Here is a 57,671-nt window from a genome sequence, read left to right as displayed (position 1 = left end):
GAGACAGAGGTTGAAGCCTTGAATGTCCCCGCGCTCCTCGAGGTCCGGGTGACCGACGGGCGGCGCCGCGGCGAGGTAACGTCGACCATCGGTCCGCAGCAGCTCCAGGCGCCGAGCGATGGCCGGGTCCGAAGTGACGAGCGCGCCTCCCTCGCCGCAGGTCATCACCTTGCCCTGCTGCATGCTGAAGGCCGCGACGTCACCCAGGGTGCCCGCATGGCGCCCGTCCCAGATCGCGCCGTGAGCCTGCGCGCAGTCCTCAACGAGCGGGAGGTGGTGCCGGTCAGCGATGCTGCGGAGGCGCTCCATGTCAGCCATCGCCGAGTAGAGGTGAACGACGAGGATGGCCGCCGTGCTCGGCGTGATGGCCGCCTCGACGGCCGCCGGCGACATGCAGAGCGTATCCGCGGAGACGTCGACCAGGACGGGAACGGCATTCAGCCGCAGCGCCGCGCTCGCGCAGGCTACCCAGGTCAACCCAGGCACGATGACCTCCTGCCCGAAGCCCACGCCGACCGCCTGCAGCGCCGCAAATAGCGCGCTTGAGCCGTGGTCCACGGTGTATGCGTGCGACGCGCCGAGGTAGGCCGCGAATCGCTCCGAGAACTCCTGATCCATCGTTCGCTGGCCGTTCCATGCGCCGCTCACCGCCCAGCGACCTCCCTCGAGGACCGACTGGAGCCTCGCGAGGGCGCGCTCGCCATGTCGGGGCCAAACTGGCCAACGCTCCGTCCACACCGGCTTTCCCCCCAACAACGCCAGAGGTCGGTTCGTCGTCCCGGAGCGCGCCATATCGAGGAATCATATTCAGCGTCGGATGGGAGCGCAATTGAAATGATGGCTCTGTCTCGCTATGATCGGGCGTGATGCCGTTCGTAGCGCTCACGTCGGTCGCCGCCGTTTGGGTCGTCGAGGAGATGGCCAATATCGGCGGTTGTGAGTACCTGACCGTCAACTTTGCCTCGATGCTGAGGAGGGCGGGCGCTGACGTGCGTATTGTCGCGCCCTACAGCGCCAACCCGATCTGGACCACGCGCCTCGCGGCGGCGGGCGTCGAAGTGCTCCTTACCGCTCGGGACGAGCCATCATGTCAAGGGCTCTGCCGGGTCGCGCGAGCGACATGCCTGAGCAGGCCGCCGGACCTGATCCAGTTTCTACCAACCGGCGAGTCGCTGCGGCAGTGGTGCGCGGAGCCTGTTCCAGGCGTCCCGGTCGTCGGCTTGGAGGCCACCAGCTTGGGCGCGGGGAACTACTGGCTGTCGCAGGATCTTCCGCTGCTCCTGCGGCAGCTCGATGCGCTGATCGTCCTCACGGACGCGGCCGCGAGCGAGGCGCGCGACAGGCTGGGCTACAGCGGTCCTCTGTATGTCGTGCCCCACACCGTCCCGCCACCGACGGCGGCGATCGAGCCGTGGCGCAGCCGGCCCGCGGTGGTGAGCTGCATAGGCCGGCTCTCGCTGGAGAAAGGGGCCGAGATCGCCGTCCTGGCGCTCGCCCACCTGCGGGATCGCGTGCCGGACGTCGAGCTGCATGTATGGGGCGACGGCGAGGACAAGCAGCGGTTGCAGGATCTCGCTGCAATGATGGGCATCGCTGATCGAGTCCGTCTGCGCGGCCTATTCGCGCCGATGGTCGGTGTGGACGACGTGGCGCGCAGCTCGACGATGATGCTGCTCGCCTCCTACCTCGAGGGGATGCCAGGCGCGCTGATGGAGATGGCGGTGCGCGGTATTCCGATCGTCGCCACCCGGACCGCGGGAGCCGCCGCTGTGGTCGGCGAGGATTATCCGTGGCTGGCGCGCATCGGCGATCCCGCCGATCTGGCGCGCTGCATGGAGCACCTGCTCACGGACGACGCGGCCTACGAGCAGGCGCGCTCGCGCGTCGCAGCTCGCTTCTCCCAGCGCTACCACCCCGACATCGCGCTCCAGCGACTCCTCGATTGCTACCACGCGATCGTCGGGCGCGGCGCCCCGGCTCTGGGCCGAGGCCTGTGAGCGGCGCGGCGACCGCCCGCGATGTTCTGCTGATCTCGCCGCACTGCGACGACATCGCCTATTCCATGGCCGGGCGGCTGCTCGCCGGCCGTGAGGACCCGCGTCGCTGCCACATGGAGATCGTGTTCTCGGTGAGCGCCTTCGCGCCCTACGCCGAGCCGCCCCTCTCCAGCGTGGAGGCGATCACGGCTCGCCGCGCGTCGGAGGACGCCTCCTTCGCCCGCGCGCTCGGCCTCGAGCGGGGAGCGATGGGCCTGGAGGAAGCCCCGATCCGCGACGGCATCACCGACGTGGATGGCTTGTTCGTGACGGACGCTGTCGCGCAAAATCACCCCTTCGCCCGTACGCTGCGGGGCTACTTGCGGCCGCTGCTCCGCCGGAACTGGTCGAGGATCTACGCGCCGCTCGGCCTGGGGGGGCTGCTCGATCATCTGCTCGTCCGCGACGCCGTGTTGATCGAACGACCGCCCGGCGCGGCGCTTTTCCTATACGAGGATCAGCCCTACGCAGGGGAGCTGAGCGACGCGGAGTACCATCGGGAGGTGGCGCGGCTCGCGCGCGGCATGACGCCGGATCACGTCGCCGAAGACGGCTGGCTGATTCAAAAGACGCAACTCCTGCGGCTGTACCGCACGCAGGTCGCAGAGAAGGACGTGGCCGCCGTGATGCGCGCGACCCAGCGGATCGGCGGGGAGCGCGCCTTTCGCCGGGCGTAGCGATGAGCGCCTACGCGCCCTGCGCCGGCGCGGGTGGAGAGACCGCACCTCGAGGTTGGTAAGCGCAGAGACGCTTCATCATGGCCGCCCCGACCTCGCGACCATACAGGTCTCCCGGCGTCCTTGTGCTGACCGCGGCGTGTCGTGACCAGCCTATCGTGAGCCCGTCGGCGATAAACGCACCCGAGAACAAGGGCAGGAGGCGGTTGCCCCCGAGGCTCGGGCTGTCCGCGACGTCGAGGATGGTCTCAGGTCGATCGGTGCTGCGGCGCGCCGTGAAGCAGGGAGTGCCGAGCGCATGCGCCTCCTCCTGCAGCCCGCCGCTATCCGTCAAGATCATATGGCAGCGCGGCGACGCGAGGAACTGCACCACGGACGCATAGGAGGGCCATGGCGGCGTGACCAACACGCCACGGCGCTCGGCGTCGGCCAGGTGCTCCGCCAATCCGTGCTCATCGATCGCCCTGCTGAAGGCGTTGGTGCGAACCAGCACCACTGGCGCCCCTTGCGCCGCGAATCGCGCGATGCCGTCGAGGAGCGCACGGAGTTTGGGCGCGGTCATATTCTCGCGGCGGTGAACGTCGACGCGCAGCCACGGCCCGCCGGAGGCGAGGCGGGGGGCCTGGTTGAGCAAGGCATCGAGCGCGCCAGTACATTGACGCGCGAGGATGACCGCGTCGGAGCTCAGCGACCCGACGATCGCGATCTGCTCCGGCCGGTACGCTTCGGCCTGGAGGTGCCGACGGTTGCGCTCGACGGGAGCGAAGAGCACGTCGGACGCCACGCTGGCCAGCCTCGTGCATAGCCCTTCGGGGTACGGCTCGTCGGGGAAGCGCACCCAGCGCGCTGCGCGCTGGCCTGAGAGCGCCTCGCTCGCCGAGGCAGGCCATCGCCACGCGGGGCCTTCGGAGCGCAGCCCCGCTTCGACGTGGACGCTGCGGAGACCTGTGTGAAGATACCACAGCGACGGTATCGTGCCCGCGGTCGACGTATCTCCAGAGACAACGGGGACCGCGGGCTGCCGTAGCCGATGTCGCGAAAGGAGCGCCGCCAGCGCCTTGAGCTTGAAGGCGACGTCGCCGCTGCGCTCGATGAGGTCGCCTCGGACGTCAAGGTGAACCGCAATGCGATGTCCATACCCGAGCTCGTGCTGCGCGGCCGTCAAATGTTCTTCGAAATGCTGCCCTGAGTCGACCACGAGGTGCGGGGCGCCGACCGCATCCGCTGCGTGAATCAGGCTGGCCAGCTTGATGAAACAGGGGCGCGTGGCCAAGAAGATGAGCAGCAGGGGGCGACGCATATCCTCGGCGGCGCGCACGGCCCTTGCTATCGCGTCCTCGTCCGCCCGCAGCGCGGATATCGAGCTCTCCCCAGCCATCATCGCTCCCAGATCTCGCGGTGACGTACGGCAGGGAGCCGCTCGAGCGCCTCCATGACGTCGGACGCCTGGATGCGCCGGATACAATCGTAAGCGCCGCCGCAGGTCTCGTTCTTGTTGCACGGTCGACAGGTAGCGCGGCCCACGAGCGCAACGGCGCGCGCGTCGGGGAGGATGCGAAATCGCGGATCGACACCTCCGAAGATGGCCACGACCGGCACGCCGAGCATCATGGCGATCTGGACCACCGCGGAGTCCATACCGATCACCGCCGATGCGGCCGCGATTGACCCAAACAGCTCCTGCAGAGAGAGGCGCCCTCGGAGGTCCTCGTCGCACGGAATCATGGGCTCCTGAGATAGCCCCGTGAGCCAGAGCGGGCGACCTTGGAGGAGGGCTGCGACCTGACGGGCGTAGGCGATCGGCCATCGCCGCGACGGGTGCGCAGCCTCGGGCGCGAACACGACGGGCCCTCTCGATCTGTGAAACGGCTCTGCCCAGGCGGCGGGGACGCGGACTAGAATCGGCCAGTGTCGTCGAGGCACTCCGAGGAGATCGGCGAACTCATCGGTGCGGTGCTCTGACGGACGAACGCTCGAGGTGGCCTGATCGAGGTCCAGCGTCCCCTCCCGGCGCTCCGTATGGACATGAAGGCCCGTGGACAGCGCGCGCAGCGCCGGTGCCCACGCCGCATGGGTCACCAGCTCCACCCGGCGGCCGCTCTGCTGGAGCGCCCGGAGGACCGGCAACAGCATGAGCACATTGCCCAACCCGTGGAAGCGGGCGACGGAGAGCGTCGCGCCCTGCCCGTGCGTCCCGCCCACGGGAGTGACGCGCCCAGCGGAATCTCGAAGAGTCAACGCGCACCCTCCGGAGCATCCGTTCGGCGCTTGTTGGAGACCCCGCCGAGGCGGTAGCGCACGGTTGGCATCTCGCTGCAGGCAAAGCGCAGCCCCGCGCGACGGACGCGCCGAAGGAGCTTGTCGTCCTCGCCTACCTGGTTGGCCACCTCGAGGTCGGTAAATGCGGTCTCAAAGCCGATCGCCCGCAGCGCCTCCGTCTCGAACAGCCATTCATTCATATCCACGGTGGCGACGTTGCGTGGGTCGTCGCCTTCTCGAACGCCGTCCCGCACGACCGCCGATCCCGGGATCATGACACCGTTCTCGACGCACCAGGCGTGGAGGTCGCGGGCGACCGCTGGATCTGCGTGCCAGGGATAGAAAGAGCCGTCGAACGGCGTCCCGTCAGGGTGAGATAGCTCGCGCCAGGAGTGGGCCGCGCTCAGGTTCTGATTTTCGATCATCCTGACGAGGTTGGCGATGTGCTCGGGTGCCAGCGTGTTGTCGTCATCCAGGAACCCGACATAGGTCTCCTGAACGTACCCCAGCGCGAGCTGGCGCAGCGCCGCCATGCGCGGCGAGGAGTGCCCCTCGTAGGCCCTCGTTTCGAGGGGGACCCACTGGACGCGGTCCTTGAGGCCGTCGAGCGCAGCGTCGGCGCGCAGCTCGGCGGTGCGCTCGGAGAATACAATCTGTCGGATCGGCGGCGCGTCGCGCTGCGCGAGCACGCTGCGGATCGCCTCCGCGAGGAGCCGAGGGCGGTCGACCGAGAAGGTGAGGAGCGCGACGCACGCAGGAGCCATGGGACGCCCGGCATCTCTAGGCGGTCACGCGGTACTGAGCCCACGACGGATCGATCCAGTCTTCCAGATCCATGTACCGGCGATCATAGCACCAGTTGCAATCGCCGCACGACTGGATCGCCTCTCCGCTCAGGCGCCGTACGTGCTCGGAACGGAGCCTCCGCATCTGTTCTCCGTTCCAGAACTCAAGAAAGCTTTGCCGACCCCATTCTCCCCACGCAAACTCTTCCCGACCGTTCAAGTGGTCGCAGAACCCGATGCGCCCCCTCGCATTGATATAGCAGTACTCCCAGGGGTGGATGCAGACCTTGCGCGTCGCCTTGGGGTCCGTGAGCTCGCTGAGCAGCGAGGCCGAGTACTCCACGAGGCATCCCGTCGCGCGCGCCAGCGCGGCGAGCTTCTCTGTGCAGCGCCGCACCCTCTCCGCATGGTGCTCGAGCAGATCCGGAGCGCCCGACGGGGCCCACAGCGGCTCGATCTTGAAGCGGCGCAGGCCGAGCGACATACCCAGCTCAATGACCCGGTCGATCTGGTCGATGTTGGAGCCGCTCGCGGTGATGCACAAATAGACCTGCTCGCCGGGATCTCGCCCCGCCTCCCGGCACGCCTCCACCAAACGCTCGATATTCGCGACGATCTGATCCATGCGAGCGCCCCCGCGGAGGACGCGGAAGAGACCGGTCTCCGCGGCGTCGAACGACACTCCGGTGATCACACCGTCGCGGCCCAGCCGCCTCCACAGCTCAGGTCGGTTCACCGTGGCGTTGGTGATCAACTTGATCTTGATCGGGTGTTGCTGAGCAATATCGAGGTATTCGTCGAAATTGTGGAGGATGGTGCTCTCGCCCCACCCGCGGAGATCGACGAACCTTGCATGCGGAAACAGGACGCTGGCAATATCCGCGAAGGTGGCCACCGGGAGCACGTCCCCGACGACAGCCGCACAGCGGCACATGGGGCACTTCAGGTTACATCGATCCGTCAGCTCCACGTAGATGGCGCGAGGATAGCCCGCCACTGTCTCCCGATCGTGCGTTTCCGTTTGAGCTAGAGGCGCGGGCACGAAGGACATTGATGGTACTTACCACGCGTCTCAATAAAGTACAGGAGGACGCCGGCGCGAGGCGCTGCGGCGATCGTCGACAACGGTCGCTGGATTGGTGTTCAACGCCGACGTGTCGATGCCGTGCGCGACATACGTCACGCCGCCGCGCCCACTCGCGATCTGGCCGAGTCGAAGCCGTACAGCACGTAGGCCGGCATGCGCGCGGCCGCGAGCAGGCCGCCCCGTGCCCAGCGACGAGGGCGGCCCGTAGATGGGCTCCTGCACCACCTCCGGACCCGCCGCCTGCCCCGGAGCCCCTCACCAGCGGAGCTCGGCCGGCAGAAACTCCGCGATCAGCTCCTTGTAGAACGGCTTCAGCCGCTCCACGTCCGGCGGGGCGTCGGCCTTCGAGTAGAGATCGTACGGGTTGAACCGCCGCACCCACTCCATCATCCGCCGATCTTGCTCGTTCATCAGGTGCCCGTACGCGCCCTCGCGGTGCGCCGCGTAGACAGTCAGAAGGCCGAAGGGAGCCCGCGCCGGATGGGCCGGCCGCGCAAGGCGCCGCAGCGCAGCGAGCTCGCGCCGCGCGAGCAGATCCTGGAGGTGGCGGGCCGGCTGTTCGCCGAGCGCGGGGTCGTCGACGTGTCGATGCTCGAGATCGCGCAGGCGGCCGGGCTCCGGCAGTCGTCGCTGTACTACTGGTTCCGGCGCAAGGAGCTGATCGTCGCGGAGATCCTGCAGCAGGTGAACCGCCTGCCGCTCTCGTACGCGCGCAGGCTCGAGGCGAGCGGCGGCGCCGCCGACGTGCAGCTCTGGCGCTTCGTGCGGTTCGACGTGGAGACGGTGTGCGGCTTCCCGCTGGAGATCACGGAGATCCACCGCTTCAACGAGCGGGATCCGGAGGCGTTCGCGACCTACTGGGCCGAGCGGCGCGCGCTGACCGAGGCCGTGGCGGCGATGATCGGGCGCGGGGTGGGGGGAGGGGACGTTCCGCGAGGTGGACGCCTACCTGTGCGCGCTGACGGTGCTGGCGCAGGACGAGAGCGTGCAGAACTGGTACCGCCCCGGGGGGGCCGGGCGCATCCATCCGCTCGCCGCCAGCGACGCTGCGGCGCTCGGGTACCGGCCGGAGCAGATCGCGGAGCTGGTCGCGGACCAGACGGTCGGGGGGCTCCTGGCGCGGCCGTCGCGGCTCGCGGCGCTGCGGCAGATGGCGGTCGCGGCGGACGGGGAGGGGTAGCGGGATAGCCCTCCTTCCCGCCCTCCAGCCCGAACACGGCCACCACCCCGGGCGCCGCGTGCCCATCGGAGATCACCCGGTCGCGACGGTCTCGTGCATACTCGGCCTCATGACCGCCCCCGCTCGACCGCAATACGCCTCGGGCCGCGCCGCGCGCCGCGCCCCTCTCGCGCTGGCCGCGCTGCTCGCCGCATGCGCCGTGCTCGGCTGCGCGTCCACCATGGAGCAGACGCCGCCAGCCTCCCCGGATCCCGCCGTAGCGGCCGCCCCGGCGCAGCCCGCCGCAGCCCCCGCGGCGCCGCCGGAAGACCGCGCGCCGTCCGCCGCCGCGCCGGCGCCGTGCGCGGCGCGCGTCGCCCGCGTGTGGCACGGCCGCACGCCGAGCGACAAGGCCGAGGGATATACGGCCTATATCTCGAGCGCGCTCCCCAAGTTCCGCACCATCCCGGGGAACCTCGGTTATCAGCTGATGCGCGAGACCGTGGGCGCGGAGACGCACTTCATGGTGATCAGCTACTGGAGATCGCGCGACGACATCCGCGCGTATGCCGGCGACGATATCCGCAAGACGCGCCACCTCCCGCGCGACGCCGAGTTCCTCATCGACCCCGAGCAGAACGTGGTGAACTACGACCTCCCGGCGATCGACCTCGACTGCCCGAGGTGAGCGGCCCCGGACACGAGGGTGGGGCGGGGCGGAGGGGCGACGATCGATTCCCCACGGCATCGCCGTAGGCGAAGAGCTCGGCGCCGAGGCTCCCGTCCCGCCCGTAGCCGTGGCGGGGCCGGCCATCCGATGTGGCTGCCAGCGAATCGCTCAACGTCGGCGGGCGCCTGCCTCCACGTCGCTCCAGACGGAGTTGCCGTCGCTGGGCGTCACGAAGAGCACGCACACATCGTCGGCGATGTGCCCCGAGTGCGCCGCGCCGCGCGGGATCAGCAGCGCTTGACCCGGACCGACCTCGGTCACCTCCGTCGTGCCGTCAGGCAGGTTGACCGTGAACGTCGCGCGCCCGCGGACGATCACGAGGAGCTCGTCGCCGCCGTCGTGTCGCTCCCAGGAGCCGTCGGTGCTGCCCGCCGCCTTCGTCACGACACCGACCATGCAGGGGCCGCTGGCCGCGTACGACCCGAGGATGCGCGGCGCGCCTGGATGCGTCAGAGGGTCGATGGCGCCGGCGAACTCGAAGGCGATCACGCCGCGCTTCCGCGCGCCGCCGCCGGCGTGGGCGCCGGTGACCGGCGCGACGGGGCCGTGGGTCTCGAGAGTCGTGGTCTTCATGATGAACGTTGCCTCCTGCGTGGGGTTGAGCCAGTCTACGAATATCGATTCGTGTTCGCTATTCGCGTTGATGGAGGCGCGCTCTGCGATGGGCACACACGAGACAAATCCGCGTAAAACACCGCGTCAGACGCGGTCGCGGGCGACCGTCGACGCGATCGTCGAGGCGACGATTCGCGTTCTGCTCGCCCGCGGGTACGACGGGACGACGACGATCGCAGTGGCGGCGCGCGCCGGCGTCAGCGTCGGGTCGCTCTATCAGTACTTTCCGAACAAGGAGGCGCTGGTCGCGACGCTCGTCGAGCGGCACGCCGCCGCGATCGTGGCGCGCGTCGAGGGCGCGCTGGCCGAGGCGGATCCGGCGGACCCGGAGGCGGCAGTGCGCGCCTTCGTGCGCGCCGGCCTCGATGCACAGCGGATCTCACCGGCGTTGCACAAGATCCTGATCGAGCAGTTGCCGCGCGTCGGCCGGCTCGCCGAGGTGGCGGAGACGAGCCGCAAGCTCGCGGTGTTGCTGGAACGCCGCCTGGTGCCCCACCGCGCGCGCCTCGCGGTGCCCGACGTGCGGCTCGCTGCGTTCGTGGTGGAGACCGCTCTCGAGGCGCTCGGGCACCGCGTGATCATCGAGGAACCCCATCTGATCGGCACGGCGAAGCTCGAGGCCGAGGCCACGACCCTGGCGCTCGCCTACCTCTTCGGGCCCTGAACGCCGCGTCGGGGGTCGAGCGCGCGGGCGGCGACGCGACCCAGGTCGACACGGCCCGTCTGGCCCGGGTGAAGGGCGCTGCCCAGGTCGGAACCGCGCGCGATCCGACCCAGGTTGGGGGGCGCGGCGGGGGGCATCGACCGTCCTCTCACCAGCGGAGCTCGGCCGGCAGAAACTCCGCGATCAGCTCCTCGTAGAACGGCTTCAGCCGCTCCACGTCCGGCGGGGCGTCGGCCTTCGAGTAGAGATCGTACGGGTTGAACCGCCGCACCCACTCCATCATCCGCCGATCTTGCTCGTTCATCAGGTGCCCGTACGCGCCCTCGCGGTGCGCCGCGTAGAACGAGTGATAGCGGATCATGTAGTGCGCCTCGAGCGGCAGGTGGTCCCTCACCACATGATACAGATACTCGTCGTGCCCCCATGACATGCGCACCCGGGAGAGCCCCGCGCCCTCCTCGTAAATCCCGCACGGCGTCCGGTACGCCGGGCTCGCCATGTCCGGGTTTCGCGCGAACAGCTCGGGGAAGACGATCCGGTCCGAATAGGCGCAGCCCACCGGGAAGGTGTCGCCCACCACGGCCCACTGCGGCTCGCCCCACGTGCACAGGATCTTCCCGGCGTCGTGGATCAGCGCGGTCAGCACGAACCACCGCGGCTGCCCGTCCCGCCGCGCCGCCTCCGCGGACTGGAGCGCATGCGCGATCTGCGACAGCTCGGTGTCCGGATCGCTGTCGTCGACCAGCTGATCGAGCAGCTCGAGCGCCTCCCACATGCCCATCCGGCGCCGGTCGAGGCCGAGGTACTGCCGCTCTTTCTCCTGCACGAAGGCGAGGGTCTGCCCCTCGTGGTTCAGCCGGTAAAGCTCCTTCACGCTCGGCCGCACCTCGGCGCGGTAATCGCGGAACGCCGAGGCCCCCTGCTCTCCCGCTGGTCCGCGCGCGGCGCTCCCCTCCACCCCCGACATCTGGTCACGCAGCTCGCCCATCGCTCCGGCCATAGCGTACCACCCCGTCCAGCGCCAGCGGCCTCCATCACCAGGGCCGCGCAGCGCGCCGGCACATGCATGAGCTCGCCTACCCGCGATTGCGCGGCAGCCATCCGACCGCGTAGTCCACGAGCGGCCGCTGCGGCATCAGCAGGGCGGTGGCGGCGCCCGCGCGGCCGCGGCGCACGAGGCCGGTATCCCGCTCGAAATCGGCGCCGAGGCGATCGAAATCGCCGCTGTCGGTCGCGACGTCGTCGAAGCTGACCCGCCTTCGCGCTCCGTCGACGAGGATGGGGGCGTGGCGCACCTCGGTCCGCTTGCCCGGGAAGTCGGTGCGGTACTCGGCGAGGTGCATCGAGGTGTTGTTGCCGTGGCCGACGCCGAGCAGCAGCACCCAACCGTCGAGGTCGTAGATGCGGGCCAGCGGCGAGGCCTCGCCGAGGTCGTACGAGAGGCCGTGGTTCGCCGTGACCACCTCGGCGTGCCGGCCCCAGGCGGCGAACGACACGAGCGGGTGGGCGCTCCGCCGGACGCCGCGCTGCTTGCGGAACGTCTCGGGGATGGCGCCCATCTGCCGCGTCGGGGTCAGGTCCGGATCGTAGGCCGGCATGGTCTCCCGGATCGACGGCCACCACGCCTCGGGCACGGGCGGATCCCGCCAGAGCGCCGGATCGGACAGGCCTTCCGACTGCGTCGGCATCACCAGCGTGCCCTCCGGCGTCAGGACCTCTTCCAGCGCCAGGATCACCGCGACAGGACCGCCGCACACCCAGCCGAGCTTGCTCAGCGACGAGTGGACCAGCAAGGTCATGCCGGGCTGGACCCCAAGGGCCGTGAGCTCCGCGACGAGCGATGGAACGGTGACGAGGGTGTCCGGGTGTGTCTTCAAGATCTGATGTTCGCTCATGCCACGATCTCGGCCGCACCCACGCCCGCGATTCCGTCCCATGCCGCGAGGGCCGAGCGGGGGTGCGGCGCCGGGGTCATCCCAGACGTGGTATCACGGGCGCGCCGAGCGGGTCCAGGCGAGCTGGCTGAGAGCCGTGGGGCGCATCGAGCCCTTGATCCGAGCGCGGAGCGGTGCGACAACTTTGCCATAGAGATCCAATGCAACTGTAACCGCGCGAAGGGGCATCGGCCGCAGCAGCGCTCGACGAGGAGCTCACGATGAAAGGTCGATTCGGACGGCATGCGGCGATTTCCTCGGTGATCCTGGCCATGAGCGCGCTCTTCGCGTGCGGCGATGACGAGGGCGGCCCGAGCTCGCCCTCCTCCAGCGCCGCCGGCTCGGGCGGCGCAGGGGGAGCGCCCGCGACCAGCGCCTCCGGCTCGGGCGGCGCGGGGGGAGCGCCCGCGACGCCGAGCGGGGCCACGGCCGACTTCGCGCTGCTGGAGACCACCGATCTCCACAGCAACGTCCTCAGCTTCGACTACTTCAAGCTTGTCGCGGAGCCATCCATCGGCTTCGAACGCACCGCGACGCTCATCCACCAGGCGCGGGCCGAAATACCGAACAACCTCCTGATCGACAACGGCGACACCATCCAGGGCACCGTGCTCGCCGACTACCAGGCGCTTGTCGAGCCGATCGCGTGCGGCGAGACGCTGGCCATCTACAAGGCCATGAACCACCTGCGGTTCGACGTCGCCGGGATCGGCAATCACGAGTTCAACTACGGCCTCGCCTTCCTCTCGCAGGTGACCCACACCCCGTTCGACGTCGAGGGGCTCGATCTCGCGAGCTCGGCGGGCTGCGAGGGCCCCGACTTCCCGCAGGTGAACTCCAACGTCTTCAGCCTGGAGACGAACGAGACGATCTTCCCGGCGTCCGTCCTCATCGCGAAGACCATCACGGCGACGGCGCCGGACGGCGACACCATCGAGAGCACGCTCCACGTCGGCTTCATCGACATCACACCGCCGACGATCCTGAGCTGGGACAAGAAATGGCTCGACGGCAAGGTCCTCGCCAAGGGGGTGCAGGAGGTCGCGGCCCCGCTGATCGACGATCTCCGCGCGCGGGGGGCCGAGATCGTCGTCGCCATCGTCCACGGCGGCCTCGACGACGCGCCCTATGCGCCCACCCTCGAGAACCAGGCGTGGCACGTCGCCCATGTGCCCGGCGTCGACGCCGTGCTCATGGGCCACTCGCACCAGATCTTCCCGAACGCGAGCAGCACCGTGCCCCAGTTCGACCTGCCGGAGGTCGACAAGGACGCGGGCACGGTCGCGGGCGTTCCCGCGGTCATGCCGGGCTTCTGGGGCCAGCACCTCGGCGTCATCAAGATGGGGCTCACCCACGACGGCGCGCGCTGGACGGTCGACACGGCGGAGACGGTCGTCGAGGCCCGGCCGATCTCCACGGCCTGCCAGGGCGGGCTCCCCGCCGCGTGCGACGCGATGGAGCGCTGGCGCACGGGGGCGCCCTGCGCGTTCGCGGCCCGCTGCGACGCGCAGCCGGACGCGGCGAAGATCGTCGTCGAGGCCGATCCCGCCATCGCGTCGCTCCTCGAGGCCGAGCACCAGGCGACGATCGCCTACGTCCAGACGCCCATCGGGACCACCGATTTCGAGATGTCATCGATGTTCGCCGACGTGGGGGATGTCAGCGCCATCCAGATCGTCAACCAGGCCCAGGCGGCCTACGTCGCCCGTTACATCGAGGAGAACCTGCCGGAGCTCGCCTCGCTACCGGTGCTCTCGGTGAGCGCGCCGTTCAAGTCCGGCTTCCAGGGAGGCAACGATTACACCGATGTGCCGGCGGGGGGCATCGCGATCAACAACGCGGCCGACCTCTACCTCTACGCGAACACGATCCAGGCGGTGAAGGTGACCGGCGCGGACATCCTCGACTGGCTGGAGAGGGCGGCGACGCGCTTCAACCGGATCGACCCGAGCGAGACGGCCCAGCAGCCGCTCATCAACACCGCGATGCCCGGGTACAACTTCGATATGTTCACGGACGACAGGATCTCGTACGAGATCGACGTCACGCAGCCGCTCCCGCCGGCGGGGATGAAGGCCAGCGGCCGCATCAAGGACCTGACGTGGAACGGGGAGCCCATGGATCCGGCCGCGGAGTTCATCGTGGCGACGAACAACTACCGCGCGAGCGGCGGCGGCGGGTTCCCCGGCCTCGACGGCTCGAAGACGATCTACGCCGCGCCGGACACGAACCGCGACGTGCTCATCGCCTATATCAACGAGATCGAGGATCTCACGCGCGAAGAGCACGGCTCGGACCGCAGCTGGCGCTTCGCGAAGGTCTCGACCGTGGGCCTCGTGACCTTCACCTCGGCGCAGGACGCGCTGCCCAAGGCGGAGGCCGCCGGGCTGGACAACATCTCGCTCGTGGAGCAGGACGACGGCAGCGGGAAGATGCTGTCGGTGTACGCCATCGACCTGAGCCGGTGACGAGCGGATTCATCACGCGTTCGGATGAGCACACGGGCTCTCCAGCGCGGGATGCTCGCGCCGGCGCCTCTCCGGCGCTGCGCGGTCCGCCCTCACCCCGAACGCCGCGAACGTGAGCGCCGCCATGAGGGCGCCGAACACCACGAGCCCCATGAAGACGGCGATGCCGATGTGGAGCGCCACCGTGGCCGCCACCCAGAGCCGGCGGCTGCGCCGCGGCCAGATCAAGAACGCATAGCCGACCTCGATCAGGACCACGAGCCAGCCGGCGAGCATCGGGATCCAGGTGTTGTCTGCGAGCCAGGAGAAATCGACCTGGCGATACGCGGGCAGCATGACCGAGCGCCAGATGGCCTCGCCGTTCCACCATTGCTCGCCGGAGGCCTTCCAGAGGCCGCTCGCGAGATAGGAAATGCAGAGGTGCAGCTGGACGACGCGCAGCGAGAGCCGCGTGGTCGCCGGCGGGTCGGCGGGCACGCGGGCGAGCCGACGGTCCAGCGAGAGCGCGGCCCCCGAGGGCATCCAGATGAGATAGAAGAGAAAGATGTTGGCGTAGTTGTCCGCCCCGTAGTTCGTGCTGTCCGCCGTCATCATCAGCATCAGATGGGTGAGCCAGGCCAGCGCCGCCGCCGCCCTCGCCCGCCACCCGAGGAGGAGCGCGACGAGGGCGAGCGCGTAGAGCGCGCCGGTGCCCGTGACGATGGATGCCTCGCCGATGCCCAGCAGGGCGAGGCGGTCGATGAGCCAGCCGATGCGGACGAGGTCGGTCCTGGCGAGGATGTCGTTGAGCGGCCCCTGGAGGATGCCAGACCGCCCGTACAGCTCGAGGAGCGCGGGGCCGACCATCGCGGCCTGGAGAAGGAGCACCGACGCGAGGCCGATCCGCAGCACCGCGAGGGGCATGGCGGACGCAGGCGCGAAGGCGAAGCGATGGAGCGCCGGCCGTGCGCGCGCGAGCGCCGCCCGGACGGCGAGCCGAGGGCCTGCGCGGCCGTTCATGGAGCCTCCCGATCTGCCGCGTGGGCAGTACGAGGCTTCTCGTGGGGGACGAGCTTCGCTCGATAGTGCAGATCGCACGTGAGCTCGTCCTGGTGGCGATACTCCTGCATCGGAGCGACCTCACATTCCTCCACGCGCACGACGACGCCGGCGGCCGCGGGGTGCCTGGCGAACATCTTACCGGCCCAGGACGCGGCGATCGTGCGCTTCAGGGCCTGATCCTCCTCCTCCCAGAATCTATCGACGATGTTCCCGGCCCGCAGCCTCGCTTCGGCGTTCGCCCCAGACATGAGGCGATCGGTGGTCACCGCCCCCGTCGCGTCCATGATCTCGAACGTGGCCGTGGGGGGCGAGCCGACGCCGGGAGCGAAGAAGGCGTACCCGCTGTCGGCGCCGGAGAGCGTCCCGTAGGCGGCGACGGCGTCCGCCAGAGGACCTCGGCCCCGGAGGTCGACCTGAAGCGCTCCCACGATGATCACCAGGCCGAGGTGCCCCGCGGCTGCGGTCAGGAGGACGAGAGCCCGTCCTCGGCCAATCGTCTCTGTACCCATGGTTTCCCCCTGACATCCGATCCTGGTCGCCGCGCACGCCCTCCGGTGAGCTCGGGCGCAGCGGCCGGAGGACTGCGGGGGACCCGGGGCCCGCGTCCTGAGCCGCCGGCCCGCAGGAGACCGGTCAGCGACGGTCCGCGATCATCACGACAGGAGCCGGCAGCGTCCCGTACGGAGTGGCTCCGGAGAGGGAGCTCCCGTGATGATGGTGGCCGTGGTGAAGGTGACCATGGTGATGGTGACCATGGTAATGGTGACCGTTATGAGGACTGCCGTTGTGATGATGGCCGTTGTGGTGATGGCCGTTGTGGTGATGGCCGTTGTGGTGATGGCCGTTGTGGTGATGGCCGTTGTGGTGATGGCCGTTGTGGTGATGGCCGTTGTGCGATTGGCGTCGGTTCATCGCCTCGGCAGGGACCGGGGCGGGCACCTCCTCGACCAGCGTGAGATCCTCGACATGCGTCGTCGTGTCAGCCGCGGCGAGCTGCGCGCTGCCGACCACCGCCGCGGCTGCCGCGAGGATGACAATCCGTTCTACGTGCTTCATCGTCGACTCCTTCACCATGGCGCGCCCGAGGGGGGCCACGGAGCCTGGCAGTGCAAGCGGTACGCCGGTCTGGTCGAAACATGGGGGGACGGCGCCGCTGTCACCATCAGGTCGACCCCGAAGCCGCTGACGCTGCGGCAGGGATTGCGGGATGTGTGCAGCCTCGCCTGGAATGAGCCGAGAAACGTGCCCGGCGCAGCGCCTCGGCGCATCACGCTCCGCCCCGTCATCGACACGCCCGGATTCCATCGACCTGCGGGGCCCGGCTTCCGCGAAGCGATTCACGAGGGAGCGCTGTGCGCAGAGTCCCCGCGCCGCATCCTGTTTGCCCACCGGTCGCCAAGGGCGTGGACACCGAGGGGAACCTGGCGGGAAAGGCTGGTACGGAACTCCTGGTGAACAATGGCAGCGTCGCAGGGCGTGTCGACGAGAGCGCCGTCGTACGACCCGTAGCCGCACTACCGCGGAGAGAGCCCCGCGATCCCGCAGGCGAGCTCGGAGAGCACCGTCACGGCCGCGCCGTACCGGTCGGCGTCCTCGGAGCTGGCGTTGCCCTGGAGGCTCCGCCTGTAGACGCCTTGGGCGATGGCGGCGAGGCGGAAGACGCCGAACGCCATGAAGTACGGCCACGCCTCGATGCCGTCTCGACCCGAGAGCGCGCAGTAGGAGGCGACCATCTCGTCCTCGGTCGGGATCCCGAGCGAGGCGACATCGACCCCGGCGAGCCCGCCGCGGCCGGGGAGGTTGATGCGGTAACCCATGCAGGCATACGCGAGGTCGCTCACCGGATGTCCGAGCGTCGAGAGCTCCCAGTCGAGCGTCGCGACGACCTCGTGCGGAGGACCGGATGAAAAGACCAGGTTGTCGATCCGGTAGTCGCCGTGCACGAGCGTCGTCTCGTCGTTCGCCGGGACGTTCGCGGCCAGCCAGCGCATGAGCGCCTCCATCGCCGGGACCTCGCCCGTGCGCGAGGCCTGGTATTGCTTCGACCAGCGGTCGACCTGCCGCGCGACGAACCCGCCCACCTTGCCATAGTCCGCGAGCCCCACGGCGGCGCGGTCGACGCGGTGGAGGGCCGCGAGGACACGGATGTAGTCTGCATAGATCGCGCGGCGCTCTCCGGCGGTCGCGACCTCGGGCAACGTCGGATCCCAGAAGATCCGCCCGGGGGCGTACCGCATGACGAAGAACGGCGTGCCGATCACCGAGGCGTCCTCGCAGAGCGCGAGCGCGTCGGGAACGGGCACCTCCGTGTCGCGGAGCGCGCGCATGACCCGGTACTCGCGCTCGACGGCGTGCGCGGACGGAAGGAGCTGGCCGGGCGGCTTCTTTCGCACGACGAGCTCGAGATCGCCGCCGTGCCCGCCGGCGACGCCCACCCAGTAGGTCGGGTTCGACTGGCCGCCTTTGAACTGGGCGACGGTCACCGCGCCTCCCGCGCAGCCTTCGACGTGCTCGGCGAGCCAGCGACCGAGGGCCGCATCGTCGATCCGGTGCGCCTCGCGGGGCGCTCGGGTGTTGGTCGGCGGCGTAAGGGCCATCGCGCGTCCGACCCTATCACGCGGCCCTCCGGCTTCCTATACTGCCGCCGTGACGATCTCCTTCGATCTGCCCCCCGAGCTGGCCGAGCTCCGCGGCCGCGTGCGCGCGTTCGTCGACGCGCACGTCCTCCCGAACGAGCGCGCGATCCTCGAGGAGGATCGCGCTGGGCGGAAGGACACGCTGACGGCGCTCCGCGATCGCGCGCGCGCCGAGGGGCTCTTCGTGCCGCACCTGCCCGTGGAGCACGGCGGGCTGGGGCTCGGCGTCATGGGCATGTGCGCGCTCTTTCGCGAGATGGGCCGCTCTCCGCTCGGCGCGGCCTGCTTCAACTGCGACGCGCCGGATCAGGGCAACATGGATCTCCTGCTCAAGGCGGCCTCGCCCGCGATCCGGGCGAAGTACCTCGCGCCGCTCGCGCGGGCCGAGATCACGAGCGGCTTCGCGATGACCGAGCCCGCCCCCGGCGCCGGCGCCGATCCGTCGAACCTGCGCACGACGGCGACCCGGGTCGACGGCGGGTGGGTGATCGAAGGACACAAGTGGTACACGACCGGCGGCGGCGACGCGGCGTTCCTCATCGTGATGGCGCGGACGTCGGACGATCCGCGCACGGGCGCGACGATGTTCGTGGTCGATCGCCACGCCGAGGGCGTCGAGCACGTGCGCGACATCCCCGTGATGAGCCCGCCGATGCTCGCGCACCGCGAGGCCGAGCTCCGCTTCCACGCGGTGCGCGTCGGCGACGACGCGGTCCTCGGCGGCGTCGGCGAGGGGTTCCTCCTCGCGCAGCGGCGCCTCGTGCCGGCGCGCCTCACGCACTGCATGCGCTGGCTCGGCTGGGCCGACCGCGCGCTCGCGATGTGCCGCGACTACGTCCTCACGCGGGAGAGCTTCGGCAAGACGCTCGCTCACCACCAGATGATCCAGAAGAAGCTCGCCGACGCGGCGTCCGGCATCCACGCCGGTAACCTGATGACGCTGCACTGCGCGGCGCTGCTCGAGCAAGGCAAGGAGAAGGAGGCGCGCCCCTACGCCTCGATGGCGAAGAACCACGTCGCGCGCCTGCTCTGCCAGGTGCTCGACGACGCGATCCAGATGCACGGCTCGCTCGGCTACAGCGAGGACATGCCGTTCTCGCTCTGGTATCGATTCGCCCGGTCCGCGCGCATCGCCGACGGCCCGGACGAGGTCCACGATGTCGTCGTCGCCCGCGACTTCCTGCGAGGCGCGTTGACGACGCTGATCTGAGGGGAGTCCCCGAGCGCCTTTCGCCCTCGGCGCCGGCGGGCGAGCGCTCGGCACAGAGACGTGCGCGGGCGCGCGGCCCTCCGGCGACGTGGGATGGTCAATCGAGGAAGGCAGGGAACCGAGGGAGCGCCGCGAGGTCGTCGGGCTCGTGCTGCACCACGAAGCGGGCGTGGGCGGCGCCGATCAGCGCGTCGAGGCGCTCCATCGAGCGGACGGACTCCTCGCGATCGGTGTTGAAGGGAGGCACCCGGCGGTGCTGCCAGTTGCCGTGGGTATGGCAGACATCGCCCGAGATGACGAGCGTCCCCGCGCGCCGGAGCCGGAGGACGAGGCTCTGGTGGCCCGGCGTGTGCCCGGGCGTCGGCACGATCCTCACGGCGCCGTCGCCGAAGATGTCCGCCTCACCGTCGAGCAGCTGCAGCTTCGCGCTGCGGTAGGCCGAGAAGAGCTGTGGCTCGACGGTCGGCGGCGGCGGGGTCGCGGTAGCCCACTCGAGCTCGCGGCGGTTCAGGATCCACGTCGACGAGGGGAACAGGTTGGCGTTTCCCGCGTGATCGACGTGCAGGTGCGAGAAGGCCACGTATTGCACGTCGGCGGGCGAGAGGTTCAGCGCCTTCAGGTGCTCGCGCAGCGGCGTGTCGACGCGGAAACGGAAGCCGGTACGCTCATGCACGACACCTCCCTTCGTCTCGGCGACAGTGTCGCTGATCCCGGTGTCCCACAGCAAGGTGCCGCGAGGGTGCCGGATGACATAGCACGACGCGACGAGCTCCCTGGCCCGGGGCTCGTCCCCGAAGGCGCTCATGTCCGCGATCTCGGCCCGACCGCAGTCGAGCGCGTAGAGCCGCACGTCCGTGGGGGGCTCCGGCCCTGGCTGCGGCGGGGGCGCCTTGGCGCCGGTGGCGCACGCGGGGAGGAGCACGAGGAACAGCGCGATCAACCACCTTTCAAGAGACATTGTGACTCTCCTCACGCCCGCTGCAGCGCGGGCCGTCGTGTCGTTCGTGTCAGCTTCATCGGGGAGCCCTGGCGCGCGAGGCCCGGGAGCCGTCGTCGCGACCTTGCCGGCGCAGGGCGCTCGGCGGCACGCCCGAGAATCGTTTGAAGGCGCGGCTGAAGGCCGCCTCGGAGTCGTAGCCGAGCCGCACGGCCGCCTCGGCGACGGTCACGCGGTCGTCGCGCAGCCAGCCGCTCGCGACGTGCATGCGAAAGCGCGCGAGGTAGCGCGCCGGCGGCACGCCGACCAGCGCCGCGAACCGCTCCGAGAAGATCGAGCGCGACATCTTCGCGACGTCCGCGAGCGACTCGACCGACCACGGGTCGCCGGGGCGCTGGTGGATCGCGGCGAGCGCACGGCCGATCTGGGGATCTCGTATCGCGGCGAGCCAGCCGTCCGCGTCCTCTTTGCGGGACTCGACCCACGCGCGGACGACCCTCGTGATCACCACGTCGGCGAGGCGCGTCATCACCGTGGCGGCGCCGACGCGGCGCTTGAGCACCTCGTCGGCCATGGCGTCGAGGAGCACGGGCAACACCCCGTCTTCTGCGCCGCCGCCGCGCACGAGGAGCAGCGGGGGCATCAGCTGGAGGAGCGGGTGCACGGCGGGCTGGGCGAAGGTGACGCTGCAACACACGAGGATCGTCCGCGCGCCGGCGCCGCCGGCGCGCATCGCGTAGGCCCGGTCGCCGATCTCCTCGAGCGGCATCTCGTCGAGCGGCGTCACGCGCCCGCGCGCCCTGTCCGCGATCGCGTGGCCGGTCCCGTGCGGCAGGAGGGCGACGTCGCCGGCGTGGAGCAGGATCCAGCCGCGCTTCGGCGCGCGCAGCCAGCAGTCGCCGGAGACCACGAAGTGGAACCGCGCCTGCGCCACCGGCGGGAGATCGATGCCCCAGGGGCGCGTCAGCTCGCAGCGGCCGTAGGTGCCGTCCGAGAGCCGGAGGTCCTGGAGGACCTCGCTCAGCGCGTCGCGGGAGAGCGCCGCTCCGCCGGACGAACGGGCATGCATCGGCGACAAAGTAGCATGGAACGGCCGCGAGGGCGGCACCACGATGCAGGCCAGGAGGCATGAAGACACCATGCGTGCACTCGTCTATGACCCCAGCCAGCCACGTGGCCTTCGCTTCGCGGAGGTGCCGCCGCCGGATCCGGCGCCCTCGCAGGCGCTCGTCGAGGTCCACGCGGTATCGCTGAACTTCGGAGAGGTGGCGTTCCTCGGCGAGATGCGCAATCCCGGCGAGGTGCCGGGGTGGGACGCCGCGGGCGTGGTCGTCCGCGCCGCGAAGGACGGCTCGGGGCCGAAGGAGGGGACGCGCGTCGCGTCGTTCGGTCGGAGCGGGGCGTGGGCCGAGCTCCGCGCGGTCGACACGTCGGAGCTCGGCGTGGTGCCGGACGCGGTCGACCTCGGCTCGGCCAGCACGGTGCCGGTGGCGGGCGTCACGGCGCTGCGCGCGCTGCGCGCCCTCGGGCCGGTCGTGGGGCGCCGCGTGCTCGTCACGGGCGCCTCGGGGGCGTGGGCCGCTATGCCGTCCAGCTCGCGCGCCGCGCCGGCGCGCACGTCGTGGCTGCGGTGGGGAGCGCGGCGCGCGCCGAGGGGCTGCGCGCGCTCGGCGCCGACGAGATCGTGGTCGACCTGGCGGAGGTGACGGAGCCTGTCTTCGGCGTGCTCGAGAACGTCGGCGGCGCGCAGCTCGCCAAGGCGCTGAGCCTCGTCGAGCGCGGCGGCTCGGTGCAGAGCATCGGCATGGCGTCGCGCGAGCCCAGCACCATCGATTTCGAGCAGGAGCGGCGGCGCGCGGGGAACAGGCGCGTCGAGATCTTCGTCGTGGGCGCCGGCTTCGGGCCCGACATCGCGTACCTCGCCTCGCTGCTCGAGCGCGGAGCGCTGGATCCGCAGATCGGGTTTCGCGGCGGCTGGGAGCGCGCGCCGGAGGCGGCAGCGGCGCTGCTCGAACGGCGGGTCGCGGGCAAGGCGGTGCTGGAGATCCGGAGGGAAGGACGATGAGCGAGCTATCGAATCAGACGGTGGTGGTCGTCGGCGCGAGCTCGGGGATCGGGCTCGCGGCGGCGCGGGCGGCGGCGTCGCGGGGCGCCCACGTGGTCATGCTCAGCCGATCGCAGCCGAGGCTCGACGAGGCGGCGGAGAGCGTCGTCGGGACGAGGCGCGCCGTGGCCATGGACATGCTGGATCCTGGCGTGGTCGATCGCGTGATCGGGTCGATCGGGTCGGTGGATCACCTCGTGCTCACCGCGGTTGCGGACGAGCTCGCGAGCCGTGCGCCGAGAGGCGCGATGACCGGCGAGCAGGTCGAGCGCAGCTTCGACAAGCTGCGCGGGTTCGTGAACGTCCTGCGGGCTGCGGCGCCGCGCCTCCGCGAGCGCGGCTCGGTCACGCTCGTGGCCGGCGCGTCGGCGGTGAAGCCGCCGCGCGAGGGGTTCTCGGTGCTGGCGGCGGCGAGCGGGGCGATCCTGAGCTTCGGAAAGGTGAGGTGGCCGACCCGGGTTGAGGTGGCCGACCCGGGTTGAGGTGGCCGACCCGGGTTGAGGTGGCCGGAGCCGACCCGGGTTGAGGTGGCCGGAGTTGGCCGCGACCCGACCCAGGTTGAGGCAGCCGACAGTGTCGTTGTAAAGTTCTTGCGTATCGCCATTCTGTCGGCGCCGAACAAAACCTCGTCCGCCCTGTCGATCGCGCGCCCTCCGGTTCGTCGTGACGGCAGTGGCAGGGCTCAGCCGGTCGAGATCGGCCGGGCGCCCGCGTCCCATCGGAAGGAGACACGACGATGCGATTCATCATCACCGCAGCACCAGGGACCCACGACACCAAGGCGGAGACGGATGGGCCTCCGGACGAAGCGCTCTTCGCCGCGTACATGAAATACAACGAGGAAATGATGAAGGCCGGCGTGCTGATCGCCTCCGAGGGGCTCAATCCCGGCGGAGCCCGCGCCCGCGTCGGGATCTCCGGGGGGAAGCGCGCCGTCCTCGACGGGCCCTTCGTCGAGACGAAGGAGCTGGTCGGCGGCTTCTACCTGATCGAGGTGAGCTCCAAGGAGGAGGCGATCGAATGGGCCTTGCGCTGCCCTGTCGGGCTCGGGAGCGACGAGGTGCTCACGATCCAGCAAATGACCGAGCTCTCGGACATCCCCCCGCGGTTCAGGGAGATCATCGCCGACGTGGCGCCGACCTGGAGCGCATCGTTCTCGAGGGCGCGGTAGGCCCAGCGGCCGCACCCTCGCTCACGCGGACGTCGCCCCGAGCGCGCCCCGTGAGCTCCTGCGCCCGCCGGCCATCGGCCGCCGGGCGAACAGCATCAGCACGGCCACGAGCGGAGCTCGCCCCCCGGAGAGACGCTCCGCTCCGCCACCCGGGTCAAGGCGCCCGGAGCTTCTCCTTGACCCACCGCCCCGACTCGGTCAGCTGCCCATCCGACCACGGGCCGCCCGTGCTCGCCCCGGGCCTCAGCGCAGCGCAGGACTCGTTCTTGTCGACGATGGACCAGTTGAGCCAGCTGATCTGGTGGCTGTTCAAAAAGTCGAGCCACCGCTGCGCCTCGCCGAGATCCAGCGAGCCCCTGCCCGTGGATTCGCAGGTGCCCCACTCGGTCACGAACAGCGGGAGGCCCGCGGCCAGCGCGTTCGACGCCTTGGTGCGCAGCGCATCTCGATGCGTGGTCGCATAGAAGTGCAGCGTATAAGCGACGTTGTCGTCGCTCGTGATCCGGTTCCCGGCGGCCACGTCCACGTCCTGCGACCAGGTCGGCGTCCCCACGATCACGAGGTTGTCGGAGCCGGCGGTGCGGATCACGCCGATCACCTCCTCCGCATACGACTTCACCTCTGCCCAGCTCTCGTTGTCCGGCTCGTTGAAGATCTCGAAGATCACCGCGGGCTCGTCGCCGTACTCCGCGGCCATCTCCCGGAAGAAGCGCTTCGCTGCGTCCTTGTTCCGGATCGCGTCGTGATCGTGCCAGTCGATGATCACGTAGATCCCTTTGGCGATGGCGGCGTTGACGATCGCTCGGACCTTGTTCTTCTCCGCGTCGGGGTTGTGGACGTAGCCGAGCCCCGACGTGCTGGCGGCCATCGCGGCGCGGACGATGGTCACATCCCAGTCGTCCACGAGCGTGTTGACCGCGGAGGCGTTGTAGAACTTCTCTCCCTCCCAGATGCTCCAGAACATGCTCATGCCCTTGAGCTGGAGCGCTTCCCCGTACTCGTCGACGACGCGGTTACCCATCACCTTCAGGCGGCCGTGCCGCTCGACCGGCGTTCCCGTGGCGGGGCCCGTCCCGGTCGACGTCGTCGAGGTCACGGCGCTCGAGGTGGACGTCACGCTCGACGTGGACGCGTCGCCGCCGCCCATGCCGCCGGCGCCGCCGCCCGAGGAGGCCGACGCGGAGGTCACGGCCGACGTCGACGAATCGCCGCCGCCCATGCCGCCGGCGCCGCCTGCGCCGCCGCCCGAGGAGGCCGACGCGGAGGTCACGGCCGATGTCGACGAATCGCCGCTGCCCGAGGAGGCCGACGTGGACGCGGAGGTGGATGCGTCGCCGCCGCCGGCGCCGCCGGAGCCGCTGCCCGAGGTAGCTGTCGTGGACGCGGAGGTGGAAGCGTCGCCGCCGCCAGCGCCGCCAGCTCCGCCGGCGCCGCCGCCCGAGGAGGCCGATGTGGACGCGGCGGTGGAAGCGTCGCCGCCGCCGCCGCCAGTGCCGCCGCCCGAGGAGGCCGACGCAGACGCGTCGCCGCCGGTGCCGCCAGCGCCGCCGTCGCCGCCGGTGCCGCCGTCGCCGCCCGTACCGCCCATACCGTTCCCCGAGGAGGCTGACGTGGACGCCGAGGTCGACGTCGACACGCCGCCGCCGGCCCCCGAGGACGTCGACGCCGTCGAGTTACCGCCCCCTGAGGCCGAGTCCCCCAACGAGCCATCACAGCCGAGCAGCATCATCGCCGGCAACGCAAGATGCAGAAAGCCCCGCGTCCACCGCGGCCCAGCAAACAACCCAGTCGTCACATCGTGGCTCATGGTCCTCTCCAAGGAAGGCATCTCGACCGATGCGCCCGGCATCGAGCAAGGGACATCAAGCAGGCGCACCAGCGACGAAGAATGGCTTCGCTGCATAGCAGGACCGCCCCGAAGGGTGAAGGCGAAAGTAGGAGATTCGTCGACTCAGTCGCACAGGTCGCACAGGTCGCACAGGTCGCACAGGTCGCACAGGTCGCACAGGTCGCACAGGCTTCCCACGCTCGGTCCCCGCGCGCTGCCCGGCCCTTCGCGGCACGAGCGCCCGCGGCCCTACGCGCGGCGGAGGATCTCCTCCAGCGCGTGCTCCAGCCGCCGCTCGATCTCGGGGTCGTCGAGCGCGGGCGTGATCTCCTCGGGCACCACGCGCGCGCGCATGATGATCCGCGCATAGATGAACGCGCTGCGCGCGCTCGGAGCGTCCTTGTCGCCGAGACATGAACGGAGCAGCTGGTACGCTCGGCCCTTCACCGCACCTCCGTTGCCCGGGCGCGCTCGACCGTGGCGATGATCCGGCGAACCGCGGCGGACGCGGTCTCGTGCGCCGCGAACGCGTCCCGCACGACGTGCGCCGCCTTGGCGGCGACCCCCCCGCCGAGCGTGCCCTGCAGCACGCCCTCGGCCAGCCGGACGAGCGGGCCGACCTCGACCATGTCCCGCGCCAGCGAGCGCGTCGCCAGGGCGATCTCCGAGGCCGTCTCGGCCGGGAACGAGCGCGAAAGCAGCAGCGCGTCCTCGGCCAGCTCCGTCGCGATCGCGAACATGTCCCGATAGCAGTCGACCGCCGCGCGCAGGTCGTCCGGGCTCAGCGCCGCCGGCGGCGCCTCCGGCAGCGTCGCCGCGGCGCTCTGCGCCTCGGCGAGCACCGGAGCGATCGCCCCGAGCGCGTGCTCCAGCAGGCGCGCGGTCTGTTCGAACCGCGCGAGCCGCTCCTTCACGGTCCGGCTCGGCGGCGGCGCGTCGCTCTCCAGCGCCTCGAGCCGCGCGCCGACCTCGGCGGCGAGCTGCTCCAGGCCATCGATCACGCGCGGCCCGAACCCGCGGGGCACGACGTCGAGCACGCAGAACGAGCCGACCACGTGCCGGCGCACCCGGATGGGCACCCCGGCGTAGGCGCGGATGCCATACCGCTCGACGAGCTCCTTGGGCACGCGCTCGTCCAGCATCGCGTCCTCGACGACGAGCGGCGCCTCGTGGCGGACCACGAGCTGACAGAACGAGTTGCTCCGCGAGGTCGCGCAGCTCACGCACAGCTCCGGCGGCAGGCCGCGGTGCGCGCGGAACAGCTGGATGTGGCGGACGATCAAGCTCACCAGCGCCATCGGCGCCTGCGCGAGCTCGGCCGCACGCTCGACGCAGGTGTCGAGGATGGCGTCCGCGTCGTCGCGCAGCAGCACCTGGTGCAGCTCGGCGAGGCGCGCGGGATCGTTCAAATCGGCCATGAAGAGGTGCTCTTGCCGGGGCGAGAGGGCAGATTCTGGCTCGAGCGGCGGCAGGAAGCAGCCGCGCCTTTCGCGCAGCTTACCGCAACCGAGCGCCGGGGGCCGCACCCACGGGGCCGCGACCGGCGAGCTCAACCGATGTGCGCTCCAGGAGGCGTGACGCGCCGCCGATCCTCCGGGTCGCCCGGGCCTCGCGCGCGGGGCGGGCCACGGCTCACGCGCGCGCCCGGACGACCGAGACGCCGAGCTGGCCGAGCACGTGGCGGAGCGCGGCGCGCAGCGCGCCGAACGTGCGCAGCTCGCCGAGCTCGACGCCGAGGCCCACCAGCGTCCTGCTCACCGCCGGCGAGATGCCGGAGAGCGCGCACGTGGTCCCGAGCAGGCGCGCGGCCCGCACCAGCTTGAGCAGGTGGTTCGCGGTCGCCGTGTCCACGACGTCGACCCCGGTGAGATCCACGATGGCGAACCGCGCCCGGTTCGCGCTGACCGCCTCGAGGAGCGCGGTCATCATCTCGGCCGCGCGGACGCTGTCGACCACGCCGATGACCGGCATCGTGAGCACCCCGTCCCAGATCTCGATGATGGGCGTCACCAGGGCCTGGATGGTCCGCCGCTGGCGCTCGATGAGGTGCCGCTGCTCCTTCAGCGCCAGCTCGTGCCGCTGCCGCTCCCGCTCGGCCGTGATGTCGGCCTGGATGGCCACGAAGCTCGTCACCTGGCCCGACGCGTCGCGCACCGGGGTGAGCGCCATGCGCATCCAGGCGCGCGCGCCGCCGTCGCGCTCCGCCGGGAACTCGACCGAGACCTCCCGGCGCTCGGCGACCGCGCGCGCGAGCTGCTCGGCCGCGGCCGCGTCGGCGATGCCGCCCACGAGCCGCAGGAACGAGGCGCCCAGGAGCTCGCCCACCGGCCGCCCGGACAGGCGCGCGAAGGCGGCGTTCACGTACGTGACGGGCAGCTCCTCGGGGGCGCTCGCCGCGACGAGGATGCCCTGGGAGGCCGCGCCGATCGCCTGCGCCAGGAGCTCCCGGTCCCGCTCGACGCGCCGGCCGTCCGTGATGTCCCGCGAGACGCCGACCGTGCCGATCACCTGGCCTCCCTCGCCCCGCAGGGCCGATTTGACCGTGGTCAGCGTCCGGATCGCGCCGTCGTGGCGCGCGGCCGGCTCCTCGTCGATGACCAGCCGGTTGCCGGTCTCGAACACGTACAGGTCGTCTCTCACGTACTGCTGCGTGAAGTCCGGCTCGCTGCGCGGAGCGTCGATGATGCCGTGGAGCTCGGCGTTGGTCATGCCGTAGAGCTCGCGGAACGCCTTGTTGGCCCACAGCACCCTCGACCTCGGGCCCTTCACGAGGACCATGTCGTCGATGGCGTCGAGGATCTGTTGATACACCTCCTCCGCGAGGAGCGGCCCGGCCGCGCGGCGCGGCCTGCCGGTGATGTCCTCGAAGACACCGTACGCCAGGTCGCCTCGATCGTACGTCGAGGCGCGCAGGGAGAGCAGGCGCGTCGCGCCGTCGCTGCCGAGCACGCGACACTCGAGATCCGCCGTCGAGGGGCCGGGGAAGAGGCCGCCGAGCGTCGAGCGCACCTGCGCGCGATCGGTCTCGACCACGATCTCGTCGAGCGGCTTGCCGGTGAGATCCAGAGAGGACCGGCCGAGCGCCCGCGCGCACGCCGCGTTCCACTTCACCAGGCGGCCCTCGGCCGTCACGACGCAGAAGGGGTGCTGGCAAGCCTCGAAGAACAACTCGAAAGAAGGCTGCGCGGTCGGTTGCGTGTTCATAGACCTCGCTCGCTGGGGAGACTCACCCACAGCGCTGTGCTGTAGAGCTGCGCATCGATCTCCACAGGCCCCCCTGGGCTCGACGCGCCTGTCTCTGTTTATACCAGCTGGCCCCGTTTCGATAGAGCCATGGGGAACGTCGGAAGATACGTTCTCGCCATTATCGCCGATCAGTTCCTGACGTAACGTGCGGGCGCGCGCTGCACGGGGGGGCGCGCTCGTGCGCGAGCGCGGGGGGTGGGGGCAGGGGGCCTAGCTCTTCGTGCGCCTCCAGGCGCTGCGCGGCGAGGTTGCGGCGGCGGGCGCCCGCGAGCGCGAGCCGGGCGCGGCCCGCGCGCTGGGCTCGATCGACAGCGCGCTACGACGACGCGGCGCGGAGGTTCCTGGCGACGGCGTCCCAGCTCACGAGCTTGTCGAGGAACACCTCCAGGAAGCGCTGGCGGTTGTTGCGGTGATCGAGGTAATAAGCATGCTCCCAGACATCGCACGTGAGGAGCGGCGTCGCGCCCGTCGTGAGCGGGGTCTCTGCGTTCGGCGTGTCGAGGATCCTGCCCTTGCCGCCGTCGAGCACGAGCCACGCGTATCCCGAGCCGAAGCGCGCGACGCCGGAGGCGATGAAGTCGCCGCGGACCTTCTCCCAGCCGCCGAGGCCAGCGATGAGATCGCCCACGTCCCCCGAGGGCGGAGGGCCGCCGCCGTTCGGCTTCATGCCCTCCCAGAAGAAGGTGTGATTCCAGACCTGAGCTGCGTTGTTGAACACCGCGCCGGAGCTCGTGCGCACGAGATCGACGAGGCTCTTGTTCGCCTCGGGCTTGCCGTCGATCAGGCTCTTGAGCTTCGACATGTAGCCCTTGTGGTGCTTCTCGTAATGAAACTCGAGCGTCTCCCGGCTCATGGCGGGCTCCAGCGCGTCCTTGGGGTAGGGGAGCGGTGCCACCTCGAAGTCCATGGTGTCCTCCTTCTCTCGTTCGTGCGCGCTCCGGCGAAGCTTGCGCCCGTCGACTCTCGAACCCGCGGCGCTGCCCGTCAATCCGCGCTGACGCCGATGCGCCCGAGGCGGCGATGGAGGCGCCCGCCCGCTCGACAACGCGGCCGACGAGAGCTGCCGTGCCAGACCTGCGCAATGTCATTAGGGCGCCGCGCCACCCCGAGAGTCCAACCTCGGGTCGGAGACACTCGCGGGCCGAGTCTTTCTGCCAGGCCTTCAGGGGGCGCCGAGCGCTCCTCTCGCGGCGCTCCGCCGGCGCCGCACGGTGATCATCACGCCTCCGGCGATCGTCGCTTCGCCTTGCGCTTGGCCGGCTTCGCCGGCTTCGCCGGCCGTTCCCGCGCCGGCGCCTTCGCCGGCCGCGCCGGCGCCTTCGCCGGCCGCGCCGGCGCCTTCGCCGGCCGCGCCGGCGCCTTCGCCGGCCGCGCCGGCGCCTTCGCCGGCCGCGCCGGCGCCGGCGCCGGCTCGGGCCGCGTGGCCAGGGCCACGACGCGGCCGAGCTCCTCGCGGAGCGCGTCCGCTTCGCTGGGGCCGAGCCGCTCGCGGACGTGCTTCTGGGTCCGCTCCCACAGCGGGAACGCCGCCTCGATGGCGCGCTCTCCCTGGCGCGTCAGGAAGATGAGGCGGACGCGCGCGTCGTCGGGCGCGCGCGCGACCCGGAGCAGGCCCGCCCGCTCCAGCGGCGCGAGGTTCCTCGTGAGCGTCGTGCGATCCATGACGAGGCCGTCGGCGAGCGCGCCGAGCTTCACGCCCCCGTCGCCGCACGTCGCGACCGCGACGAGCATCGTGAGCTGCGTCGCCTGGAGCCCCGAGGGCCGCAGCGCCTCGTCGTAGAGCCGCGTCAGCGCGCGCGACGCGCGGCGCACGCGCACGAGGGCGCACTGGCTCGCGATGATCTCGGAGGCACGGGCAAAATCAACCACAAGTGTATCTACACCGTTTCGGGCCGACCCGCCATCCGGGACGTCCCGAACTGCTTGACATCTGTACAGGTGCAGGTACACCTATCCATACGATGCGGGGCGGCATTCCCCGCTCCATCGCTGGCTCGTCGCCGGGTCCTCCAGGCCCCGGCGCGCGCTGACCGATCCGTCGGTCGATCGCTCGATGTTCGCTGCCCGGGCCGCGACGGCGCCGAGGCGCGCCCGCGGCTCGGGTGCGCGGCCGGCGGCCCGCGCCGCGCAATTTAGGTGTAGGTACACTCATTTCGACAGCCCGGACCGCGGGGCGGTGACGGACGCACGGAGCATCGGCTGGCACGCGGTGCCAGGCGTGCGTCGACGCCGCGCGCGAGCGGGCTGCGTGGAGAGGATCCATGGGCGAGTTCTTCGTCGTTCCGTACTGCGTGAAGTTCGAGGACAGCATGGCCTACGGGAGCCATCACTACCTCACCAACTTCCGCTTCCAGTGCATCGCGCGCGAGACGCTCTACTTCGCCGAGGCCGCGGACGGCTCGCTCCCGCACGAGGACGATCGCGCCGCGATCCGGCTGCTCACCAGCGAGGGCTACAGCCGGAACCTCTCGCCGGTCCGCGTGGGCGAGCGCGTCGCGATCTTCATGACCCTCGGCGGCGTGACGCGCTCGAGCGCGTACGGGTACTTCCGCACGGTCCGCTTCGACGGCGAGCCCGTGGCGTGCGGCTACCAGCGGATCGTCGCCGTCGGGGCGACGAGCGACGAGCTCGCGCCGCTGCCCAGATCCGTGACGATGCACGTCGGGGCGCTCGACGAGCAGGTGCCGCACCAGCGCTTCGTCGAGCTCGCCCTGCGCGGCGGCTCCGCGCTGCGTGAGCTCTTCCCCGAGCGCCTCCTCCGGCACGCCGTCGAGGTCGCGCGCGCGCCGCTGCACGCGTCGCGCCCGCACCGCACGCAATCGGGCGCGGCGAGCGCGGCGAGCGCGGCGGGCGCGGCGGAAGAGCCCGCGCAAGGAGGGGCGCCCGCGCGGGCGGGCCGCGGAGGCGCCGCGAAGGTGGCCCTGCTCCTGCCCGGCCAGGGCTCGTTCGACCTCCGGCTGCTGCGCGCGCTCCACGCGCGCTTCGACGCCGCGCGCGCGGCCGTCGCCGAGGCCGAGCCCGCGGCGCGGGCGCTGCTCGGCGCGTCGCTCGCGGCGCTCGTGGCCGCCGGCGAGGCGGAGGCGCGGGCCGCCCTCGACGCGTGCGCCGACCTCGATCAGCTCGGCATCCTCGTCCAGGACTACGTCGCCGTCGCGCTGCTCCGGTCCGCCGGGCTCGAGCCGGACGTCGTGGCGGGGCACAGCCTCGGGGAGATCGCCGCGCTGGCCGCCGCGGGGGCCTTCTCGCTCGCGACGGCCGCGGAGCTCGTGGGCCGGCGGGTGCTGGCCCTGCGCGGCGCGCCGCCCGGCCGCATGCTCGCGGCGCACACCGGCGCCGAGCGGCTGCGCGACGAGGTGCAGGCGCTCGGCCGGGACGACGTGTTCGTCTCGGTGATCAACGCGGCCGACCAGGCGGTCGCCTCGGGCACGGCGGACGGCATCGCGGCGCTCGAGCGGCGGCTCGAGGGCGCCGGCGTCCGGTCGACCGTGCTCGCGAGCCGCTACGCCTTCCACTCGCCCCTGCTCGCGCCGGCGGTCGGCCCGTTCGCGAGCGCCGCCCTGCGCGCGGGCGCGGCGCGGCCGGCGCTGGCCACGTACTCGCCGATCGATCGCGTCCACTACGGCGAGGGCGCGCTCGCGCCCGCGCGCCTGCTCCCCATGCACCTCGTGACGCCGCTCGACTTCGGAGCGGCCGTGCGCGACCTCCACGCGGCCGGCTGCCGCACCTTCGTCGAGTGCGGCGGCGGCAGCGCGCTGACCGCCCTCGTACGACGGAGCGCGCCGCCGGGGCCCGACCTGCGCGTGATCGCGACGTTCCGCGCCGGCGAGGACGTGGTGGCCGAGCACCGGCGCGCGGTCGAGGCGCTGCGCGCCGCCGGCCACGCGCTGACGGCGGTCGCGGCGCTCCCCGAGGAAGCGCAGGACGACCGCCGCCCGCGCGAGGACGCCGCGCCCGCGGGGGCCGCGCCGATCGCCATCGTCGGCATGGGCGCGGTGCTGCCGGGGTCCGGCGGCGTCGACGCCTACCTCGCGCAGCTGCGGTCGGGTACGTGCGGCATCGCCGACACCGGCGCGCGACACCCGGAGCTCGCGACCGACTTCCTGAGCCCCGGCCGCGCCGCCGACAAGACGTACAGCCTGCTGGTCGGCACGGTCGACGCGCTCGGGCCGTACGCCGAGCGCACCGGGTACGACGCGCGCACGCTCGAGCGGCTGCCCAAGACGGCCCGCATGCTGGCGTGCGCGCTCGCCGAGGCCAAGGCGCAGGCGGCCGTGCTTCGCGACGGCGCGCCGCTCCGGATCGCGTGCCTCCTCGGGTCGACGGCGGACGGCTCGATCGAGCACGACGAGGCGACGCTGCTGCTCGGCGTCGAGCGCGCGCTCGCCGGCGTCGCCGCGGGCCCGGCGGACCGCGCGGCCGTCGCGGAGGCCTTGGCGGGCGAGCTCGGGCTCGACGCGGAGCGGCGCGCGGCGTGCCGCGGCCACCTCGAGCCGCTCGCGCGCGTCGTGCGCGACGTCGTGCGCGAGGGCGTGCGCACCGTGGTCGTCGACGCGGCCTGCGCGTCGTCGATGCACGCTGTGCACCTCGGCGCCGCGATGCTGCGCCGCGGCCTCGCCGACGTCGTGATCGCCGGCGGCGCCTACCAGCCCGGCCCGACCAACGCCTGCCAGTTCTCGCAGTTCGGCGGGCTCTCCGCGACCGGCAGCCGCCCGTTCGACGCGTCGGCCGACGGGGTGGTGTTCGGCGAGGGCGCCGCCGTGGTCGTGCTCGAGCGGCTCGACGACGCCCGCGCGCGGGGCGATCGCGTCGACGCGGTGCTCCTCGGCAGCGGCCTGTCGAGCGACGGCCCGAGCCCGTCGGTCACCGTGCCGCAGAGCCGCGGGCAGAGCCTGGCCATGCGGCGCGCCTACGCGGCCGCCGGCGTGGCGCCGCGATCCGTGCAATACGTCGAGGCGCACGCCACCGCGACGCCCGTCGGCGACGCGACCGAGCACAAGGCGCTCGCCGAGGTGTTCGCCGGCGAGGAGGGCGCGCCGCGCATCGCCCTGGGCAGCGTCAAGTCGCTGCTCGGCCACACGGGCTGGACCGCGGGCGTCGCGTCGCTCATCAAGGTCGTGCTCGCGATCCGCGAGCGCACGATCTTCGCGCAGCACGGGTTCCAGGCGCCGAGCGGGCGCATCGACCTCGCGCGCTCGCCGTTCGCCATCCCGACCGCGGCGGCCCCGTGGACGGCGGACGGCGACGCGCCCCGGCGCGCCGGGCTCGACAGCTTCGGCTTCGGCGGCACCAACGCCCACCTCGTCGTCGAGGAGCACCGGCCGGGCCGCCACGCGCCGCGCCCGCGCCCGCGGGGCGAGGCCCGCGCGCTGTGCGTCGTCGGGCTGGGGGCCGTGTTCCCCGGCGAGGGCGGCGCGCCCGCGGACGCGCCCTCGGACGCGCTCGCGTTCGACGAGCGCGCGCTGCGGCTGCCGGCCCGCGCGCCGGTCCTCCCGGACGCCCTCGAGGCGATGGACCCGACGCAGCTGCTCGCGGCGATGGCCGCGGAGAGGGCGCTCGCGGCGCTGCCGGCGCGCGAGCTCGGCGAGCGCATCGGCGTCGTCGTCGGCCACGAGGGCAAGACGCGCCGCGGCGCGCGCGCGAACGAGCGGATCTTCGCCGATCGCGTGGCGAGGGCGCTCCGCGCGCGCGGCGTGAGCCCGGCGCTGGCCTCCGCGACGGTCGACGCGCTCCGCGCGGGCTCGCCCGCGACGGGGCCGTACACGCAGCCGGGCAACATGCCCAACGTCATCTCCGGGCGCGTCGCCAACGTCTTCGGCCTGCGCGGGCCGAACTTCGTCGTCGACGCCTCCGCGGCCTCGCTGCTCGACGCGCTCGCGGCCGCCGATCTCGTGCTCGACGAGGACTGCGAGGTCGTGCTGGCGGGCGCCGTCAACGCGTTCAGCGACGACGTCGCGCGCGGGGCGTCGGCGACCCGCGACCCGCGGCCGGTGGGCGAGGGGGCGCTGCTCGTCGCGCTGTGCACCGAGGAGACCGCGGCGCGCCACGCCTTTCCGGTGCTCGCGCGCCTCCGCGTCGCGCCCTTCGCCGCGGCGGGGGCGGAGGGCGGCCTCGCCGGCCGCGAGCTCGTGGTCAGCGGGCCGGGCCGCCCGCGGGCGCGGCTGCGCGGGGCCGAGGGCGCGATCGAGCTCCTCGAGGCGATCCGCGGCGCACGCGAGCACGGCACCGCCGCCGCCGTGCGCTGGCCCTCGGACGCCCGCGCGGTCGAGGTCGCGCCCCCCGAGGGCGTGCGCGCGGCGCCGCCGTCCCACGTCGCGCCGGCGCCCAGCGTCGCGCCGGCGCCCAGCGTCGCGCCGGCGCCCAGCGTCGCGCCGGCGCCAGCGCCCTCGGGGTTCGCCACGGGCACGCCGATCCACTGCTACGTCCCCGAGATCGCGCGCGTGCCGGCCGCGGGGCCCGCGGCGCGCGTCCCGTCCCGCGTCCTCTACGTCTGCGCCGACGCGGCGCTGGCCGCGGACGTGCGGCGCGCCGCCCGCTCCGCCGAGGAGCGCGCGCGCGTCCTCGAGCTCGCCGGCGACGCGGCGCTCGACGCCGCGCGCGGGCTCGCGGCGCCGGGGCCCGAGGCCGGCGGCGGGGGGCCGTCGATCGACGCCGGCGACGAGCAGCAGCTCAGCGCGTCCTTCCGGTCCCTCGCGCCCGATGACGTCGACGCGGTCGTCGTGCTCACCCGCGCCGAGGACGCGCGCGCGTTCGTCGACGGCGCGCCGGGCTCGTACCGGCCGGCGCTGCGCGCGCTGTTCGGCGCGGCGCGCCGCTACTACGACGCCGTGGGGCGCGGCGACGTGGCCTTCGCAGCGGTCGTCGTCGGCGCGGTGGACCCATCCGGGCGGCTCGCGCCCGCGAGCGGCGCCGTCGGCGGCTTCGTGAAGTCGCTGGCGCGCGAGCTGCCGGGGGGCGACGTGCGCGTCGTCCACACGGACGCGCAGGACGCCGCGGCGGCGCTCGGCGCGCTCTTCGAGGAGTGGCGGCGCGCCCGGCCGGCCACCCCCGAGGAGGTGGTCGATCTCGGCGGCGTGCGGCACGTGGTGCAGCTCGCCCGCCCCTCCTCGGGGTCGCCCGCCCGCGCGGCCTCGCCGCTCGACGCCGACGCGGTCGCGCTCGTGACGGGCGGCGCGCGCGGCATCACGGCGCAGTTCGTCGAGGCCTTGCAGGGCCGCTTCGGCTGCCGCGCCGTGCTCCTCGGCCGCTCGCGGCTGGAGGACGCCCCCCCGCACACGCTCGCGATGACCGACGCGGAGCTCGACGCGTACGAGCGGGACTTCTACGCGGAGGCGCTGCGCGAGGGCCGCGGCGTGCGGATGTCCGCGCTGCGCGAGCGCTACGGCCGCATCCGGGCGGCGCGCGAGGCGCACCGCGTCCTGACCCACCTGCGCGCGCGGGGCGGGAGCGTCGATTACCACGCCGCCGACGTCACGAGCGCCGCGGACGTCGAGCGCGCCGTGGCCGCGGTCGCGGCGGCCTACGGCCGGGTCGACCTGATCGTGCACGGCGCCGGCGTCCAGGTGTCGAGCCGGCTCACGTCGAAGTCGCTCGAGCTCTTCGAGCGGATCGTCGACACGAAGCTCGCGGGCCTCTGCCACCTCCGCCGCGCGCTCGCGCGCCACCTGCCCGCCGCCCGCCCGCACGTCCACCTCGTGACGTCGGCGTTCAGCGCGCTCGGCAACGACGGGCAGCCCGACTACGGCGCGGCCAACGAGGCGATGAACCGCGCCGCCGCGTGCTTCGCGGCCGAGGCGGACGCCGGCCCGTGGTCCAGCATCGCGTGGCTCGGCTGGAACGGCGTCGGCATGACCGCCGGGTCCGAGTACAGCGCGCTCGGCGCGGCGCGCGGGCTCCGGGGCATCGAGCCGGAGGAGGGGCGGCAGATCTTCCTCGACCTCGTGGTCGAGCGCCCCGTCGGCGCGGCCCAGGTGCTGCTCACGGACAGCGAGATCGAGCGCTTCGCCCCGCGCATCGCGGCGTCCGCCCCCCGCATCGCGGCGGCGGGCGCGCCGGAGGGCCCGCAGGAGCGCGCGTGGACGCTCGATCCGCGCGTCGATCCATGGCTCTCCGACCACCGGGCGCGCTCCTCCGCCGTCGCGGCCGGCGCCTTCCTCGTCGAGCTGGCCGTCCGGCACGCGCTCGCGGCGGCGGACGGCGGCGCGGTGGTCCGCGAGGTGCGCGACGTGCGCTTCCTCGAGCTCCTGCGCCTGCCCGACGACGCGGCCCGGGAGGTGCGCACGGTGACGACCCGGAGCGAGCGGCTCGCCGGCGGCCGCGTCGCGTGCGCCGTCGAGGTGCGCGGCGACTTCGTCCACCGGTCGGGCCTGGTCCTCCGCGCCGGCGTGCCCTTCGCGACCTGCGTCGTCGAGCTCGGCGCGATCGACACCCGCCGCGACGGCCTCGCCCCGCGCCACGCCGGGCGCGTCGACGGGCCGGCGTTCCGCGATCCGTACGCGAGCCCCGGCGCGCCGCTCCGGCACGCGGGCTGGTTCGACCACCTCGGCACCGTCGTGCTCGGGGCCGCGCACTCGTCGGCCCGGTTCCGCGCCCCGAAGGACCGCGCCCTTTCGCGGCTGCGCGCGGCCGCGACGCCGTTCCTCCTGCTCGACGCCCTCCTGACGCTGGGCGTCCTGCGCCGCGACGAGGCGGGCGCGTTCCCGGTGTGCGCCGCGGGCGGCGTCGACCGGATCCGCTTCGGCGCGGCCGCGAACGACCTCGCGATCCGCGACGCGGGCGGCCCGATCCGGCTCGTCGCCGCGGCCCCGACCGCCGCGGGCGACCGCGTCCTCGGCGCGTGGGCGCAGGCGCTCGACCCGGCGGGCGGCGTGCTGCTCGACCTCGAGGGGCTCGTGGGGCTCGCGGTGGGCCGCGTGGCCGCCGAGGCGCGCCCTGCCGCGCCGGCGTCGCTGCCGCTGGGGGCGCCGTGACGCCGCCGCTCGCGATCGCGATCGTCCGGGCCGACGAGGCCACGGCGGCGCGCCTCGAGCCCTACCTGACGGCCGGCGAGCGCCGCGCGTGCGCGGGCCAGCGCGCCGCCGCCCGCCGGGCGCAGTCCGCGTGCGCGCGCGTCGCGGCGAAGTGGCTCCGGCTGGAGCTCGCCGCCGGCCGCGGCGCCCCGCTGGTCTCGCTCGACGCGGCCGCGCTCGAGGCGCACCCGCGGGCGGACTACCTCGCCTGCGCGATCACGGGGCCCGGCGGCGGCCCCCCGCGCTTCGAGGACGGCGCGCTCGCGCTGTCGCTCTCCCACGCGGGCGACCTCGCGGCGGCGGCCGTCACCACGGCGCGCGCCGTCGGCGTGGACGTCGAGCGGGTGGAGGCGCGCGGGGCCGCCTTCGCCGACGAGCACTTCACGCCGCGCGAGCGCGACGGGCTCGCGCGCGGCGCCGCGGCGGGCGCGCCGCGCGCCGCGCTCGAGACGCTGCTCTGGAGCGCGAAGGAGGCGCTCTACAAGACGGGGGCGCTCGATCTGCCCGCCCGGTTCTCCTTCCGGGACATCGACGTCGCGTTCCCGCCGGGAGGCGCGCGCCTCGCGCCGCCCTCCGTCCGCGCCTTCGCGCTGACCGCGCGCGGCGGGCAGTTCTTCGGCCGGGCCGTGCTGACCGGTGCGTTCGCGCTCGTCGCGACCGTGCCGGTCCCTCCGGCCATCGCTCTGGGATGAATGGCTCTCAACAACACGAGGTTTCGACGATGCAGGCTCAAGATCTCCTCGAACACGTTCGCTCCGTCTTCGTGCGCATGACGCGCTACCCGGACGAGGTCGTCGTCCCCGACGCCGACCTGGAGCAGGACCTCGGCATCGACTCCGTGAAGCGCGGCGAGATCCTCGCGACGCTGCGCGCCGATTTCGGCCTCTCGGACGCGCTCAAGGCGACGCCCGACGAGCTGCGCACGGTGGCCCGCGTGAGCGACTTCCTCTCGCGCACGCTCACGGCGCGGTCCGACGTCGCGCCGTGGGCCGACGTCGCGGGGGGCGGATGGCACGCGAACGGCCACGCGGAGCCGGCCGGACAGGTCGGCGGTCACGCGGAGCCGGCCGGACAGGTCGGCGGTCACGCGGAGCCGGCCAGGCACGCCAACGGCCATGCGGAGCCCGCCGGGCGCGCCAGCGGCCACGCGGCGCCGGCCAGCGGCCCCGCCGCGAGCAACGGCGCGGCGAGCGCCGCCGCCGCTGCGGGCGAGGCGCTCCGCGCCGTGGTCGAGGCGCTCGCGGACGCGACGCGCCACCCGGCCGAGCTGCTCGTCCCCGACGCGCGGCTCGAGGAGGACCTCGGGATCGACCGCCGCCGGCGCGACGAGGTCCGCGCGCTCCTCCGGCAGCGCGGCGCCCTGCCGGACGGCCTCGCGGGGGCGCTCGACGAGGCCCGCACGGTCGGCGACCTCGCGCGCCTGCTCGGCGCGCCGCCGCCCGCGCAGGCCGCCGCGGCGCGCGCGCCGGCGGCTCCCGCAGCGCAGCGCGCGACCCCGGCGCCCGGGGCCTCGCTCGCGGGCAAGACGATCCTCGTGACCGGATCGAGCCGCGGGCTCGGCCGCGCCATCGCGGCGAAGCTCGGGCGCGCGGGCGCGCGGGTCGTCGTCAACAGCTTCCACTCGCGCGACGACGGCGACGCGGTCGCCGACGAGATCCGCGGCGCCGGCGGCGACGCGGTGCACGTCTGGGGCTCGGTCGCCAACCCCGCGCACGTCGACAAGCTCTTCGAGGCGATCGCGCGCGACGTGGGCGAGCTGCACCACTTCGTCAGCAACGCGTCGAACGGCCGGTTCGGCCCCCTCGAGCAGACGACCCCGGAGCACTGGGAGCTCGCGTTCCGCACGAACGTCATCGGCTACCACCAGTGCGCGTTGCGCGCGGCGCGCCTGATGGAGCGCCACGGCGGCGGCCGCATCGTCGCGCTGTCGTCGAACGGCTCGTCGCGGTACCTCGAGCACTTCGGCGCCATGGGCGCGGTGAAGGCCGCGGTGGAGTCGCTCACGCGCGCGCTCGCCGTCGAGCTCGCCCCGCGCAACGTGCAGGTCAACTGCGTCTCGGCCGGGCCGATCTACGGCCACGTGACGAGCAACTACCCGGATCACGAGCGGATCCTCCCGTACTGGGAGTCGCGCACGCCGGGCGGACGGCTCTGCACCGAGGAGGACGTCGCCGACGCCGTCCTGCTGCTCCTGTCGGACGGGGCGCGGATGATCAACGGCGCGACCCTCACGGTCGACGGCGGGGGCTCGCTGTGCATCTGAAGGCCAGCGCCGGGCTGCGCTCGGCCCGCGTCGGCGCGCGCCGGCTCGCGTCGGCTTCCTTTCAGCTCGTGGAGAAGAAGGAGGAGTCATGAGTGCCAATCTCGATCGGCAGCCCCCGGGCCCCGGCCCGCTCGCCAGCCTGCGGTACCTGGCGAATTTCAGGACCGGCGACATGCGCCATTACGAGGACCTCTTCGCGAGGTACGGCGACGTCGTGCGCCTGCGGGCGCCCGGGGCCGAGGATTTCGTCATGGCGTTTCACCCGAACGACATCGCGCATGTCCTTCGCGCGAACATCCGGAACTACCCCAAGGGCAAGCGGTATCACGAGCTCGCCCACGTGCTCGGCTGGGGCCTCGTGAACAGCGAGGGCGAGCTCTGGCGGCGCCAGCGCCGGCACGTGCAGCCCCAGTTCAACCACGCGAACACCCTCAAGTTCGTGCCCATCATCGTCGACCACATGGAAGCGGTGCTGCGGCGCTGGGACGCACATCCGGGGGAGTTCGAGCGCGACATCAACGACGACATGATGGACGTGACGTTCGGTATCGCGGGCGAGGCGTTCTTCGGCGCCGCGCTGCAGGCCCACACGGACACGGTCCGCGAGGCGTTCAAGTACGCGCTGTCGATCGCGCTCAAGCGGATGTACTCGCTGGTCAACCCGCCCCTGTCGTGGCCGCTGCCCAGCCACGTGCGCTTTCAACGGGCCATGCACCGCGTGCACACCGTGATCGACGACATCATCGACGGCTACCAGCGCGGCGCGGGCGACGCCGACAACGTGCTCGTGCGCCTCATGAACTCGGTCGACCCCGAGACCGGCGCCAAGATGGACCGCGCGCAGCTGCGGGACGAGATCAAGACCATCCTGATGGTCGGGCACGAGACCTCGAGCGTCACCGCCTCCTGGGCGCTCTACCAGATCGCGCAGCGCCCGGAGGTGTGCGCCCGGCTCACCGACGAGATCGACCGTGTCCTCGGCGGCAGGGCCCCGACGGCCAAGGACTTCGAGTCGATGCCGTACCTCGCGATGGTCTTCAACGAGTGCCTCCGGCTCCTGCCCTCCGTGCCGTTCATCCTCCGCAGCCCGCTGGAGGACGACGTCCTCGGCGGCTACCGCGTCGCCGCGGGGTCGACGGTGGCCATCGTCCCGTGGGTGACGCACCGGCACCCGGAGTTCTGGAGCGATCCGCTGGAGTTCAAGCCCGAGCGCTTCGCGAACCACCGGCGGAGCGCGGACGACAAGCTCGCCTACATCCCGTTCGGCGCCGGACAGCGGATCTGCCTGGGCGAGTTCATGGGGCAGCTCGAGGGCAAGATCATGGTCGCGATGGCGCTCCAGCGGTATCGGCTCCGGCTGGTCCCTGGCTTCGACCCGCGATGCCGCGGCTTCATCTCGCTGCAGCCGGTGAACGGGATGCGCATGATCCTGAAGCGCCGGGAGCTGGTGAGGACGGCGCGCCCGGCGCCGGCGGGGCGGGCGGAAGCGGCGGAATCGGCGGCGGCCGAGCCGCTCGCGGCCGCGATGCGGACCGGCGGCTGCCCCTTCGCCGCCAGGGCCTGACGGCGCGCATCGACGAGGTGCTCCAGAGCGAGCCGCAGGGCGGCACCCCGCGCCAGCGCGTCGGTGTCGCGCGCGAGCAAGGCTCCTGGAGCGCCAATCACGTTGAGATCACGCGAAGATCGCTCCACCACGGGTTCGGCAGCATTGACCCCCTCTTCCCCCGAGGACAGCGCTCAGGCGAAGGACTTGCTGAGCTCCGCCTGCGAGTACACGGCCACGAGGCCTGCGCGCTCCAGGTTGCGCTGCGAGGTGCTCCCCGCCTGCGCCACCGAGTAGGCGAGGTCGCACCCGGCGTCGCGGGCGTAGGCGAGGCGGGCGTCGATCAGGGCGCGCTGCACACCCCGGCCGCGGTGGGCCTCGAGCGTGCCGCCCGCGAACAGCAGAGCGACGCGCTCGTGCACGTAGACCGCGCCGACGCCGGCGATGACGCCGTCGGTCGACGACGCGGAGAAGTACGCCGATCCGGGGTCGTGAAAGCACGCGTCGAAGATGTCGCGTCGATCGGGCGGCGGCTCGCCCGGCGTGGCGAACGCGGCGAGCGAGGCCGCGACCCACGCCGAGCCTTCGTCGCGCGCCGCGCGCCGCACCACCACGCCGCCGCGCGCGGCCGGCTCCGGCCCGTGGACGTCGGCGTCTGGGGCGAGGGTGCGCACGAGCACCGTGGCGAGCGAGTCCAGGCGGAAGCCGCGCTCCCCGAGCCGCGCGAGCAGCGAAGGGTGGGCAAAGGGCGAGACCAGGATGCGCGCCGCCGTGCCGCGCGAGGCATAGAAGTCCTCGAGGGCCTCGACGTCGCGCGCCTCGACCGGGCCGCTCATACCGAGGCCGGCCGCGCGCGAGAGCCGGATGTGCGGGGCGACGAACGCGGCGCGGCCGCCCGCGATGACGGCGACGGCGGCGCCCCGCGTCGGGATCCGCGCGGCGACCTCGCGCGCGGCGGCCTCGACCTTCGCGGCCTCGGCGGCCTCGATGCGGGCGGACAGGGCGCGATCGACGAAGACTGGCCGGGGTGTCACGCGGGGAGCGTAGCGCAGAGACGGCGGCGCGGCGGCCAGCAGAAATTCTTATCGATCGGGGATCCTTCTCAGGGGCGGGGCGGACCGTACGCCACGGAGCGTTCCGCGCCCCTCAGGGGATCTCGACCTCCGCGGAGCCGATCTTCACGGGATCGTTCGGCTCGTTGAGGTTGTCCCACCGGCGGTAGAGATCGACCGCGACGGCTCCTTTGCTCAGGCCCTTGATCGTCATGCCGATGTCGTACCGGCAGTCGCATCCGGCGACGGCGCTCGGGTCCATGTCGACCGGCTGTACGAGCACGCCGACCTTGCCTCCAGCGATCCGGACGAAGCCTTCGACTTCCTGCGCGCAGCGGAAATGCCCGGCGCCGTAATCGATGTGAACGGCTCCGCGCTCGGGCGTCGCCGCGAGCGTCTCCTTCACCGTCGTGTCGTACGCGCTCGCAGTGCACTCGCTCTGGGTGAGCCCCTCGATCGCCTCCGCGTCCTCCCAGCCCTCGGGCAGGTCGGCCCCGCATCCGACCGCCAAGAGCATGCCGGCTCCCATCATCATGTTCCGCATCTCGTCCCTCCGGCGGCGATCAACGCAAAGCGCGTACCAGCGAGCGCAGCAGCGATCTCGCGCTGCGGCGGCCGGCGCGTCGCGACACCGCGGTCGCGGGTGTGCCACGAAGGGCGCCCGCGCGCCGCTTCGGTCCTGGCGCCGGACCAGCGCAGCGCTCACGACGGATCCAGGACGAGCTTTCCTCCCGCCCCGTCCACCTCTCGCAGGGCGCGACGTGCGCGCGGCGCTACGTGCGCGTCCGCGGACGGCGGCCAGCCGAAGAACCGACGGTACTCCCGGCTGAACTGTGACTCGCTCTCGTAACCCACGTCGTGCGCGACGGTCTTCACCATGCCCCCTGCATGGAGCATCTGGCGTGCGCGCGTCAACCGGAGCGCCTTCATGTACTGCAGCGGCGAGGATCCGGTCATCGCCTTGAAGTGTTGATGGAACGTCGGGACGCTCATGTGCGCCAGCTGCGCGAGGTCGCCAATCCTCATTCTCTCTGCGAATCGCGCATTCATATGGCGGAGGACGTGGGCGAGCTGGCTCACCGGGCCCTCCGCGAGCGCCCGGAGCGAATCGCCATACGGCCCGTCGAGCACGAGAAAGAGCATCTCGCGGATGGTCTGCCGCGCGAGCGCTCGCGTACGCCGTTCATCGGTCAAGCAAGCCAGCAAGCGGGCGCCGGCGTCCTCGAGGTCGCGCCGGAGCGGCGCGCGAAACACGCTGCGAGAGGGGCGCGCCTGCTGGGGCGCGGGCGGCGCGTTCTCCTCGAGGAGCAGCTCGCGCAGGAGCGCGAGCTCGATCTCGACCACCACGGTGAGCACGGGCTCATCGGCCGACGCGATGGTCCTGCAGAGCATCGGCAGCGGTGAGGTGACCACGAGGTAGTAGCCGGCGTTGTACGCGAACGTCTTGTCGCCCAGGATTGCCTGCTTCTCGCCCGCGCCCACGAGGATCAAGCTGGACGGGTAGAGGGTGGGCGTGGGCGGCTCCGCGACGGTCACGCGGTAGACGACGACGCCTGGATAGCGCGTGCTGTTGCAGCCCTCATGGCGCGCCAGCGCGGCGACTCCAGCAGCCAACGAGTTGCCCGATCGAGCGGCTCTCGACATCCGCGCCATCCTACCCACTTGGTCGACATGGCGCCAGGAGCTTCGTCGCCTCGCTCATAGGATCGAGCATGCCTTTGATAGTTCCGTGTCTTCCGTTTCCGGACGTCACGGCTATCTATTGTCGCGTCGACGGGCCGCGCAGGTGAGCGCGGCCCCAGCGAGAGGAGTTAGACATGGATCAGCAGGCCCAGGGCGCGCTCGCGGGACGGGTCGCCGTCGTCACAGGCGCATCGAGCGGGATCGGCGAAGCGACGGCGAAGGCGCTCGCCGCCCGCGGCGCGCGCGTCGCGTTGCTCGCTCGCCGGAAGGAGAGGCTCGATGCGCTCGGCGATGCCATCCGGAAGGGCGGTGGTCAGTCCGCCGCATGGCAGGTCGACGTGACCGATCGGAGCGCCGTCGAGCGCGTGGCCTCCGAGGTCATCGAGAGGCTCGGGCGCGTGGACATCGTCGTGAACAACGCCGGCGTCATGCTGCCGAACCCGATCGAGGCCAGGCGCGTCGAGCAGTGGCAGCAGCAGATCGATCTCAACATCACGGGTCTCATGAACGTCATCGGCTCGTTCACATCGGCGCTCGTGCAGGCTGGCTCCGGCCCGGGGCCGGCAGATCTCGTGAACATCTCGTCGATCGCCGCCAAGAACATCTTTCCGGCCTTCGCGGTGTACAGCGGGACGAAGGCGTTCGTGACCCATCTGTCGATCCACCTCCGCGCAGAGCTGGGGTCCAAGGGGGTGCGCGTGACGTCCATCGAGCCAGGCATCGTCGGCACGGAGCTGCAGAGCCACGTCGACTTCCATGGCGCGCGCGATTGGCTCGAGGGGTCGAAGTCGCAGATGGAGTGGCTCACCGCCGAGGACGTGGCCGAGGCCATCGCGTTCACCGTGAGCCTGCCGAAGCGCGTCAACCTCCAGCAGGTCACGATCATGCCGACCGGCCAGCCCTCGTAGATCGGGTCCACGAATCGGGCTCGCAGATGAGCGCGAGCGCTCCGTGCCCGATGGGCCTTTCGAGAACTGGCGCTGCTCCAACGACGCGGGCACTCTGCTGCTCCGAGGGTGTGGTCGTATCGGCTGAATCCACCGAGCGCAGGGCGCAAGACAGCCTCGCCGCTGGTACAACGGTCGTCGTGAGACGCCTCGCCCCGCTTGCCGCCCTCGTCCTCTCGCTGTGCTCCTGCGCGGCGAGCTCGACCGCAGACGCGCCCCGCTGCCTCACCGGCCCCGCGCCGAGGGTGGGGCGGCCGGCGGCGGACGAGATGCTCGCGCTGATGCGGCGTGAGCGGGAGCGGGCCGAGCGCGCCCCCTCTCCGCTGGTCCGCGCCCGCATCCTCGAGGCCATCCCGGGGCTCTTCCCGGACACGAGCGGCCTCACCCGCGCGCCCCGCTGCAGCGACGAGCTCGCGGACGAGAGCGCGGCCGCCCTCCGCGGCGATCCCCTCGTGTTCTCGCGCCTCCTCGTCGCTCGCCTCCGCACCGCGCGCGACCCCGGCGCCCTCCTGCCGCTCGTCACGCGCCGCGAGGAGCGCATCACCGCGTACGAGCTCGGCCCGGCGGAGCCGGGGCCGGCGCCGCCGCGATCGCTCGTCAGGTCGCTCGCCCTGGCGAGCCTCCCCGCACCGTGGCTCATGAGCCACCACCCGGAGGGCCGCCAGCTCCTGCTCGAGCGGCTCCGCGACGGCGGCGACGCGCGCGAGCAGCTCCTCCTCCACGGCGCCGCGGCCGCGCTGTTCCAGGAAGCGGCGCGGGGCGATCCGGCGCGCGCGCAGGGCGGCGCGGGACCGTCGCTGCTGCGCGCCTGGCTGCCCGACCTCGCGCGGCGCCTGGAGGGCCCGGCGGACCCGGTCTCGCTGGAGCTCGCGATCCGCCGGCTCGCCGACGTGGGGGCCTACGGAGCGCGCTTCGGCGTCGGGCCCGAGGCCAGGGCGCTCGTCGACCGCATCCTCGCAGCGCGCGGCGAGCTCCCGCTCACGCGCGGGATCGCCGGGGCGGCCCGGGACCTGGCCGAGGTGGCGCGCGGGGCGCTCCACGACCTCGACATCCCGCGGCGATCGGCCGCGCCGGTCGACCTCCCGCCGCCCCGGCGGGACCGCTTCCGGGTCTTCGGGGACTGGCTCGACGCCGAGCCCGCGGGCGGGAAGGTCGCGGCGGCCGACGCGCTCGCGCGCGTGCGCGACCTCGACGGCGAGCTCGCGACGCTGCGCTTCAACCCGTCGCGGTGCCGCGTGCTCGAGGAACTCGGGCTGTGGCTCCCGCCGGACGAGGCGTCCCGGCGCTTCGACGCGCTCGTCGCCCCCGTCTTCGACGGCGAGCGCGTCCGCCTGAGCACCGAGGCCCTCTGCCGGATGCGCGTGGCGCTCCGCCTCGATGGCGTGGACGAGGCGCGGCGGGTGAAGCTCCTGCTCCGGCTGATGTCCGCGACGCCCGCGCAGATCGGCGCGCCCGACACGCGCGGCGACGAGCCGCGCCCCGCGCTCGCGACGCCCCTCGACGCGGCGTCCGTGGCCGCGGAGGCCGCGCGCGCGCTCGCGCGGAACCTCGGCTGGATCGACCGCCACGCAGACCTGCGCGCATGGCTCGAGGCGCAGGCCCTCGCGCCGGTCCCGCCCGGCGGGCCGGCCGCCGCGCGGTGGCGCCTGCTCCAGCCCGCGTTCGAGCGCGTGGTCGCCCTGCACGCGTCCGGCGGCCCTGAGGCGCGGCCGGAGGTGGCACGCGCGATTTTGCGCGGGTGGATGGAATCGGTCCGAGCGGCGGAGGCGCAGCAGCGCGTGAGCGACGCACCCATGGGCGAGGTGGTGAACGCCCGTCTCCGCGCGCTCGGCGAGCACGGGCAGCGCGCCGGCCTCGCCGAGGAGGTCGGCGCATTCCTCGACGAGCGAAAAAGCGAGCGGGCGGCGGTGGTGGCGTCCTATTTGCTGTCGCTCTAGCGAACGAGCTCCGGCGCGGCGCTGGCGTCCGCCTTGCCGTTCGTGCGGTGGAAAATCCTCGCGCGCGGATTTCGCCTCGCCGAATCGCGCGCTGCTGGGCAACGCCGGCGCGCGCTGCCGAGCAACGCCGGCGTGCCGGGCGGACCGCGCCGCCTGCGTCGCCGGGGGCGGCGCGCCGCAGATCCTTTTTCGTGCGCGGCGCCGACCGGAGCGGCGTGCTTGCGGTCCGGCCTGCGCTACGCTCGTCGGCGCCCGGAGCCTCCATGCAATCCTTCGATGGACAGCCCACCTCCGCTGGGTCCGTCGCCGAGGCGGCCCTGCCCCGCCACGAGCGGGTGGTCGAGCGGCTCCTCCGCTTGCAGCGCATCACCGCGGCGCTCGCGGGGGCCCGCACCCTGACCGAGATCGCGAGCACCATCATCGATCAAGGCATGCCCGCGCTCGACGCCGAGGTGGGCGTCGTCGCGATCCTGTCCGCCGACGGCGCCTCGCTCCGCAACCTCGGCTTCAAGGGGGTCCCTGTCGACACCGAGGCGGCGTGGGCCGAGTATCCGGTCGATTCTCCCGTGCCGGTGGCCGAGGCGGCGCGCACGGGCGCGCCTGTCATCGTGCCCACGCGCGAGGAGCGGAACGCGCGCTATCCGGTCCTCGCCCGCGTCCACGGCGTGGAGCACGGGGGCGCCGTGGCCGCGTTCCCGCTCGTCCTCGAGTCGAGGACGGTCGGCTCGCTCGGGTTCTGCTTTCCCGCCTCGCGCGCGTTCGACGACGACGATTACGCATTTATCCTCTCCATCGCCCAGCAATGCGCGCTCGCGGTCGAGCGGGTGCGCTGGCACGAGGTCGCCGAGCAGGAGATCGCGCACCGCCGGGCGTCCGAGGAGGCGCTGCGCGCGCGCGAGCGGGAGCTCACGGCCCTCGTGGCCGAGCTCCGGCAGACCCAGGAGGCGCTCCGGGAGGCGGATCGGCGCAAGGACGATTTCCTGGCGATGCTCGCCCACGAGCTGCGCAACCCGCTCGCGCCCCTCTTGAACGCCGTCGAGCTGATCAAGGCGGCGGGCCCGGCGACGCCGATCGTCGAGCGCGCGCGCACCATCATGGATCGCCAGATCGGGCACATGGCCCGGCTGGTCGACGACCTGCTCGACATCTCGCGCATCTCTCGGGGCAAGATCACGCTGTCCCTCGAGCGCGTCGATCTGGTCGAGCTCGCCCGCGCGACGGCGCTCGATTACCGATCGCTGCTCGACGCGCGCGGCGTGCGCTTCGAGCTCGCGCTGCCGCCCGCGCCGGTGTGGCTGCAGGCCGACCCGACCCGCCTCGCCCAGGCGATCGGGAACCTGCTCCAGAACGCGAACAAGTTCACGGACGACGGCGGCTCCGTCCGGCTCTCGATCGCGCCGCCCCATCCCGCGCGCGGGGCCGTCTCCGTCGAGGTCGCGGACACCGGCATCGGCATGGAACCGGCGGTCCTGGAGCGGATCTTCGAGCCGTTCGCCCAGGCCGACCAGAGCGTCGCCCGCAGCCGCGGGGGCCTCGGGCTCGGGCTCGCGCTGGTCAAGGGCGTGGTCGAGCTCCACGGCGGCAGCGTGCGCGCCGCGAGCGCCGGCCTCGGCCGGGGCGCGGCGATCACGATCACGCTGCCGCTCTGCGCGGCCGCCCCGCGCGCGGCGGACGCGCGGCGCGCAGCCGACGCGCGGCGCGCGGCGGCGAGCGCGAGCTCGCGGCGCATCCTGATCATCGAGGACAACGTCGATGCGGCCGACAGCCTGCGCATGCTGCTCGAGCGCCGCGGCCACGCCGTCTCCGTGGCGCACAGCGGCGACGACGGCGTGGCCGTCGCGCGCATGGCGCCGCCGGACGTGATCCTCTGCGATATCGGCCTCCCTGGGGCGATGAACGGCTATGGCGTGGCGCGGCTCCTGCGCGCCGAGAGCGCCATGAGAAAGACGCTCCTCGTCGCGCTCACCGGCTATGCCCAGGACGACGATCGGAAGCTCGCCCGCGCGGCGGGGTTCGACGCGCACCTGACGAAGCCGGTGGCCCAGGCGATGCTGGAGCGGCTCCTCGCCGAGCTCGCGCCTTTGCCCGAGACGGCGTGAGCGTCCGCGCGGGCGCGCCGCCAGCGCGGCGCGGTGGCCCCCCGGGGCGACCGGCCTGCGCCAGCGAGCGGCGATCCGGCGGCTCGCCTCGTGTCCGGCAGGGGACCTCGCCCGCTCGATCGGCGGAGCGCGAAGGCCCAAGCGCGCTCCGCCTCACGAAGAGGCGCCGACCGCGCCCGCTCACTCGGCCGAGAGCGCGACCCGCGCCGGCTCCGCCGGCCGCGCGCGGTTCCACGCGGAGGCGACCGCCGCGAGCGACGCCATGACGGCGTCCGGGTGCGTCCCCGCCCCGAAGCTGCGTTTGCGCCCGATCGAGAGGGCCACGTACGCCGCGGACCCGGCGCCTGCGCTCTGGTCGATCGCGTGCGCCGCGTGCTCTTCTATCGCGATCGCGATCCCCGCGTGGCGCGAGAGCGCGCTCGCGAAGGCGTGGGCGGGGCTCTGGCCCGCGGCGCAGAGCGCGTGGGGGACCCCGCGTATCTGCACCTGGAACTCGTGTCGTTCCGCCACGCCCTGGCCGCTCGTCCTGTGCCCGACGACGCGCACCGGCCCGCCGCGGTTCACGTACTCGCGCTCGAAGATCGCGAGGATCTCGGCCTTCTGCACCTCGCCCTCGGTCCGCTCCGCCCTGCGCTGCACCGCCTGGCTCAGCTCGATCGCGAGATCCTTCGGCACCGCATAGCCGTACTCGTGCTCGAGCAGGTAGGCCACGCCGCTCTTGCCCGACTGGCTGTTCACGCGGATCACCGCCTCGTAGCTGCGCCCCACGTCCTGCGGATCGATGGGGAGATATGGCACCTCCCACGCCGCGCCCCCGCGCTCGCGCAGCGCCTTGAACCCCTTCTTGATCGCGTCCTGGTGCGAGCCCGAGAAGGCGGTGTACACGAGCTCTCCGACGTAGGGGTGGCGCGGGTGGACCGGCAGCCGATTGCAGTGCTCCGCCGTCTCCTTGATCGCCTGGACGTCGTGGAGCTCGAGCTCCGGATCGACCCCCTGGGAGAACAGGTTGAGCGCCAGCGTGACGAGATCCACGTTCCCGGTGCGCTCGCCGTTCCCGAACAGCGTGCCCTCGACGCGGTCGGCGCCGGCCATGACGGCGAGCTCCGCCGCGGCCACCGCGGTCCCGCGGTCGTTGTGCGGGTGCACGCTCAGCACGATGCAGTCGCGCTGCTTCAGGTTCCGGTGCATCCACTCGATCTGATCCGCGTACACGTTCGGCGTGGCCATCTCCACGGTGGCCGGCAGGTTCAGGATGATCTTCCGTGACGGGCTGGGCTGCCACACGTCCATCACGGCCTCGCAGATCTCCTTGGCGAAATCGAGCTCTGTCCCCGTGAAGCTCTCGGGCGAGTACTCGAGGACGACCTCGGTCTCGGGCATGCGCGCGGCGAGCTCCTTCACGAGCCTCGCCCCGCGCACGGCGATGTCGACGATGCCCGCGCGGTCCAGGCCGAACACCACGCGTCGCTGGAGCGTGGAGGTCGAGTTGTAGAGGTGCACGACGGCGCGCCGGGCCCCGCGGATCGCCTCGAAGGTCCGCTCGATCAGCTCGGCGCGCGCCTGCGTCAGCACCTGGATGGTCACGTCGTCCGGGATGAGCCGCTCGTCGATGATCCGGCGCACGAAGTCGAAGTCGGGCTGCGACGCGCTGGGGAAGCCGACCTCGATCTCCTTGAACCCCATCCGCAGGAGCTCGTGCCACATGCGGAGCTTGCGCTCGGGGCCCATGGGCTCGACGAGGGCCTGGTTTCCGTCGCGCAGGTCCACGCTGCACCAGCGCGGCGCGCTCTCGATCACGCGGCTGGGCCAGCGCCGATCGGGCAGATGGATGGGCTGAAACGGCTTGTACTTGTGGATGGGCATCGTGGACATGACAGGACTCCCTGAAAGCTGAAGATGGGAGTCGTCGCGACGACGATGCGAGGACCCCCACCGGGACAAGGAACCGACGGGGGTCAAGCTGCGAAGATGGACGTCGTCAGCAGCGCGCGCAGAGCCCCCGAGGCCGTAGGCCTAGGCAGGGGCGAAGGGCGCGCGCGGGCACGACAGACATCGCCGGGCAATCTAGCGAACGTTCTCCTGCTTGTCCAGCGTCGCGGCGCGGGCGACGGCGAGCGCGTGTACGCGGGCGCGCACACCTGCGCTGCGGTGTGCCCCGCGCGACGCGAACGCCCGTGTGAATGTCGAGATCGGGGCCCACCCCTCCTCGTGTACGATCGCCTGTCGGGCACTCCAGGCACGAGGGGATGGAGCATGCGAGAGCGCGCGCAAATCGTGCTCCCGGCGCCCATGGCGTTCGGTCCGAGCAGCGCCGGGCTCGGGCTCGTCGGTCGCTTCTGAGCCGCCCTGTCCCGCAGGCCGGGAGGAGATCGCCCGCGCCCGGGCTCGGGCGTCGTGTGGCGTTCGGCGCTGCCCGGCCTGAATTGCAGGAAAGACGGCTCGTTCCAGCCCGCTTCGAGCGTCCACCGTGTGAGCCTGGAAATTTCTTGGTCAGGTGAATTGACGCGCACGGCGCGGTGCGCCCTTCGTGAGGGCGAGCCGCTTTTCGAAACACGCTGGTCGAAATCTTGCGAAGTCTTGCGATCGCATGATCATCGACCTGGCAGGCGGGCATTCTTGTCATACCGCGAGGGCCGGAAGTGTCTCCCTCTGCGGCAAATACATCCTTACAAAATTAACCCAGGTCGTCTCCGGGGGGATGACGACCTCCGCCGCGAGTCGAGATCGCGACGACAGTCGCTCGAGAGGTCCGCCGATGCGCAAGATCGCCTATTGGATCGCATTGAGTTCGGCAGCTATCGTCGCGGGCTCGCTCGCGACCGGCTGCACCGCGATGACCGGAGAGGGAGGCGTCGATAACGAGGACTCCACCACCGGAGGGGGGTCTAACCCCGGCTCCTCCAGCGGAGGCGACACCGCCAGTGGGCCCAGCGGCTCCGGAGGGTGGACCAGCGGCTCCGGCGTGCCGTCCACCGGCACCGGCCAGGAGCCCGTGGCGGGATGCGAGCTGGGATACAGCGAGCTCCCGAACGGCAAGGGCGGCGTGAACGTCGAGGCCGTCTGTCTCGACGAGATCGGCTTCGACAAGGCCAGGTCGCTGGAGGCCTTCAAGACGACCGTCTACCCGCTGCTGACCAAGAACTGCTCGGGCTGTCACAGCACGACGAGCCGGGCCCAGGCGCCCATCCACTCGGACGTCGACCCGGCGCTCGCGCACGAGTACGCGCTCACCCGCGTGAACTTCAAGAAGCCGGTGGACTCGAAGCTCGTGGTCCGGATGGGCATCGACCGGCACAACTGCTTCGGCTCGAGCTGCAAGGACGCGAACGCGCAGATGCTCGCCGCCGTCGAGGCGTGGGCGGCCGCGGTCGTGCCGACCCTGCCGGAGACCTTGCGCACCGTCCCGGCGGGCGAGAAGGTCACCGAGGCGCAGGTCAAGGAGTGGATCGCGGCGGACAAGGCGACCGTCGCCGCGGGCGACGCGGAGTTCGTCAAGTACACCTCGCTGCACGAGATCCACAACGCGGGCGTCACCGCGGACGAGCTCAACGTGGCCCGCGTGGGGATCGCGAAGGCCCTGAACTCGACCGCCCGGTGGGCGCCGGAGATCGTGAACCCGGTCGACATCAACGGCAAGGGCATCGTCTACCGCTTCGATACCCGCAACTACTGGGGCTACAACAAGGGCGTCACGAAGCTCCACTTCGGCGGCTCGGACGACGACGTGTTCTTCGGCCGGACCAGCGTCAACTACCTCGGCGAGCCGGTCGGCAGCGACGTCACCACGAAGGAGAAGCACCGTTACACCGCGGAGGTCCAGGAGGACCCGAGCTTCGCGAAGCTCGTCTGGGGACGCGTCCTCGCCGGCAACGTCGAGGGCGCGACGGACAAGGAGGTGCTGCCGCCCTACGTCGACGGGTTCAAGACGGACTACATCGAGGCGAGCCAGCTCGTCTACACGCTGACCCGCCCCGACGTGTACAACGCGATCATGGCGATCCCCTGGTACGCCCAGGACCTCGAGGGCGAGCTCGGCGTCATCAAGGACCAGGGGATGAAGTCCTACGAGTACATGGTCACCAAGCAGGCCATCACCATCGACTCCCGCATGTACTGGCGGGCGAGGACGACGAAGGGCGGATATTACTGGAAGACGTGGGACATCTTCACGGGGCAGCTCGAAGGCAACGTGCAGACGATCGAGCAGGCGTACGATCAGGGCCAGATCCGGTTCCCGTTCTGGGCGCACCCGATCCCGAAGTTCATCGCGGGGACCGGCGGCGGCGTGACGGCGGCCACCCTCAGCTTCGTCGCGACGCTCGCGCAGCCGTACGGCACGGAGCCGCCGGGGTGCGATGGCCAGCCGAACTACGGCGGCGCGCAGTTCCTGAACTGCCGCTATTACACCGGGACCGAGGGCCTCCAGCAGTCGGCGGAGGAGGTCATCTGGGATCTGCCGAACGGCCTGCAGGGCTACTCGCTGTGGGGCGGCTTCAACCAGCGCCGCGTCGACGCGTTCGTCAACATCGTCCGCGATCCGCGCATCACCCGCGAGGACGCGGACGCCGTGATCACGAGCCGGGTCGGCTTCGCGAGCACGGATCGCCGCCTGAACACCGGCAGCGCGTGCATCGGCTGCCACGCGGACGGCATGAACCGCGGCGACAACGATCTGCGCGACTGGCTCGACGAGGGCGGCGCGCGCCTCCCGAAGGGCGAGCGCGGGGTCGACGGGTGGATCGACGACGAGCAGGTCGTGGCGCAGGTCAAGGAGCTGTACCCGCCGTCGACCGTGATGCGGTCGCGCATGGAGGACGATCGCCGCGTCTTCCTGGCGGCGATGTCGAAGATCAAGCGGGAGATGATCGTGGGCGTCGACAAGAACGTGTACGTCGAGCCGGCGATCTGGACCATCGAGTGGGCGCAGAAGTTCTACAAGTACCCGCCCACCCGGTCGAACTGAGGCGAGCCTCGCGCGCCCGCGCGTCGCCCGCCCGCGGCGCCGCGCGGGCACGGCACGCCTCCCCGCCGGTCGCCGCCTCGTCGAGCCGCTCGCCGCGCCGTCGGCTTGTTGCTCCGCCGGGGCGCGCGACGAGGATTTGCCGAGGGAGCTCGCGCCGCTGCGGGCGCTGCACGCGCCCTCGGGCGGACCGCGCTTGACAGTCCTGCGGCGACACGATGACTTCGGGAGGTGAGGTTCTCGACCACTTATCTTCTTTGGGCGGGATTGGCCTCGTCCCTTGTCGCCGCTGCCTGCACCCCGACGGCGGACCCACCCCTCGGCCCTCCGAAAGGGGCGGGCGCGGGCGGGTCGGACGGGACGGGCGACGGCGGCGACCTGGACTTCGGCGACGTCACCGGCGGCTGGACGGGGAGCGGATGCTCCGCGGACATGAGAGGCGTCGTGGACGACGAGGGGGACGTCGTCGCGGTGTGCCCGCCCGAGCTGGGGTGTTTCCAGGGGCGGTGCGTCCCCGCGTGCGAGGCCGCGGAGAAGGCGGGCGGATCCATCGGGTGCGATTACCTCGCGCCGTCGCCGCCGTTCTTCCAGAACGAGCTCGACGCCTCCAGTTACAGCGGCGCGTGCCATGCGGTCTTCCTCGCGAACACCTGGCCCCGCCACGCCAGGATCCGCGTCGCCTACGGCGGCGAGGCGCTCGACGCGGCCGAGTTCACCTACCTCCCGAGCGGCATCGGCCCGAGCACCACGTACACGCGCTTGCCCGAAGACGGCATCCCGCCGGGCGAGGTGGCGGTGCTGTTCCTCTCGCACCGGCCGGGCGCGGCGAGCGCCTTCGGATCGCTCGAGTGCCCGCGGGCTCCCGCCGTCCTGGCCGACGTCGCGGTGCACAACAGCGGCACCGGCGCCGCGTTCCAGGTCGCCTCGGATACGCCCGTGTCGGCGTACGACATCCTGCCGTACGGCGGGGCGATGAGCTTCCTCCCCAGCGCCTCGCTCCTGTTCCCGCGCAGCACGTGGGGCACCAACTACGTCGCCCTGGCGCCGCACGCGTACGGCCTCGGCGTCCCGTGGATGATGCTCGTCGCCGCCGAGGACGACACGACGGTGGATCTCGTGCCACCGTCGAGCCTCCCCGGCGGCGGCGGGGCCCCGGGCGCGCCGGCCGACACCGCCACGCAGGTGACGCTCGGCGCCGGCGACGTGGTGCAATGGATGGGCGCCGACCCGAGCGGCGCCGTGCTCCAGTCGAACAAGCCCATCGGCGTGTGGACCGGCAACACCTACCTGCAGGTGGCCACCGACACCTCCCCGGCCGGCGGCGGTCAGGACGCGGCCCACCAGCAGATCGCGCCGATCCGCGCCCTTGGCAGCGAGTACGTCGGCGCCGGCGTTGTCTCGCGGCTGGCCTCGCAGGAGCCCGAGAGCGTCGTCTATCGCCTGCTCGGCGTGACCGACGGCACGGCGCTCTCGTGGGATCCGGCGCCGCCTCCGGGCGCGCCGGCCGCCCTGGAGGCGGGCGAGGTCGCCGAGTTCGAGGTGACATCGCTGTTCTCGGTGCGGTCCCAGGACGGCGGTCACCCCTTCATGCTCACGCAATACATGCCCGGCGCCCCCGCCTGGACGCGCCCCGGCTGCGTGGCGGAGATCCCGATCGCCGGCACCCCGTGCATGCTCGGGGACGAGGAGTGGGTCATCCAGCTGCCGCCCGAGCAGTTCCTTGAACGGTACGTGTTCTTCACCGATCCGACCTACGCCACGACGAGCCTGGTGATCACCCGCGTCAAGGGCCCGAACGGCTTCGCGGACGTGGAGCTGAGCTGTCTCGGTCCGGTGACCGGGTGGCGCCGGGTCGGGACCGCGGGCGCGTTCGAGGTGGCGCACGTCGATCTGAGCCGCGGCTTCGTGGGCGCGAGCCCCGCGTGCGAGACGAGCCTGCACGAGGCGCGCAGCGCGGGCGCCTTCGGCGTCACCGTCTGGGGGACGGACTTCTACGCCTCGTACGGCTACCCGGCCGGCGGCAACGTCGAGAGCATCAACGACGTCGTGGCCCCGCCGGTCCCGCGGTAGCTCGCGTCGCCTGGGCTCGTCCCTGGAGCGGGCGGCGCGATGCCGCTCGGGCTCAGCGGGGGAGCCGCTCCATGAAGCGCGCGATGTGCTGGGCGATCTCGACCGGTTGCTCCTCCACGGCGAAGTGCCCCGCGTCGAGCAGGTGGAGCTCCGCGTCGGGGAGATCGCGGAGATACGCCTTCGCGCCGGCGTTGATGAAGTCCGCGTCGTTGCGCCCCCACACGATGAGGGTCGGCGGCTTCCGGGCGCGCAGGAACGCCTGCCACGACGGATAGCGATCGACGTTGGTCTGGTAGTCCTGGATGAGCTGGACCTGGACCGCGCGCTCCTCCGGGGTGGCCAGGAACGCGAGGTCGTGGGTCCAGGCGTCGGGGCTCACGCGATCGCGGTGCGCCACCGGCACATGCCGGAGATACTGCTCCTGCTTGACCCCCTCGGCGCTGACGAGCTGGGCGACCGCGGCGGCGCTCGCCGGGGACCGGTCCTCGTGGGCGTGCCGAATGCCCACCCGCAGCGCCTCGGACAGGCCTTCGACGTACGCGTTGGCGTTCTGCACGATGATCCCGCGCAGCCGCTCGGGGTGGGCGAGCGCGACACGGAACCCGACCGGCCCGCCGAAGTCGTGCATGTAGATCACGTACCGCGTGAGCCCGAGCGCCTCGGTGAAGCCGGTGATGTGCTCCGCGAGGAGGTCGAACGTGTACGTGACCTCGGAGGGGGAAGGGCGATCGCTGTAGCCCGATCCCAGGTAGTCCGGCGCCACGACGCGATATCGGCCCGAGAGGAGGGAGAGCAGCTCTCGGTATTCGTGGGATGACGACGGGAAGCCGTGGAGCAGGAGCAGCGCGGGGCGGTCGGGGCGTCCGGCTTCGCGGTAGAAGATCCTGCGGCCTCGCACCTCGACGGTGCGATAAAACGTCTTCTCCGGCCAGACCGCCTCGGGCGCTGCCGCCGGGGTCCGGTCGCCTGCCGGCGCGTCGGCCGGGGCGCCGGCGTGGCGGCTCGGCGCGAGCGACGGACCGGCGCACCCCACGAGCGCGGCGACGAGCGCGGCGGAGGCCAGCCCGCCCGCGGCCCGGCCGAGCCGCGCGAGCCCGGAGCGCCGCCCAGCCGCGGCCCCCGTGGCACCGGCCGCGCCCTTCGCGGCGGGCGCGTCCACGGATCTCGCCGGCTCGACCTCCCGAGCTCGCGCCGCCGATCGCCCAGGGCCCACGTCCACGTTCTCCTCGCGGCTCATGCTAACCTCCGTATTCGAATTTTGACGGTTATGTAGCAGGCGTGCTAACCAGTCAAGTGGGTGATCGATGGTTAGCAGCGCGTCGCGTTTTCTCTGGGTCGGCCATCATCGGGCGCTCGATTTCCTCAACACCGAGCCGGTGCAGCGCGGCGGCCGGGTGGAGCTGCTCCCGGATTTGCGCGGCCTCGTCGACTGGTCCAGGGAGGCGGGCTTCCTCGACGGCGCGACCGCGGCGGGCGTCCTCGATCGCTGGGAGGGGTCGAGCGAGGGGGCGAGCGCCGTCGCACA

At 72.3% G+C, this 57,671-nt stretch carries 45 protein-coding genes and 2 pseudogenes (2 of these 47 running past the window's edge); 21 read left to right on the top strand and 26 right to left on the bottom strand.

What is annotated here, in order from left to right; translation table 11 throughout:
• Positions 1–792, bottom strand: partial view of a DegT/DnrJ/EryC1/StrS aminotransferase family protein gene (locus NQZ70_RS30925; protein ID WP_129577429.1) — the 5' portion only. The gene continues 525 nt to the left of window position 1, outside the view; 792 of the gene's 1,317 nt are visible here — the first part of the coding sequence; the start codon lies at positions 790–792; its stop codon lies off the left edge, out of view.
• 74 nt (positions 793–866) lie between these two features.
• On the opposite strand from NQZ70_RS30925, the gene NQZ70_RS30920 reads away from it, so the two are divergent.
• Positions 867–1,997, top strand: a complete 1,131-nt coding sequence (locus NQZ70_RS30920) for a glycosyltransferase family 4 protein (RefSeq protein WP_129577428.1) — start codon at positions 867–869, stop codon at positions 1,995–1,997.
• Positions 1,994–2,713, top strand: coding sequence for a PIG-L family deacetylase (locus NQZ70_RS30915; protein ID WP_129577427.1), 720 nt, complete (start codon positions 1,994–1,996; stop codon positions 2,711–2,713). Before NQZ70_RS30920 ends, NQZ70_RS30915 begins: the two co-directional genes overlap by 4 nt.
• Before the next feature lie 10 nt (positions 2,714–2,723).
• Here the strand turns inward: NQZ70_RS30915 and NQZ70_RS30910 are convergent, their stop codons facing one another.
• From NQZ70_RS30910 to NQZ70_RS30890, 5 genes are all read right to left on the bottom strand, one after another.
• Positions 2,724–4,031, bottom strand: a complete 1,308-nt coding sequence (locus NQZ70_RS30910) for a UDP-N-acetylglucosamine 2-epimerase (RefSeq protein ID WP_207217526.1) — start codon at positions 4,029–4,031, stop codon at positions 2,724–2,726.
• A 59-nt stretch (positions 4,032–4,090) separates the two neighbouring features.
• Complete coding sequence (locus NQZ70_RS30905; protein WP_237245691.1) at positions 4,091–4,846, bottom strand: glycosyltransferase family 9 protein; 756 nt, start codon at positions 4,844–4,846, stop codon at positions 4,091–4,093.
• Positions 4,847–4,947: 101 nt separating this feature from the next.
• Positions 4,948–5,736, bottom strand: a complete 789-nt coding sequence (locus NQZ70_RS30900; RefSeq protein WP_129577424.1) for a glycosyltransferase — start codon at positions 5,734–5,736, stop codon at positions 4,948–4,950.
• Positions 5,737–5,752: 16 nt separating this feature from the next.
• Complete coding sequence (locus NQZ70_RS30895; protein ID WP_129577423.1) at positions 5,753–6,808, bottom strand: radical SAM protein; 1,056 nt, start codon at positions 6,806–6,808, stop codon at positions 5,753–5,755.
• Between the two features lie 291 nt (positions 6,809–7,099).
• A complete protein-coding gene (locus NQZ70_RS30890; RefSeq protein ID WP_261344361.1) occupies positions 7,100–7,300 on the bottom strand; it encodes an inositol oxygenase in 201 nt (66 codons plus the stop codon).
• A 24-nt stretch (positions 7,301–7,324) separates the two neighbouring features.
• On the opposite strand from NQZ70_RS30890, the pseudogene NQZ70_RS53165 reads away from it, so the two are divergent.
• From NQZ70_RS53165 to NQZ70_RS30880, 3 genes and pseudogenes are all read left to right on the top strand, one after another.
• A pseudogene (locus tag NQZ70_RS53165) lies at positions 7,325–7,459 on the top strand (TetR family transcriptional regulator); the annotation flags it as partial.
• A 322-nt stretch (positions 7,460–7,781) separates the two neighbouring features.
• On the top strand, positions 7,782–8,024 hold the full coding sequence (locus NQZ70_RS30885) for a hypothetical protein (RefSeq protein WP_237245729.1): 243 nt from the start codon (positions 7,782–7,784) through the stop codon (positions 8,022–8,024).
• A gap of 109 nt (positions 8,025–8,133) precedes the next feature.
• Positions 8,134–8,691: an antibiotic biosynthesis monooxygenase family protein gene (locus tag NQZ70_RS30880; RefSeq protein ID WP_129577422.1), complete on the top strand. Its 558-nt coding sequence runs from the start codon at positions 8,134–8,136 to the stop codon at positions 8,689–8,691.
• A gap of 150 nt (positions 8,692–8,841) precedes the next feature.
• Here the strand turns inward: NQZ70_RS30880 and NQZ70_RS30875 are convergent, their stop codons facing one another.
• Positions 8,842–9,306 (bottom strand): cupin domain-containing protein, encoded by a 465-nt coding sequence (locus NQZ70_RS30875; RefSeq protein WP_129577421.1) that lies wholly within the window; start codon positions 9,304–9,306, stop codon positions 8,842–8,844.
• On the opposite strand from NQZ70_RS30875, the gene NQZ70_RS30870 reads away from it, so the two are divergent.
• On the top strand, positions 9,305–10,012 hold the full coding sequence (locus NQZ70_RS30870; protein WP_237244202.1) for a TetR/AcrR family transcriptional regulator: 708 nt from the start codon (positions 9,305–9,307) through the stop codon (positions 10,010–10,012). The genes NQZ70_RS30875 and NQZ70_RS30870 overlap by 2 nt on opposite strands.
• A gap of 148 nt (positions 10,013–10,160) precedes the next feature.
• On the opposite strand, the gene NQZ70_RS30865 is transcribed toward NQZ70_RS30870, so the two are convergent.
• Positions 10,161–11,000: an inositol oxygenase gene (locus NQZ70_RS30865; RefSeq protein WP_237244201.1), complete on the bottom strand. Its 840-nt coding sequence runs from the start codon at positions 10,998–11,000 to the stop codon at positions 10,161–10,163.
• An 88-nt stretch (positions 11,001–11,088) separates the two neighbouring features.
• Entirely contained in the window at positions 11,089–11,907 is an 819-nt protein-coding gene (locus NQZ70_RS30860; RefSeq protein ID WP_129577419.1) for an aminoglycoside N(3)-acetyltransferase, read from the bottom strand.
• Positions 11,908–12,218: 311 nt separating this feature from the next.
• Here NQZ70_RS30860 and NQZ70_RS30855 point away from each other — a divergent pair, with 311 nt between their 5' ends.
• Entirely contained in the window at positions 12,219–14,414 is a 2,196-nt protein-coding gene (locus NQZ70_RS30855) for a 5'-nucleotidase C-terminal domain-containing protein (RefSeq protein WP_129581677.1), read from the top strand.
• Positions 14,415–14,426: 12 nt separating this feature from the next.
• Here the strand turns inward: NQZ70_RS30855 and NQZ70_RS30850 are convergent, their stop codons facing one another.
• From NQZ70_RS30850 to NQZ70_RS30835, 4 genes are all read right to left on the bottom strand, one after another.
• The gene (locus tag NQZ70_RS30850; RefSeq protein ID WP_129577418.1) at positions 14,427–15,413 is read right to left on the bottom strand and encodes an HTTM domain-containing protein; all 987 of its coding nucleotides are present in this window, start codon (positions 15,411–15,413) and stop codon (positions 14,427–14,429) included.
• Positions 15,410–15,964: a hypothetical protein gene (locus tag NQZ70_RS30845; protein WP_237244200.1), complete on the bottom strand. Its 555-nt coding sequence runs from the start codon at positions 15,962–15,964 to the stop codon at positions 15,410–15,412. The genes NQZ70_RS30850 and NQZ70_RS30845 overlap by 4 nt, the downstream gene beginning before the upstream one ends.
• Before the next feature lie 124 nt (positions 15,965–16,088).
• Positions 16,089–16,511 (bottom strand): hypothetical protein, encoded by a 423-nt coding sequence (locus NQZ70_RS30840; protein ID WP_129577417.1) that lies wholly within the window; start codon positions 16,509–16,511, stop codon positions 16,089–16,091.
• A gap of 458 nt (positions 16,512–16,969) precedes the next feature.
• Complete coding sequence (locus NQZ70_RS30835; RefSeq protein ID WP_129577416.1) at positions 16,970–18,052, bottom strand: phosphotransferase family protein; 1,083 nt, start codon at positions 18,050–18,052, stop codon at positions 16,970–16,972.
• Between the two features lie 49 nt (positions 18,053–18,101).
• Here NQZ70_RS30835 and NQZ70_RS30830 point away from each other — a divergent pair, with 49 nt between their 5' ends.
• Positions 18,102–19,301, top strand: a complete 1,200-nt coding sequence (locus tag NQZ70_RS30830; protein WP_129577415.1) for an acyl-CoA dehydrogenase family protein — start codon at positions 18,102–18,104, stop codon at positions 19,299–19,301.
• 97 nt (positions 19,302–19,398) lie between these two features.
• Here the strand turns inward: NQZ70_RS30830 and NQZ70_RS30825 are convergent, their stop codons facing one another.
• Complete coding sequence (locus NQZ70_RS30825; protein ID WP_237244199.1) at positions 19,399–20,259, bottom strand: N-acyl homoserine lactonase family protein; 861 nt, start codon at positions 20,257–20,259, stop codon at positions 19,399–19,401.
• A gap of 55 nt (positions 20,260–20,314) precedes the next feature.
• Positions 20,315–21,379, bottom strand: a complete 1,065-nt coding sequence (locus NQZ70_RS30820; RefSeq protein WP_237244198.1) for an AraC family transcriptional regulator — start codon at positions 21,377–21,379, stop codon at positions 20,315–20,317.
• Between NQZ70_RS30820 and NQZ70_RS53505 the strand changes: the two are divergent.
• The 3 genes and pseudogenes from NQZ70_RS53505 (at position 21,378) to NQZ70_RS30800 (ending at position 23,513) form a co-directional block, all read left to right on the top strand.
• Positions 21,378–22,303: pseudogene (locus NQZ70_RS53505) on the top strand (zinc-binding dehydrogenase). The gene NQZ70_RS30820 and the pseudogene NQZ70_RS53505 overlap by 2 nt on opposite strands.
• Positions 22,300–22,824: an SDR family NAD(P)-dependent oxidoreductase gene (locus NQZ70_RS30805; protein WP_129577413.1), complete on the top strand. Its 525-nt coding sequence runs from the start codon at positions 22,300–22,302 to the stop codon at positions 22,822–22,824. Before NQZ70_RS53505 ends, NQZ70_RS30805 begins: the two are co-directional and overlap by 4 nt.
• Positions 22,825–23,078: 254 nt before the next feature.
• Complete coding sequence (locus NQZ70_RS30800) at positions 23,079–23,513, top strand: YciI family protein (protein ID WP_129577412.1); 435 nt, start codon at positions 23,079–23,081, stop codon at positions 23,511–23,513.
• A gap of 154 nt (positions 23,514–23,667) precedes the next feature.
• On the opposite strand, the gene NQZ70_RS30795 is transcribed toward NQZ70_RS30800, so the two are convergent.
• The 6 genes from NQZ70_RS30795 to NQZ70_RS30770 form a co-directional block, all read right to left on the bottom strand.
• The gene (locus tag NQZ70_RS30795) at positions 23,668–25,320 is read right to left on the bottom strand and encodes a glycoside hydrolase family 5 protein (protein ID WP_257792730.1); all 1,653 of its coding nucleotides are present in this window, start codon (positions 25,318–25,320) and stop codon (positions 23,668–23,670) included.
• A gap of 270 nt (positions 25,321–25,590) precedes the next feature.
• Positions 25,591–25,788, bottom strand: a complete 198-nt coding sequence (locus tag NQZ70_RS30790) for a hypothetical protein (protein WP_129577411.1) — start codon at positions 25,786–25,788, stop codon at positions 25,591–25,593.
• Complete coding sequence (locus NQZ70_RS30785) at positions 25,785–26,759, bottom strand: GAF domain-containing protein (RefSeq protein ID WP_129577410.1); 975 nt, start codon at positions 26,757–26,759, stop codon at positions 25,785–25,787. Before NQZ70_RS30785 ends, NQZ70_RS30790 begins: the two co-directional genes overlap by 4 nt.
• Before the next feature lie 214 nt (positions 26,760–26,973).
• Positions 26,974–28,545 carry a PAS domain-containing protein gene (locus NQZ70_RS30780; protein WP_129577409.1) on the bottom strand — a complete coding sequence of 524 codons (1,572 nt, stop codon included), beginning with the start codon at positions 28,543–28,545 and terminating at the stop codon, positions 26,974–26,976.
• A gap of 358 nt (positions 28,546–28,903) precedes the next feature.
• Positions 28,904–29,494 carry a superoxide dismutase gene (locus tag NQZ70_RS30775; protein ID WP_129577408.1) on the bottom strand — a complete coding sequence of 197 codons (591 nt, stop codon included), beginning with the start codon at positions 29,492–29,494 and terminating at the stop codon, positions 28,904–28,906.
• A gap of 311 nt (positions 29,495–29,805) precedes the next feature.
• Positions 29,806–30,456, bottom strand: coding sequence for a MarR family winged helix-turn-helix transcriptional regulator (locus NQZ70_RS30770; protein ID WP_129577407.1), 651 nt, complete (start codon positions 30,454–30,456; stop codon positions 29,806–29,808).
• Between the two features lie 392 nt (positions 30,457–30,848).
• Here NQZ70_RS30770 and NQZ70_RS30765 point away from each other — a divergent pair, with 392 nt between their 5' ends.
• The 4 genes from NQZ70_RS30765 (at position 30,849) to NQZ70_RS30750 (ending at position 41,419) form a co-directional block, all read left to right on the top strand.
• Complete coding sequence (locus NQZ70_RS30765; RefSeq protein WP_129577406.1) at positions 30,849–37,553, top strand: type I polyketide synthase; 6,705 nt, start codon at positions 30,849–30,851, stop codon at positions 37,551–37,553.
• Positions 37,550–38,284, top strand: a complete 735-nt coding sequence (locus NQZ70_RS30760; RefSeq protein WP_129577405.1) for a 4'-phosphopantetheinyl transferase superfamily protein — start codon at positions 37,550–37,552, stop codon at positions 38,282–38,284. Before NQZ70_RS30765 ends, NQZ70_RS30760 begins: the two co-directional genes overlap by 4 nt.
• 29 nt (positions 38,285–38,313) lie before the next feature.
• A complete protein-coding gene (locus NQZ70_RS30755) occupies positions 38,314–39,855 on the top strand; it encodes an SDR family oxidoreductase (protein ID WP_129577404.1) in 1,542 nt (513 codons plus the stop codon).
• Positions 39,856–39,943: 88 nt separating this feature from the next.
• Entirely contained in the window at positions 39,944–41,419 is a 1,476-nt protein-coding gene (locus tag NQZ70_RS30750) for a cytochrome P450 (RefSeq protein WP_129577403.1), read from the top strand.
• A gap of 173 nt (positions 41,420–41,592) precedes the next feature.
• Here the strand turns inward: NQZ70_RS30750 and NQZ70_RS30745 are convergent, their stop codons facing one another.
• The 3 genes from NQZ70_RS30745 to NQZ70_RS30735 form a co-directional block, all read right to left on the bottom strand.
• Entirely contained in the window at positions 41,593–42,432 is an 840-nt protein-coding gene (locus NQZ70_RS30745; protein ID WP_129577402.1) for a GNAT family N-acetyltransferase, read from the bottom strand.
• A gap of 112 nt (positions 42,433–42,544) precedes the next feature.
• Positions 42,545–42,967 carry a hypothetical protein gene (locus NQZ70_RS30740; RefSeq protein ID WP_237244196.1) on the bottom strand — a complete coding sequence of 141 codons (423 nt, stop codon included), beginning with the start codon at positions 42,965–42,967 and terminating at the stop codon, positions 42,545–42,547.
• A 185-nt stretch (positions 42,968–43,152) separates the two neighbouring features.
• Complete coding sequence (locus tag NQZ70_RS30735) at positions 43,153–44,094, bottom strand: AraC family transcriptional regulator (protein WP_237244195.1); 942 nt, start codon at positions 44,092–44,094, stop codon at positions 43,153–43,155.
• Between the two features lie 173 nt (positions 44,095–44,267).
• On the opposite strand from NQZ70_RS30735, the gene NQZ70_RS30730 reads away from it, so the two are divergent.
• The 3 genes from NQZ70_RS30730 (at position 44,268) to NQZ70_RS30720 (ending at position 49,116) form a co-directional block, all read left to right on the top strand.
• Positions 44,268–45,041 (top strand): SDR family oxidoreductase, encoded by a 774-nt coding sequence (locus tag NQZ70_RS30730; protein ID WP_129577400.1) that lies wholly within the window; start codon positions 44,268–44,270, stop codon positions 45,039–45,041.
• Positions 45,042–45,220: 179 nt separating this feature from the next.
• Positions 45,221–47,017 carry a hypothetical protein gene (locus tag NQZ70_RS30725; RefSeq protein ID WP_129577399.1) on the top strand — a complete coding sequence of 599 codons (1,797 nt, stop codon included), beginning with the start codon at positions 45,221–45,223 and terminating at the stop codon, positions 47,015–47,017.
• A gap of 263 nt (positions 47,018–47,280) precedes the next feature.
• Positions 47,281–49,116, top strand: a complete 1,836-nt coding sequence (locus tag NQZ70_RS30720) for an ATP-binding protein (RefSeq protein ID WP_129577398.1) — start codon at positions 47,281–47,283, stop codon at positions 49,114–49,116.
• A 180-nt stretch (positions 49,117–49,296) separates the two neighbouring features.
• Here NQZ70_RS30720 and leuA read toward each other — a convergent pair whose 3' ends face one another.
• Positions 49,297–50,988 (bottom strand): 2-isopropylmalate synthase, encoded by a 1,692-nt coding sequence (gene leuA, locus NQZ70_RS30715; RefSeq protein ID WP_129577397.1) that lies wholly within the window; start codon positions 50,986–50,988, stop codon positions 49,297–49,299.
• 910 nt (positions 50,989–51,898) lie between these two features.
• Here leuA and NQZ70_RS30710 point away from each other — a divergent pair.
• Both NQZ70_RS30710 and NQZ70_RS30705 read left to right on the top strand, forming a co-directional pair.
• The gene (locus NQZ70_RS30710) at positions 51,899–54,079 is read left to right on the top strand and encodes a hypothetical protein (RefSeq protein ID WP_129577396.1); all 2,181 of its coding nucleotides are present in this window, start codon (positions 51,899–51,901) and stop codon (positions 54,077–54,079) included.
• A 264-nt stretch (positions 54,080–54,343) separates the two neighbouring features.
• On the top strand, positions 54,344–56,146 hold the full coding sequence (locus NQZ70_RS30705; RefSeq protein WP_129577395.1) for an IgGFc-binding protein: 1,803 nt from the start codon (positions 54,344–54,346) through the stop codon (positions 56,144–56,146).
• Positions 56,147–56,198: 52 nt separating this feature from the next.
• Here NQZ70_RS30705 and NQZ70_RS30700 read toward each other — a convergent pair whose 3' ends face one another.
• Positions 56,199–57,383, bottom strand: a complete 1,185-nt coding sequence (locus NQZ70_RS30700; RefSeq protein ID WP_129577394.1) for an alpha/beta fold hydrolase — start codon at positions 57,381–57,383, stop codon at positions 56,199–56,201.
• 67 nt (positions 57,384–57,450) lie between these two features.
• Between NQZ70_RS30700 and NQZ70_RS30695 the strand changes: the two genes are divergently transcribed.
• Positions 57,451–57,671: the beginning of an ABATE domain-containing protein gene (locus NQZ70_RS30695; protein ID WP_129577393.1), read on the top strand. Its footprint extends 388 nt past the window's final position; 221 of the gene's 609 nt are visible here — the first part of the coding sequence; the start codon lies at positions 57,451–57,453; its stop codon lies off the right edge, out of view.

The organism is Sorangium sp. So ce836 (assembly GCF_028553905.1).
GTDB lineage: Bacteria > Myxococcota_A > Polyangia > Polyangiales > Polyangiaceae > Sorangium > Sorangium cellulosum_D.
This window is presented reverse-complemented; position numbering and strand designations above follow the sequence as displayed.

Excerpts from the sequence above, each read along its gene's own strand:
- NQZ70_RS30920 (WP_129577428.1), top strand. The coding sequence starts at position 867 with ATGCCGTTCGTAGCGCTCACGTCGGTCGCCGCCGTTTGGGTCGTCGAG.
- NQZ70_RS30905 (WP_237245691.1), bottom strand. The coding sequence starts at position 4,846 with ATGCTGTTGCCGGTCCTCCGGGCGCTCCAGCAGAGCGGCCGCCGGGTG.
- NQZ70_RS30900 (WP_129577424.1), bottom strand. The coding sequence starts at position 5,736 with ATGGCTCCTGCGTGCGTCGCGCTCCTCACCTTCTCGGTCGACCGCCCT.
- NQZ70_RS30895 (WP_129577423.1), bottom strand. The coding sequence starts at position 6,808 with ATGTCCTTCGTGCCCGCGCCTCTAGCTCAAACGGAAACGCACGATCGG.
- NQZ70_RS30880 (WP_129577422.1), top strand. The coding sequence starts at position 8,134 with ATGACCGCCCCCGCTCGACCGCAATACGCCTCGGGCCGCGCCGCGCGC.
- NQZ70_RS30870 (WP_237244202.1), top strand. The coding sequence starts at position 9,305 with ATGATGAACGTTGCCTCCTGCGTGGGGTTGAGCCAGTCTACGAATATC.
- NQZ70_RS30875 (WP_129577421.1), bottom strand. The coding sequence starts at position 9,306 with ATGAAGACCACGACTCTCGAGACCCACGGCCCCGTCGCGCCGGTCACC.
- NQZ70_RS30865 (WP_237244201.1), bottom strand. The coding sequence starts at position 11,000 with ATGGGCGAGCTGCGTGACCAGATGTCGGGGGTGGAGGGGAGCGCCGCG.
- NQZ70_RS30860 (WP_129577419.1), bottom strand. The coding sequence starts at position 11,907 with ATGAGCGAACATCAGATCTTGAAGACACACCCGGACACCCTCGTCACC.
- NQZ70_RS30855 (WP_129581677.1), top strand. The coding sequence starts at position 12,219 with ATGAGCGCGCTCTTCGCGTGCGGCGATGACGAGGGCGGCCCGAGCTCG.
- NQZ70_RS30850 (WP_129577418.1), bottom strand. The coding sequence starts at position 15,413 with ATGAACGGCCGCGCAGGCCCTCGGCTCGCCGTCCGGGCGGCGCTCGCG.
- NQZ70_RS30845 (WP_237244200.1), bottom strand. The coding sequence starts at position 15,964 with ATGGGTACAGAGACGATTGGCCGAGGACGGGCTCTCGTCCTCCTGACC.
- NQZ70_RS30840 (WP_129577417.1), bottom strand. The coding sequence starts at position 16,511 with ATGAAGCACGTAGAACGGATTGTCATCCTCGCGGCAGCCGCGGCGGTG.
- NQZ70_RS30835 (WP_129577416.1), bottom strand. The coding sequence starts at position 18,052 with ATGGCCCTTACGCCGCCGACCAACACCCGAGCGCCCCGCGAGGCGCAC.
- NQZ70_RS30825 (WP_237244199.1), bottom strand. The coding sequence starts at position 20,259 with ATGTCTCTTGAAAGGTGGTTGATCGCGCTGTTCCTCGTGCTCCTCCCC.
- NQZ70_RS30820 (WP_237244198.1), bottom strand. The coding sequence starts at position 21,379 with ATGGTGTCTTCATGCCTCCTGGCCTGCATCGTGGTGCCGCCCTCGCGG.
- NQZ70_RS30805 (WP_129577413.1), top strand. The coding sequence starts at position 22,300 with ATGAGCGAGCTATCGAATCAGACGGTGGTGGTCGTCGGCGCGAGCTCG.
- NQZ70_RS30800 (WP_129577412.1), top strand. The coding sequence starts at position 23,079 with ATGCGATTCATCATCACCGCAGCACCAGGGACCCACGACACCAAGGCG.
- NQZ70_RS30795 (WP_257792730.1), bottom strand. The coding sequence starts at position 25,320 with ATGAGCCACGATGTGACGACTGGGTTGTTTGCTGGGCCGCGGTGGACG.
- NQZ70_RS30785 (WP_129577410.1), bottom strand. The coding sequence starts at position 26,759 with ATGGCCGATTTGAACGATCCCGCGCGCCTCGCCGAGCTGCACCAGGTG.
- NQZ70_RS30780 (WP_129577409.1), bottom strand. The coding sequence starts at position 28,545 with ATGAACACGCAACCGACCGCGCAGCCTTCTTTCGAGTTGTTCTTCGAG.
- NQZ70_RS30775 (WP_129577408.1), bottom strand. The coding sequence starts at position 29,494 with ATGGACTTCGAGGTGGCACCGCTCCCCTACCCCAAGGACGCGCTGGAG.
- NQZ70_RS30765 (WP_129577406.1), top strand. The coding sequence starts at position 30,849 with ATGGGCGAGTTCTTCGTCGTTCCGTACTGCGTGAAGTTCGAGGACAGC.
- NQZ70_RS30755 (WP_129577404.1), top strand. The coding sequence starts at position 38,314 with ATGCAGGCTCAAGATCTCCTCGAACACGTTCGCTCCGTCTTCGTGCGC.
- NQZ70_RS30750 (WP_129577403.1), top strand. The coding sequence starts at position 39,944 with ATGAGTGCCAATCTCGATCGGCAGCCCCCGGGCCCCGGCCCGCTCGCC.
- NQZ70_RS30740 (WP_237244196.1), bottom strand. The coding sequence starts at position 42,967 with ATGCTCTTGGCGGTCGGATGCGGGGCCGACCTGCCCGAGGGCTGGGAG.
- NQZ70_RS30735 (WP_237244195.1), bottom strand. The coding sequence starts at position 44,094 with ATGTCGAGAGCCGCTCGATCGGGCAACTCGTTGGCTGCTGGAGTCGCC.
- NQZ70_RS30730 (WP_129577400.1), top strand. The coding sequence starts at position 44,268 with ATGGATCAGCAGGCCCAGGGCGCGCTCGCGGGACGGGTCGCCGTCGTC.
- NQZ70_RS30720 (WP_129577398.1), top strand. The coding sequence starts at position 47,281 with ATGCAATCCTTCGATGGACAGCCCACCTCCGCTGGGTCCGTCGCCGAG.
- leuA (WP_129577397.1), bottom strand. The coding sequence starts at position 50,988 with ATGTCCACGATGCCCATCCACAAGTACAAGCCGTTTCAGCCCATCCAT.
- NQZ70_RS30700 (WP_129577394.1), bottom strand. The coding sequence starts at position 57,383 with ATGAGCCGCGAGGAGAACGTGGACGTGGGCCCTGGGCGATCGGCGGCG.